This window comes from Fervidicoccus fontis Kam940, from assembly GCF_000258425.1.
In the GTDB taxonomy this organism is placed as follows: domain Archaea; phylum Thermoproteota; class Thermoprotei_A; order Sulfolobales; family Fervidicoccaceae; genus Fervidicoccus; species Fervidicoccus fontis.
Genome location: NC_017461.1, coordinates 979,150 through 1,036,820 on the forward strand (window position 1 = coordinate 979,150; position 57,671 = coordinate 1,036,820).

The window sequence follows — 57,671 nt, forward strand, 5'->3', positions numbered from 1 at the left end:
TGTGCTTGTATCAACAAGCTTCATTGGAGGATAGTATCCGAGAGTATAACACCCAATGTCGCTTGGATATATTCCATTGTACCCTGTGACTTTTTTGATTACATAAAAAACGTTCCTATGAGGACACGCAGGGCAGAACACGAGTGGTCTTCTTGGGATTTTAGCCTCAATGTTTTTTTCTATAAATTCTGCCCTTTCAATATCAACTGGCGATTTAATTCCAAAGAACTTGGCCAACGAAGTAACAACTCTATCAGTAGAAAGCTCATAATATCTCGGAACGAGGTCTTTTCCCCTTATCTCTGCTTTAATATTTTTGTCAAAAGCCCAAGTTTTCACCTGCTCTTCTACTACAGGTTCAAGCTCTTCAACTATTATAGCTCTTTCCAAACCATTGAAAAATTCGTTTAAGAGTCCAAATGGTACTGGGAAAGGTGTCCCGAGCTTTAGTATTTTTACATCATTGATATCTAGCCAGCTAAGCGCTTCTTTTACATATGCATATGCTAATCCGCTAGCTATAACTCCTACTTTTGAGCTTTTATCTCCTTCAATGTAATTAAATTTATGATTAAATTCTTCTCTAATTTTTTCTATTCTCTTTAATGATTCCAGTCTAAGAATCCTGGCGTTTAATGGGAGGTTAACAAATTTCTCCGGATTCTTTGAAAAATCACCTGAGGCTCTTTTTCCAGCCTGTGTTCTTTCAGGCAGAGGTCCAAAAACTACTTCTCCTCTCATATGCGAAAGCCTTGTAGTTGACCTCAAAACAACTGCAGTATCGAACTTTTCACTCAATTCAAAAAGCTCTTTCGCAAATAGTCTCGCTTCATCGGGAGAACTTGGCTCAACGACTGGAAGATTAGCTAGCTTAGCAAAAAGTCTCGTATCTTGCTCATTTTGGCTACTCCACATACTTGGATCGTCTGCAACAACTATGACAAAACCGCCTTTAACTCCATTCATTGCAGTGCTCATAAATGCATCTGCTGCAACATTCAGACCAACATGCTTCATTGAGGTCATAGATCTGAGTCCGCTCCATGAAGCACCCAAAGCAGCTTCATAGGCAATTTTTTCATTACTTGAAACTTCTACATATACTCCTGCATCTTTTGCTATAGCAGAAAAAGTGTCTAGAATTTCGCTACTAGGTGTTCCAGGGTATGCAGCAAAAAATGATATATTCCCTTCTAAAGCACCTCTTACTATTGCTTCATTTCCAAGCAAAAAAGCTCTTTTTCCAGCCTCTTTATTTAGAATTATTTCTTTAATGTTCATTTTTTTCACCTATTTTTTGAGGAAATTAAGCTAAAAGAGTAAAGAGCTCTTGTAGCTGAAACTACATCTTCAGGTCTCTCATATGTAGGTATTCCGTTGCTTTCAAGAAACCTTTTAGCATCTTCGCTTATATCTCCTGCCATAAACATCGCTAGGATAGGTTTCTTGACTTCGCTTTCATTAATCGCTTTTACTATGCCCTCTGCATGCTCAGTTCTGGTCATGCCTCCGAATGTGGGAACGACGCAAGACTCTATAATTATGTCTACATCATCATCTTTCAAAAGAGCTTTAGTTGCTCTATAGTAATCATTACCAGTAGCACTAGCTATCATATCAATAGGATTCTTAAGAGATGCCATAGGAGGGAGAAAGGATGAGAGATAGCTTATTGTTTCATCTTTAAGCTTAGACATTTCTAAACCATTTTCCTCTATCAAATCGGAAATTAAAACTCCTGCACCTCCAGCATTTGTTATGACCCCTACTCTTTTCCCTTTAGGAAGTGGTTGCGTGAAGGATCTAGCCATCGACAAAGCTTCATCAATGGTTTTAGCTTTTATAGCCCCTCCTTGCTTTAAGGCTGTCATAAAAATTTCGGCATTTCCGGCAATGCTACCTGTGTGAGAAGATACGGCCCTAGCCCCTGTACTGTATATTCCTCCTTTTAAAGCAATTATAGGTTTTTCTTTTGAGTGCTCTTTCAAAACTTCTAAGAATCTTTTCCCAGATTTCACTCCTTCCAAATATAAAAGTATTGAGGCTGTATCAGGATCTCTTGAAAAATATTCTATAAGATCAGAAAAGTCCACATCGCTCATATTTCCTACACTAACAAATTTTGCAAAGCCTATGTTTTCTTTTATGGTCTTATACACAATACCTCCTCCTAGCGCACCACTTTGAGATATAAAGGTAACGCTTCCTTTCTTAGCTTTTTCTATAAAAGTTGCATTTAAGTCTATTTTAGTGTTCATTACTCCTACACAGTTAGGTCCAATAACTCTCATTCCATAGTCATGGGCAACTCTCACTAGTTCTCTTTCCTCTTCTTTCCCTCTCTCTCCAGTTTCACCAAATCCTGCAGTAATGATTATTATTCCTTTTGCTCCCTTCTCTCCACTTTCAATTACTGCTTGCTTTACTGCAGGTTTCGGTACTACGATCACTGAGAGATCAATTTCGTCTTGTATATCTTTAATTGTTTTGTATGCCTTCACTCCCATTATGCTTTCTTCTTTAACATTTACTGGAAAAACTTTTCCTTTGTAAGAAAGCAAATTTTTAAAAACTTGATGCCCAAGCTTAGTTTCGTTGTTACTTGCTCCTATTACTGCTATCGATTTAGGCTCAAAAAAATATCTATAATCAAAATTCACATTTCTCAACTCTAATCAAATTTAAATTTTTTATTTATTAATAATATATACATATTTTTAAAATTTTAAATTTAACTTTAAATGGTTGATAAATTTTGTATATTAATAAAAAATTATTTGACATTCAAATAACTAAGGAAGCAGTAGAAATTGCCGAAAAATTTGGCATCTCTCCCTTTATGGCTCAAAGATACATAATGTTTATGGGGGATAAAGAGGCAATAGAGTATTTAATTTCTGCGGAAAAGGGAATAGAAAAAAGCTTTAGATGTAACTCTATATTAGTTAAAGACTGTAATGTGGTCGAGAGAAGTTTAACAGAAAAAGGATTTATTTTAGAAAAAACGCCATATTTGAATTACGCTTATTACATAAAAAGAGAGCCTTTTTCCATAGGTTCTACAGTTGAGCATTTGTCCGGTAAGATATACGTTCAAGGAGTCGGCAGCATGTTAGCATCAGAAGTTCTTTCTCCTGTAGAAGACGATAAAGTTGTAGATATGGCAGCTGCACCAGGAGGTAAAACTACTCATATGGCTCAACTGATGAAGAACAAAGGCATTATTTTAAGCATTGATATCAATAGAGAAAGAATATGGAAACTAAGAGTAAATATTGAGAGATTGAATGCAAAAAATGTCTATGTATTAAGGACAGATGCTTTAAAAATAAATGGGCTAGATGAATATTTTGATAAAGTAATGCTAGATGCACCATGCACAGGCGAAGGATTGATTGTATATAAAAAAGAGAGAAAATTCTCAAAAGGCATTGAAGATTATAAGAAAATGATACCTCTTCAAATAAGCATGCTTAAGAAAGCATTTAAACTCTTGAAAAGAGGCGGCAAAATTCTTTATTCTACATGTAGTATAGCTCCGGAAGAAAATGAATACGTAATATCTCAAGTATTGAACGAACTTAAAGATATAGAAATACTTCCTACAAGATACAATGGAGTTAAAGGAAATGAAGGATTGCCAGAATATAATGACATATTTTTTGGGGACGAACTAAAAAACTGCTTGAGACTTTATCCTAATACCGATAAAACGGAAGGGTTTTTCCTATGTCTGATGAGGAAAAAATAAAGTTAAAAGAGATATTTCCTTGTGAAGTTGGAAAGAAAAAAGTAGATGTTTTTTTAAAAAAAGTATTTGGCTATGGAGTAGATAAAATCTTGAACGACTGTTTCATTTTTTATTGCAATGAGAGGAAAAAAAGAAAAGATATCTTCTGCATGTCCAAAGAGCTTGAAAATTTATATGCAAGACTGAAAGAAAACGGTATTTTACCCTACAGTATTGGTCTTTTTTTAGGTTCTATTATGAACAACCGATATAAACCATCACTTCAATTAGGTTCAGAAATTAGCTTAAAAGCGAAAAAACTCGAAAAAGGCATTATATATGTTAAAAATGCAAAAATCAGTTTTGGAAAAACTATAAGTTTGAATGAGATAGCATTGATAAAAAGAAACGAAAGCGGCATATATCTGGTTTTACTTCAGGACGAAACTTTCTTAGGGTGGGGTATTTTAAAGAGAAAAATATTGGTTCCTCTTGCAGACATCGGTCTTTACCTCAGAGGATTTGAATTTTCTTAGAACTTCTTTTATCTTAGAGCATATATTGACTTCCTTGTCACTCTGACCTCCTCCCTGCCCTAAAGGGCGAGGGTTTCAGTTGTAAATGACAAGACCTTCAGTTGTAATAAGGACAAGGTATTTTATGAAGTTAATAAATAAAAAACAACGAATTTCTTAAAAAGATATAAACTCTATTAAATTAAAATTCCATATTAAATAAAGCATTATAACCTATTAGGAAATAATAAAAGCATGTGTATTTTAGAAAGCATTTAAACAAAAGAAAACAATATAATATTCATATAGAGGTGTATGCAATGCCTTTCAAGGAAAAAGATTTTATATTGATCGATTATACAGCTACTGTTAAGGAAACTAATACAGTGGTTGATACAACAAATTCTGAGAAAGCGAAAGAAAGTAACATCTATGATGAAAATAAAACATATGAGCCAACGTTAGTTATAATAGGAGAAGGGAGAGTAGTCAAAGGTCTGGAAGAAGCGCTACAAGAAATGAATGAAGGAGAGCAGAAAGTAATAGAATTACCTCCTTCAAAAGCTTATGGAGAGAGAGATCCGAATAGGCTTAGAAGAATACCAATAAGAGAGTTTAAAAAAGGCGACGTAGAGCCTGTTCCTGGAAAAGTTGTAGAAATAAATGGCGTACCTGCATTAATAAGAGATGTAACTGGAGGAAGAGTATTAGTAGATTTTAACCATCCTTTGGCAGGAAAAACTATTGTTTACGAAGTTAAAGTGATAAAATATTTACAGAATGACGATGAAAAAGTAAAGGCATTATTGAAGAGGAGGCTAAGACCTAAAAATATCGATGATTATAACATAAAAATATCCAAAGAGGAAGGCTTTGTTCAAATAAAAATACCTGAAACTGAGATGATTAATCCAGATATTCAACTAGCAAAAAGGGCATTAGCTAGAGAAATATTTAACTATATTGAAGGAATTAAAAAAGTTGAATTTATTGAAGAAATAATCGCACCTGAAAAGCCGAAGGAAGAAACTGCTGAGGAAAAAGAAAAACCAAGTGAAGAGAAACCTAAAGAAGAAGCCAAGCAATAAAATTTATCAATGTATTTTTTGCGATATAAGAAATTTTTATAAAATTTGTTGCAATTTAAATAAAGGAATAATAAAAGAATCTGATAATTTTGTCTTGAGATATATCAGTTAATAAAAAACAATATAATACTTTAGCAAGTCAATATAAGTAAAAAATGATATTAGAAATCAACATCTAAAATTCTTATTCTTTAAGAAGAAACAAAAGTTTAACTTAAAAAGAGTTGTTTTATAAATATTAATTTAATAAGGATAAAACTTATCTCTTCCCGGGATATTAAATGAACAAAATTTAATACATTGGGCATTTCTTTGTTCTATGGGAAGAGAACGAGGTGTAAATAAATGCCTAAATGGACTGTGCTAGAATATCTTAGAAATAACCCTGATGAATACATGCAAATGGTAAAGAGAAGGGGTCTAGACGAAAGCATTGTGAGAGAGGCTATTGAAATAGATAAGGCATATAGAAGTAAGCTTAGGGAAGTAGAAAATTTAAGAAGAGAACACAACTCCCTAACAAAGGAACTATCTAAAGAGAATAATCAAGAAAAAAAGAATGAACTGCTGAGAAAGGCTAAGGAAATTCTTCAACTTTTAGAGGAAAAAGAAAAAGAAGTAAGCGAAGCTGAGAGAAATTGGTATGATTCGTTGAAAAAACTTCCGAACATTTTAGCACCAGACGTACCTTATGGCACTTCAGATGAAGATAACTTGCCAGTTAAATTTTGGGGCAGGCCAAAAGTCACTACTGACAAGCTTGAGGAATTCAAAAAACAAACCGAAAAGTGGGGATTTAAAGTAGATTTTGATCTTGTAGAAAACAAGAGTTTTATAGGACACGCTGATATGTTGGAAAAAGTTTTAAATATGGCAGATACAAATCAGGCAGCTAAGGTAGCTGGATCCAGGTTTTTCTATCTTATTGGAGATATAGTATGGTTAGATTTTGCTATTAGCCTTTATGCGTTAGATGTTATAACTAGAAAAGGATTCATTCCGATAATACCTCCTTATATGCTTAGAACAGAAGTTTTAGAAGGAGCTTTGGACTATTCTTCTTTTAAAGACATGATATACAAAATTGAAAACGAAGATCTCAATCTTATAGGAACTGCTGAGCACCCATTAATGGGACTTGCATATGATAATCCGATAAGGGAGCAAGATCTTCCGCTTAAACTTGTTGGTTGGAGTCCTTGCTTTAGAAGAGAAGCAGGCGCAGGCAATAGAGATTTAAAAGGAATTTTCAGAGTCCATCAGTTTCATAAAGTTGAGCAATTTGTGTTTGCCCATCCCGATAATAGCTGGAAATTCTTAGATGAAATGGTAGCAAATACTGAAGAAATACTTCAAGGCTTAGGTCTACCATATAGAGTAGTTAATGTGGTGAGTGGCGAGCTTGGATTGCCTGCTGCAAAGAAATACGATATTGAAGTTTGGATGCCCGCACAAGGAAAATATAGAGAAATTGCTAGCATTAGCCAGGTTTTGGATTGGCAGGCTTTTAGGGCTAACTTAACGTATATCAAAGCAAGCGATGGAAGAAGAGAGTACCTTCATACATTAAATGGCACTGGAATTCCAACAACTAGGGCTATTTCTGCAATAGTAGAAAACTTTCAAGATGAAGAGGGAAATGTCGCAATACCTTCTGTACTGAAGAAATATTTAGAAAATATTCCAGGCGCACCGACTGATGTCCTTAAGCCAAGAAAAAGATAAAATATTTATTGGTATAGATTTATCTGCTAAAGAGAACAAACCTTCTCCAATCTGTATATTTTTCTCTTTAAGCCGTACTTTTAATTTCTTCACCATTCACAAGAATGAAGAAATAATTAACATTATTGATAGCTTATACGGATTGAAAAAAAGAACGAAGATATACGTTCTATTTGATTCCCCCCTCTTTTCAGAAAGTGGAGTAAAATTTAGATCCATGGATTTAATAGCTCTTAAATTGGGCGGAAAGCTTCTTCCTCTTTCTTTTAAGTCAATAAAAGAACTTGGCCAAAGAGGCGAATTGTTGTCTCATCAGCTTTTATCAAAGTATAAAGAACTGGTTATTTTTGAAACTCATCCATATACCGCTTCAAAAATTCTTGGCTATAGTAACACAAAACAACTTTCAGAAAAGCTATTAGGCACTTCACTGAATAAAGGACTTTCGGATGCTTTTGCTTGTTGCATAAGTGGTATCATCTTTTTTAAAATTGGAGGAATTGCTATAGAAGACGACTATTCACACTTCACGATGATTTTTCCAAAAAATATTTCAAGCTCTTAATTCAAAAATAATATGATGTCTCAATTGGATTGTTGCATTATATTTGACATCGATGGAGTAATTATTGATAATACCGAAAGAATTGAAAAATACGGATTAAATGAAAATAAAGAAGATTTCTATTCTGATAGATTAATGGCTTTTGATAAACCAAGGGAACTCGGAATAAAATTGCTTGAGGAGAAAAAGAAAGTAGGAAAAATTGTTATAGTAACTGGAAGACCGGAGAGAGTTAGAAAGAAAACGACACAGGAGCTTTCTAGTTTTGGCGTTGAGTTGAAAGAGATAAAGATCATTTTCAGACCTAATAACATAGATAAAATAGAAGAGTGGAAAGTAAAGAAAATCCTTGAGCTGAGAGACTCAGGTTGTAATATATGTGAAGTTCATGAAGACTCCGAAGAAGTCATTTATATGTTGAAATATAAAATTAAAGGAACAAAATTCTTTTTGCATAAAGGAAATAAAGTAGAATCCATATAAGGATCAGCTTATGCTCTTCCACTTTCTATTCTTTGCATCAAAGTAAATCAAACCTTCTTTTAAAAGCTCAAAAAAGAGCTCCTTAAGATCCCCAATCTTTTCAGCCGCGCTTGAAGGATCACTGTCGCTAATGCTTGAAAGTTTTTCTAAAAATTCTTTCCATTTTCTGGGGTAGATTAAATATCTATCCTTGGTCCCGATAACTTCTATAGCACCTAACTTCTTTATTCTATCTGCTACGAAATCTTTATCTTTTACTCTAGCAAGATCTTCTGATTCTTTTAAATAACCTTTGTTTCTTAGTTTATCTAAAAGCATGTTTATCTGTTCTATTTTTCCAGATGCTTCCTTGCTTCTTCCAAATACGTTTTCAATTTCATTAATTTTTTCCCTCAGTTCTTCGATCTTTTTTTCCAGTTCAGAAACCTTCATTTCTAAAATATCCATTCTTTTGATGATTTCCTCTATCTCATCATTATGTGTTTCTTCTTCCTTTTCGCCCTTCAAAAAATCTTTGAGCGTCTTTTTTGCTTTCATTTTTTCTCATTCCAAGTTTAGCTATAGGTAATTTGAAAAGTTTCTATTTGAAGATCAGAATTGGGGAAAGTTAGATTTTCTCATTATATTATTTGATTTGCATTTATAAAAATAAAAAAATAATGTTAAGGCGACGAGATCCGATAAAGATCCCATAGAGCATAGTTCATCAGGACTTTTTCCTTCGCAACAACTTCTTGCACAACTTTCCGAGCGTTCTAATCCGTACTTCCTATAGACTATATAATCGTTATATTTACAACAAAAACTGCGAAAAAGCTTATCAATTTCTTCCGATGTAGGGATAGAACAGTGCTCTTCTTTTATAAGCTTTTCAGCTTCTCTTATGGAGTTTGTAAAGCATGTTGATGCTTCTTGGCTAACAGGATCAAATATGTTCAGTCTAAGAAAGTCTATGAGTTTTTTATCATCCCACTTTTCATAATTGGTGAAAACATCTGTGAGTGATGGATAAAGAGAGGATGAGAATCTATGCAGAAAACTCGAGTTAGTAAGCATCAAAGATTTGAAGTAAATACTCGGCTTGATTGAAATAAGATATGAAAAAGCACCTTCCCCAATTTCATTTAAGTCTCTTTTGTTTTTTAAGATTATTGACGCAGCATTAAAAAAGATTAAAAACACCGTTCCAAAACTTGTATTGGTTCCCGTCTTTTCTATTATGCTTTTCATTGATTTTAGAAAACCCTCTCCTAAATCAGAATTAAATCTCAATATATTGTCTATTAAAATATCACCTGATAGAAATCCTATATATATGTAATCCTGTAGCGTCTTATCAAGATGATCTTTCATCCTAGATACATTTCCTCCTATTCCCCATCCAGTTGGCTCAAGCATCATAGATAAAGAGATAGAAAATTTCACATCATCGATCGTTTTTCTTTCAATTTTTTTCATACCCCTCTATCATCTCCTCTATAAATTTGATATATGAAAGAAGTCTCTCATTCTCAGTTGTCCTCCTTATATTAGAGAGTAATCTTTTGATGTAATTTATTTCCTCACTATCGGAAATTCCTAAATACAGCCTGCTATGACTTATTATAGCCTCAATCAGTAAATTTACAGGTCTATATGGAGGAAGCAGATTTTCAATTTTTATCCATACATTTTCTTCTATTGAAAGCTTTAAGTAAATCAGCCCATCTTTCAAAGTTATTTCCTCGATAGTCGTAGGGATAAGAAAATAGCTACGATTTGTATGAGGGGGGACCTTTTTTCCCTTAACGATTTTTAACTTTTTTAAATAGAAAAGCTGAAAGATCTCATCAAATGAATTAGAATAATTCAAAGTAATTATATCGCCAGCTTTAACTTTTTTCTTCTCAATTAAAGAATAAATATAACTACCAGGGAAAAGCCTGGCAGTACCCTTGAGATGCTCAGTATCTAAATATACTCCTAGAAAAAAAGGGTGATTTGTTAGCTTGTTTAATACTGCTATAGACTCTGTATATGTTTTATCTATATTATCTAAATTTTTTATCAGCCTATCAATTGCAATTTTTTTCCAAGCCAAAGCTGGATCACCCTATTGCTTTTCAATCGGAAGTAAAAAATGCTCATTATCCCACAAATACAGTTGCAAGAAAGTTTTTCCTTCGTCATTGACTCTTTCCAGTTCTCCCCTTACAAATGCAAAATCTCCAGGTTTTAAAATCTCGCAAAATCTTCCTCTATCAGATGTAATTGTTATTTCTTTTCTGCTTTTATTATCAAATGCCCTATATGAACATGGATATAAATAGGATAAGGAGGAATCAGTAATTGTAACATTTGTTGTTATAGTGCCTAATTTTTCGATGCTTCTAGTGCACTTTTGTGGGCATTTAGGTGTATAAGGAACTAATCTTATATATACATCCACCCCTTCAAATTTACCTTGCAAAATTTTTTCCATCTCTCTTTTGACAATTAATTCATTATAGTATTTTTCTCTTCTATTTTCTAGTAGGTTCAATACTTCATTTCTACCATATTTTTCTAGAGTTTTACTTTCCATAAGAAATTTGTAAACTTCCTCGCACGTCTTTCTGCCATAAACGATTACATCAATATCACTGGTTCTCTTCCCTACAAGAATCCCGCCCGTTATACCTATATCAACGCTATTTGTGTGTTCTCTCAGCTCTGAAAGTAATTTCATAGCTTTTTTGTGCAGCGGATTTGAAACCTCCAAGGCTACTGATCTAGGATCTAAAACTCTGCCAACTTCACTTTTCTTAAGGAATGGAACCTTTCTTCCAAAACACTTGCATTCTTGCAACTTCTCAGGATAATAAGTGCTTACGAATTCTATTGCTTCTTTAACTTCCTTGATTGTTCTGTTCATGTCAAAAACATAACGTGGAATTGCAAATAAATAATCCCCAAAATCATAGTAAGATCTGATTATCCAATAAGTATTTTTATATTCAACAATAAAACCTTCAATCATTTTATACATCAAATTTATTTTTTGTTAGTGATTATTTTTATTCATAACTAAAATTAAACTTAAATAAAAGCTGATAAAAAATGAGAGCCCTCGTAACATTCAGTTACCAAGATCCTGCAGGAGTTGGAATGGCTGAAGAATTGAAAAAAATAAGCGGCAGTGAAATTGAAATAAAAGGATTTGATGTAAATGACGTTGAGTTTTCCTTTTTAGAAGATTTTAAAGAATATAATGCTTTCATCGTTCTTTCTATGCACATGAGTGAGGCAGGGATCCCCTGTTTAACTGTTCATCATACGGGAAATCTCACTTCTAAAGCACTGCTTGGTGGAAGGCCTCGAGAAATAAGCGTTTCTTTTCCAAGGCTGTCTGGATTTCTTATAAAGAAAATACATTCTCTCGTAAGCTATTACGGGCTAGCTGAAAAGATGAAAGTATCTTATGAAGCTACTCACCATGGACCAACAAATATAACTCGTCCATTGGTTTATGTTGAAATAGGAAGCTCAGAAAAAGAGTGGAAGGATAAAGAACTGCAGAAATTAATGGCTGAGGCAGTATATGATGCTTATATGCTTTTAAAAGAAGACAGGTTGCCTGATTGCGAAAAAGCTATAGGATTTGGAGGAGGTCATTACAGCGAACGGCATACAAAAATTAGTATAGAAAATAATGTATGCTTTGGGCATCTTGTTCCTAAGTATGCCATTAAAGAAGGAATTGATTCTTTTGTACTAGATCAGATTTATGATAAGAATTATGAAGGAATAAATTCTGTATATGCAGAAAAGAAAATAGGTACAAGAGAATTTAGAGAAGAAATTGAAAAAAAGGCAAAAGAAAGAAATGTAAAATTTGTGTACTTTTAATAACACCAATTAACTTAATATGTTTATAAACTAGCTTATATATACAAAAGGGTAAGAGATTTCTAACGGGTTATCTGATATGAGAATTAGCAATATAATGTGGGGGCTGAGTATTTTATTTTTAGCAATGTTCTTTATTATGTCTTCTAATTCTCCGTTATATAGCGAATTTGTAAACATATTTGGAAATTCTATAAAGATTTATCAATCACTGTTTGGTTTCTTTAGCTTAATACTGTTGCTAGTTGCTTATTATCAAAATGAACTTGAATCTCATCCCAAAAAAATAGCCCAGCTAAGATTTTTCAACCTCGTTGCTTACATCGCATGGTTGCTTTCTTCTTTAGCTCTATATTCGTTATTTTTGTATAGGTTTGGCTTTCCTATAGGTTTAGTAGTTTCTATACTAATACTTTTTCCTCTTTTTATATCAATACTTCAATACACAAAAAAGATGATAAAAACAATTGAACTGCATTACGAGAAAAATCAGAAAAAGAAAAAAAGATAAATTTTTTAAAGATATTTATTTTTGAGATAGCTTATATAGTATTCAGGATTTACATCTTCATTTAGATTGCGTCTTATCAGCTCTTTAGGAGCATATGTTGCGCCAAATCTATGGATTTTTCTTTTAAGCCATTCTTTAATTTCTGCAAAATTTCTGCTGTCAATTATATCTCCAAGCTTTTTGCCTAGATCTTTCTCAATCGCGTATCCGACCTGAGCAGATATTATAGTACCTAAACTGTACGTCGGGAAATATCCTATGCTTCCCTGACTCCAATGTATATCCTGAAGTACACCGCTTTTGTAATCCTTAGGTCTAATTCCAAGGTACTCTTCCATAGTATTATTCCATATGTCTGGAACATCAGAAACTTTTATCTCATTTCCTATTAGCATTTTTTCTATCCTAAATCTTAAAGCTACGTGGAAGTTGTAAGTAAGTTCGTCAGCATCTACTCTAATTAAGCTAGGTTTAACAGTATTTATGTAATAATAAATATCTTCATCGCTAAAGTTTTTCAGTTCTGGGAAGTATTCTCTAATCAGACTTCCAACAATTTTTGTGAATGCAAAATTTCTTCCTACAACATTTTCCCAAAATCTAGATTGACTTTCATGAATTCCCATGCTTACTCCTCTGGCAAGTGGAGTTCCGGAAAGAGATTCATCGATCTGTAATTCATAAGTTGCATGTCCGAATTCATGTACTGCAGAATATATGGTCCTCTTAATATCGTAGCCTTCATAACGAGTAGTTATTCTGGCATCTCTTATTCCAAAGTTTATAGTAAATGGATGTTCAGAAACATCAATTCTAGCTCTAGTTCTTGGAAATCCTAGTATATCGAGTAACCTGTTATTGATTTCTACAGCTTTTGTAATATCATATTTGTAGCTTTCTAGATAATGACATTTTGGATATCTGCTATCGCTCATTACTTTTTCTAGAATAGATTTCAGTTCAGGAATAATGGAATCATACATTCTTTCTACATCTTTTGTAGTCCAGCCTTCTTCATAGTAGTCTATTAAGGCATCGTATGGATGCTCAACATATCCCAGATAATCTGCCATCCTTTTCTCAAGCTCAACAATCTTCTCTAGATATGGTTTAAATATACTAAAATCATTCTTTTCTCTAGAAGTAACCCATGCTTCATGTGCTCTTATAGTTACCTCTCTTAATTCCGCAATTAGAGACTCTGGTATCTTTTTGGCTTTTGTAATTTCTCTGTCGAGAACTCTTACTACGCCTTTTTCATAATCGTTTAGCGTTTCGATGCTTTTTGCCTTTTCTACTAATGATACAAGCTCTGGATCTAGAAGAAGCCTATGCTCTAAGACGGAGAGATGTCTATTCGCAATACTTCTTTCTATAATGCCCTCTTTTGGCATATAAGTTTCCATGTCCCATTCCAAAAGACCCATTGCATAGTCAATGCTCCAAATAAATTTATATCTATTAATAATTTCTTTTATTACGCTGTTTTCAAAAACTTCTCCCATTTCTTAACACCTAAATTTGTGAAAATTCTTTATAGATGACTATAATAGTTTAAATAAATTTTTATAAATATTTTGCCAATTACTAAATTCAAGCACAATATTAGTTTAAAACTATAGCTAGAGATAAAAAATTTTTAGGGTAACTTTTTAAATTAAATAGAAATATATTATTAAAAACTTGTTAAGAACATTAGAAATTTTAGCGGTGTTCATATTGTGCGGAATAATTGGAGTAGCGATTGATGTTAATAATAACTGCTCAGAGTTTAAGGCCGCTGAAATAATTACAAAAGGACTTAAGTCCCTCGAATATAGAGGTTACGATAGCGTTGGAATTGCACTAATAGATAAAAATACTAGAAAAATTATAGTAAAAAAAGGTAAAGGAAAGCTAGATGATGTTTCTAAAGAATACTCATTTTTGCTTACTCCTGGATGCATAGGTATAGGTCATACAAGATGGGCTACACATGGAGCTCCTACAAATATAAATGCCCATCCCCACACTGATTGCAAGGGTGACATAGCGTTAGTCCACAACGGAATAATAAAGAATTTTCTAAGCCTAAAAAAGATGCTATTAAACTCAGGTCATACTTTCAAAAGCGATACAGATACTGAAGTTGTAGCACATCTTATAGAAGAATTAGCAAGTACATCTAGCAATTTTTACGAAGGATTCAAAAAATCAATTTCTATGCTTGAGGGTAGCTTTGCATTGGCGGTCGTCACTACTTATGAACCAGAAAAAATATTCTTTGCTAAAAAAGAGAGTCCGCTTATAATAGGCCTTTCAAAATCTTCTAATTTTTTAGCAAGCGATATACCTGCAATGCTGGAATACACAAATGAATTCGTGCCATTAAATGATGGTGATATTGGTTGGTTATCCCCCAGAGAAGTATTTATTGAAAACTTGAAGGCTGGCATCGTCGAAATAAGGAAAAGAAAAATCCTTGTTGATTGGAAGCCCGAAATGGCGAAAAAAGGAGGCTATCCTCATTATATGATAAAGGAAATATATGAGCAACCCTTGGCGCTAAAAAGCACATTTGAAGGACTTATTAGCGATGAAACGATAATTGAAGCAGCAGATCTTATTTCCAAAAAAGATAAGATATTTATAGCCGCGGCAGGGACGAGTTATCATGCTGGTCTTGTTACTAAATATTTTATTGAAAAAATAACAGGAAGAGCAGTCTATACGTTTATATCCTCCGAATATAAAAATATTGAATACTTAGTAGATAACGACACTGCAATTATAGTCATAAGTCAAAGTGGTGAAACTATAGATACAATTAAGGCAATGAGATCTTCAAAAAATAGAGGCGGAGTGATTTTTGCGATCACAAACGTCATAGGAAGCACGATAGGAAGAGAAGCTAATTACGTAGTACCTATGCGAGCTGGGCCAGAGATCGGAGTGGCAGCTACCAAGACTTTTCTCACACAGGTTTTAGTTGGAAGTATGCTAGCAGTAAACCTTGGAAAATCGATTGGAAAGATAAATGAAACAGAATATAATCAAATGATAAATACACTTAGCTATTCACCCAATATTGTAGGGAGCTCAATTAGTATGACTGAAGGTATAATGAAAAAGTTGCCAGAGAGGTTTTCAAGTAAAAATAGCATTTACTTTTTAGGTAGGGGTTTAGGCGTTCCTTTAGCTTATGAAGCTGCTCTTAAAATGAAAGAAATAACCTACATACATGCTGAAGCTTATCCTGCCGGCGAGTCTAAACATGGTCCAATAGCATTAATCGAGAAGGACTTTCCTGTTTTCTTTGTAGTTACTAAAGATACATATGAAGAAATAGCTAGCAACATTGCAGAAATGAATGCTAGAGATGCTTACACTATTGCTTTAGCATCAGAGGAAAAGCTTGAAAATTTGCAACCAAGATTGACAATTACTGTTCCAAAAGTTGATTTGCTTCTAGAACCGTATTCTCTTATTCCTCCGATCCAGCTTCTTTCTTACTATACTGCAGTTGTGAGGGGTTTAGACCCTGACAAACCTAGGAATTTAGCAAAAACTGTAACAGTGGAGTGATGAAATATGGTCTCTTTAATATATTTGTCACATAATGAGATAGAGTCTGTTTATCCAATAACTGAAAGCGGAGAACCTCTTCCTAATTTAAAATTATTGGGAAAACCGATTGGAGTTAGAGTGATAGAGTCATTTGAAAATGAAGGAATAAATGACATGTCTGTCTATTATTCAAATATATCTAGTGAAGTATATGAACTCATAGGAAAGAGGGTGAAATTGGAAGAAACAGGCAAACTGGATTTCTTGAATTCATTAAAAAATGCAGTCGAGAATTCAAATTCTCAGGAGATAATACTAGTTTTAGGTAGCTTTTTATTAAATGAAGGCTTTATAAGAGAGTTACTTTATAAATGGAACGAAAAAGGAAGCTCTATGCTGATTGCACTTGTACCTGGAAGTCAGAAGTTAGAAGATCTTGTATGGAAGATCGGCGTAGATGTTGAGTTTGTCGAGGGTAATGTGAAGAAGGCATATCTTATCAAAAATAACGCATCCTCCTTCTACATATTCTCAGGAATAATTGTTTCAGAAAAAGAGTTCTTACTTAGAAAAATAGATTTAAGCATTAAAGATTATAATCAGGCATTATTAAAGCTTATAAATGAAACTAATCCGCCCTTCTATATTTACACAGGGGAATACGTCTCATTCGCAAGCCCCTGGTCTATTCTCAATGCCATGAAAATGCTCCTTCAAAAAATTTCTGGTCAGTTTATCAGTAAAGAAGCAAAAGTTAGCCCAACTGCTGTATTAGAAGGTCCTGTATTAATTGAAGATGGTGCCGTAATAGATCATTATACAGTTATCAAAGGACCTGTATACATAGGTAAGAGGTCATTTATCGGTGCGCATAGCTTAGTTAGAAACTATGTTTCATTGGAAGAAAGCTCTGTACTGGGTTCAGGAGTAGAGGTTAAAAGAAGCTATATAGGCCCTAGAGTAACTATAGGATCAAACTGTCTAGTTACTGACAGTATATTAGGGGAAAATGCGACATTCAAGCCATTTGTAGTTACTTTGAATTATGACCCACATGAAGCAAAAAGGCTTGGGGAATTCTATATTAAAAGAGGTGTAATTTTAGGAAAAGGGTCTTTAATCAATGGTGGCAGTGTACTTAAACCAGGAACTATCATAGAGTCAAGAAAAATATACCCTTAAAAATTTTTTTAAGTATAATGTTCTTTTCCCGGAAAAATGCCATTTCTAACTTCACTTGCATATTTACTTATTGCTTCTTCTGCGATTTTTGATAAATCTGCGTACTTTTTTGCAAAAGAAGGCGGTTTTTCGGTTAGACCTAATAAGTCGTGAAGAACTAAAACTTGTCCATCGCAATATGGACCAGAACCTATACAAATTGTCGGTATTGAGAGCTTTTCTGTAATTTTTCTTGCAACTTCAGATAGTGTGTATTCTACTACTATTGAAAAAACACCGGCTTCCTGAAGTGCTTCGGCGTCTCTTAGTAGTTGTTCTTCTTCAAACGGCTTTTTCCCGATCATCCTATAACCTCCGAGCCTCAGAAATCTTTGCGGTGTCAAACCAATATGTCCCATGACAGGGATCCCCGCTCTTACAAGACTTTTTACCTGTTCAATTATTTCTTCTCCTCCTTCAAGCTTAACTGCCTCTGCTCCTCCTTTTATCATTAGGGATGCATTTTTAAGAGCTTGTTTTGAGCTCACTTCGTAGCTCATAAATGGCATGTCTCCCACAATAAGTGCTCTTGGCTTCGCTCTAGCTACCGCTTTTACGTGATCTATCATTGTTCTTAGAGAGACGTTAATGGTATTTTCCATCCCTAAAACTACCATAGCTAATGAATCTCCGACTAAAATAGAGTCCACACCCGCTTTGTCAGCAATTCTAGCAAATGGTGTGTCATACGCTGTTATCATAACGATTTTTTCCTTAAGCTCTTTCTTCTTTATGAACTTTCTCATGGTTATTTTTTCGTCCAAAAAGAGCACCCCGCTCTAAAATTGGAACTAATTTGCTAAATTATCTCAGTTTTAAAATAAATAAGAATATTTATTTATATGGAGAGATAATAAAATATTTTTACTTACCTTATTTATAACTTAAAAATTTTCTAAAACAATCAACAAATTCATTAATTTTTGCAATAAAACGGCAAGAGATATCTTTTTTAGAGAGATATATAGAAATAAGTTTAAGTAATAAAGAGCTCTTTTTCTAGAGCTTTTACCATTAGATAGAGAGTTTTGTTTGTTTCCACGTTCAACGAAAGTTTTTCTCCTTGGAGAGCTATATAGCCGTTTATATAATCTATTTCTGTTCTTTTTTTGTTTTTTATGTCTTGTAGCATACTGCTATAATTTTCTCCTGTTTTTGTTGCAATTTCAAATAGCATTTTTTCAGGATCTGAAGGAAGCTTAATGCCTAAAGCACTTGCAACCTTTTCACCTTCTTTTATTGTTTTTAAAGCCAGACTCTGAGCAAAATCATTTTCTATAACAGCTTTGTTTTTACTACCAAGCAGTGTAGTTATTGGATTTATCGCAGAGTTAATTATTGCTTTTAGCCACAAATAAGGCATAATGTCATCAACAACTTCTATGTTTCCACCACCTTTTTTTATAGCATATGAAAACTCAGATAGAACATTTTCATCATATTTTTTACCTAGCTGGCCTACAATTATTTCACCCAGACCTTTAATCTCGGTACAGTATTTGCCACAAGACGAGACTCCATACGTTATTGAGGAACCAAACGAATTTTTCACACCAAAATTATTAACAAGAATTTCTATTATGCCCAACCCATTTTGGAACGAAAAAACATTTTCCGCTTTTCCTTTTATTTTACTTACAACTTCTTCTACATTGTAAGCTTTTGTTGCTATTAAAGCTTTTCTGCAAAAAAAATTGTTTTCTATTTCAAACGAAACAAACCTTTGCTCCCAGCTTTTTTCACCATTTAATAATCTAACATAAGTTATTTCTGAATTATTTTTCTTAATAATTGCTACATCCTCATTTCTCAGAAAATATGACAGAAGAATACCTATATTTCCTGCACCAATTATGCAATATTCGTGTTCATGCAATTCAGGCTACCTAATTTTAAATTTTACTTATCGATCACGATATTAATTGATTTAGGCGGTACAATATTAATGTAAAGTAAATTACCACGAATCAAATACCCTTCTTTCGGAACGTATCCAAAGCTATTTAACTTTTGCAGCTGTATTCCATTTGCAGTAACATCAGTAACTTTTCCTGAAACTTGGAAAACTAAAGTAACGGGCAAGATATCTTGGCTAGAAAAGTTCAATTTTCTATCAAAGTACACGTAGAAAGAGGTAGAGTTTATGGCCTTTATAGAAACTGAGCTCTGCTCTTCGCTATATCTATAAAGTTCGTATGGAGTCGTTATCCAATTATTACCTTTTTCAACTATATTTAGCATTTCATTAAAAGCTTTTATCATTTGTTCGGGGTCTTTCCAGTCAAACGAAGTAGGATGTGTATAAATAATAATGCAACCGTTCTTTGTATATTTTGCGAGACTCAGCTCTAGCCTAAGTATATCAATCCAAGGCAATCTGTCACTCATTTTTAGGCTTATATGAACATCGTACCAATTTTTAGGCAAAGTAATTTCAAATGGTTTATCACTCATCACGATTTTTATGCCATTCTCTCTCAATATAGACAGTTCATTTTTAGTTACTTTGCCGTAAGGAGGAATGTATGTATGTACAGTATATCCGCTTATATTACCCTCTATATCTTTCAAACTACCTAATATGTCAGTTATATTTCTAGGTGGCGGTTGATGATACCTGGTATGCGATGCTGCTTCCCATCCATACTCTTCAACTACCTCTCTGTACAAATTCCATATATATGTATTGTTTTCTCCCGAATTATCCGAAGTTACTATACCAAAAACCAGTCTTGCTTCGGGATGATTATTTATTAAATAATTTATAAGATCTAGTTCGTACTCCTGGTAAGCTTTTGTTGATTTTCCAGGAATGACGGGAAATCCATGAGAAATATAATAAGGATCTGCAACAAAGTCATCTAATCTTATAATCACCGCAGTGTCATAGTTGCCGTAAAGTTTTGGCACTCCTTTAAATGTTATGTATGAGCTCTGAGATTCAGCTTCAGCTCTCTCAAATGAAAAATATACGATAGTCAAAATAGCAACAATCAACACAGCTATAATAATAGCTTTTCGAAGCATTCTTACCACTTGCTTAATTTCTTTTTTGCTAATATCTGAAATACTGTTATAGGAAAGGCTATAAGAGCTATAAATGATTGAACCCATAATATAAGAGGCACAAGTATCAGACCGCTTTTTGATCTGTCAAGAGCGTTTCTAATAATTTTTTCGTCCTTATAAATGATCCTTAGAAAGTAATAAGCGGCAACTACTTCTAAAACCCCAGTAACATAACTTAGTATTAAATAGATTATCGGATATTTTAGAAAAGCTAGCAATATAATAGAAATTGGTGTAAACTGAAATATTTCATACATTTTTTCTAATATGCTTGAACTATATATTCCTAAGCTAGCTAATATAATTGAGTTAATAGTATTAGCTATCATTAAAATAAAGGGAAGGCTTCCAAAGCTAGTATAAATAGAGGTCAAAAGTAAGTTGTATTTTTTCTTTTTAATAAGCTTTGGAAGCCTTGTAAGGAAAAGTTTTTGTATACCCACAGTAATTCTGAGAACTTTTGAAAAGAATCTTTTCGGTGATGATGGATCGACTGTAAAAGAATAAGCTGTAGGGATATAAGCTACGGAATATCCTAAAAGTTGGAGATGCCAGCTAGTAGAAGAATCCTCTACATATGTATCTGTAGGAATTCCGCCGATTTCTAAAAGGGGTTTTAATTTGTAAATAGAACAACTACCATTTAAGCTATTTACGCTATTAAATACAGTCTCGGAAAATCGCAGGGTTAAAAGATAGTACAACGATGCTAAATTTCTAAAGGCTTTAGCGAAGAACCAGGAAAACCTTCCTTCTTTTTCAGGCTTCCAAAGAAGTATTGTACCATTGACTCCTGCTAGTTTACTATCCCTATTCAGAAAAACTAGCATTTTTTCTATATACCTTCTTTCAATTATAGTGTCAGAATCGAGAATTAATACATAGTCCACTTTATCATTGAGGGAAGGCAATACTTCATTTATCATCGAAGGCTTTCCCATATGTTCTTTAAAGTCAACTACGTTAATTTCAACTTTAATTCCATCGCTTCTTTTTACATCATATGATATAAAAATATATTTGTCTTTGTAGATTACACGTTTGAGCTTTCCATTTTTTTGAGATATAAAATTCATAACTTTTTTAATCGTATTATCTGTGGAATTGTCATTTAGAATATAAATGCTCTTTGGAGGTACAGATTGATTAAAAGCTGAGAGTATTGATGATATTATGTAATTTTCCGAATTTCTTGCGGGTATCAAAACAGAAATTTTTCCCTCAATTGTTTTTATTTCTTCCGCTAATTCTTGTACGCTATAAAATGAAAAATTCTTCCTCCATGACTTGAAAGTCATAGCGAGCCTGTAAGCAGGAACAATCCATATAGTATAAAAAGTGTACTTAATCAGTAAGATAATCATATTTATTTGTATCAAATCCTGAATATCGACGTAATTTGTGATTAATGATGGGTCTAAATACATAAATTTTTACCGTGCCATTTTTGTAAAAATATTTATGATCTCTTTATTCTACAAGAAAATAAATTTTTCATTAAATATATAACCAATAGACCTAAATCCTTAACCTAAAGAATTTAACATTAACATATATTATAAAGGAAAAATAATGAATTATGTCCCTGTACAAACATTTTCAACTGGTTCCGTCGCAAGTCTTTCTTTTACAGAAATTATTTTTTGAAGTTTTTCTACGAAATAATCAACCTCTTCCTTTGTATTATAAATGTAATAGCTAGCTCTCACAGATCCTTGATAGTTTAACCTGTAATGAAGAGGATGAGCGCAATGTCCTCCACTTCTTACGGCAATTCCATACATGTCTAGAGCTTTTGCAACAATATGATGGTGCAATCCTTTTATATTGAAGGCAACTAATCCAGTTCTTTTCTCCGGGTCTAATGGACCTAGTATTTCAATATCATCGATTTCTTTCATCAACTTGATAGTATGCTTTACTAATTCGATATCATGTGCTCTCACTCCATCCATTCCGATTTTCTTTAAATATCTTACTGCCTCAGCGAGGCCTATGACACCCGCAATATGTGGCGTTCCCGCATCGAACCTCCACGGAAGATCGTGCCATACTACATTATCAAGTGTTACGTCTTTTATAGTATCCCCTCCAACTCTAAATGGCTTCATCTCTTCAAGTATTTCCTTTTTTCCCCAAAGTATACCTATCCCAGTAGGGCCAAGCATTTTATGACCGCTAAAAGCGAGAAAATCAACATCCATTTTTTTCACATCCGTTTCCACATGAGGTACGTATTGAGCTCCATCCGCAATAACAATTGCTTCAACCGAATGTGCTAAATTAACTATCTTTTTATAGTCATTAATTGTTCCAACAACATTGCTTGCTAAAGTAAAAGCTACAATTTTTGTTCTTTCGGTAATTTTGCTCTCCAGATCCTTGTAATTAAGCTCTCCATCTTCAGTTATATCTACATATTTAATTTTAGCGCCAGTAAGCTCAGCTAATTCACGCCATGGCAACATATTACTGTGGTGCTCCATTACCGTCGTAACGATTTCGTCGCCTTTTTTCAGATTTCTAAGTCCCCACCCATATGCTACAATATTTATAGCATCAGTAGTGTTAATGGTTAAAATAGTCTCTTCCATGTTGCCATTTATGAATTTAGCTATTTCTTCATAAGACTCTTCGAATAACTGACTAGCTTCTTGTGAAAGGGTATGAAAACCTCTATGCACATTTGCATTATAATATAAGTAAAATTTAGCTATAGCTTCTACAACCTGTTTAGGTCTTTGTGTAGTTGCCGCATTATCAAAGTAAACTAGTTCCCTACCATGTATTTTTCTTTTTAATATAGGAAAATCTTCTCTGATAGAATTAACGTCATAAATCATTTCTAATCCCAGTGTTCATATAGTATTTTTATCGTTATAATTTTTTAGTTGACCTTCTCTTCTCGTAGTACTTTCTGTATAATTCACCCAAATACTCATCTAAATCTTTGACAACATATGTTTTACCCACAATACTTATCATGCCAAAATTAATAAGCCTTTTAATTATGTGCTTTGAAGTTTTAATATTATAGCCCAAGTTATCATGAACGTATGATATCATTTCATGAAAAGAGACCTCTTTTTTTCCAAAATTTTTATAAAGCGCATAAAAAGTCAAAAATTCTCTTTTCTTAGGCCATCTCAACTTTAACCATCCTTTTCAACGCAAGATTTTATGAAAGCATCTAAAAAGCTATCTGCATTTACACTCTTTAATTTTTCTGCATTTATAACTACTCCTTCTCCCCATGCATCTTTGAGCAATTCGTATCCTCCTAATCCGCAATAATCGCTTCTAGCAATTATCGAGCCTCGTGAAACAACCATCAGTTTTTCACTTTCTACAATTTTGTCGTTTTTATATAAATTAAATAAGCCATATATTGGTTCACACGTTATTAGAACCTCATCATAGCTGATATTTTTCTTTTTTAGACATTCAATTATATCTTTATATTCATTTACAGAAGGATCATAGGCGAAATATCCCTTAGGAAACCTCAATTTAGACATCCTCGTTTTGAAATAATGCTTGTAGATGGTTTAAATTTTAAAATAGGTATGTTTCATATTTTACTCTTCATTTTCTTCAAAGAGCTCTATTATTATTCTAGCTTTAACTTCTTGTTTGCTAAATGGTGGAGGATTCTCCCCTAAATCGATCCCAATCGAAACCTGATTGCCTAAAGAATCAGTAAACCTAACCTCTGCTATATATTTCTTCTTAGGTCCTTCTTCGAAAGCTTTAAGTATACCCTCATACATTCTTGAAATTGCCATTTGCAAAGCTATAGGGCTTGAAAAATCCTCTGGCTTGAGTTGTATATTTGCTAATCCGCCAAGCATCTCCCCAACCTTTGCTTTTCCCTCGAATTCTACAGTTTTTTTAAATTCTTCCATGAATTGACACCTTATTCATTATTTAATATAATATCTTATTTCGCTAATATTAGTTTTGTTCGTATCTACGAGACTAACATTTTTGAAGCATATTTAACAAAAAATTGTTTTATAAGTTATGAGATACGAATCCAGCATATAAACTTTGAAAAAACAATTGTTGATTATCCTTATTAATAAAATAAAAATTCTAATTTGTTTTTAATCTCGATGCTTCTTGGTAAGTAATGGCGATGAGCCGATAACTTATCCGGGATTATGTTAAAAAGCTTAAAGCGTCCTAAATATTAAAAGAAAAACATCTAATTTCAAGGTTTATTATTAGTTACAAAATAATAGCAATCTATAGCTTAGTGCCAAAAACTATCATATATAAGTGTGATTAACATGGACATAATGGATAAAGATCTTGCCGGCAGGATTGGAAGGATAAAAATTAAAGGAAAAACTATTGAAACTCCATATTTGTTTCCAGTTATAGATCCTACTAGGCAGGAGGTGCCAATATCTTCTATAAAATCTATGGGCTTTAACGGAGTTATTACCAATGCGTATTTAGCATATAAAAGAGGATGGAACAGAGATATTCACGAACTTATTGGAGATGGAGAGCTCGTTGTGATGACAGACTCAGGGGCATATCAACTAATGCAATATAACAATATTGAAGTAAGCAACGAAGAAATCATCAAAATACAGAAAGGACTTAATTCTGACATAGCAGTTATATTGGACGTTCCTACGGGGGATTCTTTAGATCAAAATTATGCGAAATGGACTGCAGAAGAAACTCTAAGAAGGGCTTCTGAGGCACAAAAAATTATAGACAGAGATAACAGAATGTGGGTTTTACCGATTCAAGGAGGGATTCATTTAAGTATTCTCGAAGAAAGCTCTAAGAAATCGTCCCAGCTTGAATATGATATTTATGCGATAGGCAGTCCTACTAAGTTTATGGAAAGATATCGTTATGATGTTGTACTAGATATGATAAGAATTGTGAGGGAAAACATAAGGGCTGATGTTCCTCTGCATTTATTTGGCGCAGGTCATCCTATGATAATACCCTTTGCAGTAGCAATGGGAGTTGATCTCTTTGATTCAGCATCATATATTCTATTTGCAAGAGACGGAAGATATATGATTGAAGGTGGAACTTTAAGACTTGAAGATATAGAATATTTTCCCTGTAGCTGTCCAATTTGTTCAAGATATACTCCTAAAGAACTAAAAAACATGAACAAAGATGAGAGAACAAGACTTCTGGCGGAGCACAATCTATATATGATCAAAAAAATTTTAAATGAAGTAAAGCAAGCAATAAATGAAGGAAGGTTGTGGGAGCTTTTGCAATCTTATTCGAGAAAGCATCCGAGTTTATATTCTGCCTTCAATAATATTAAAAATAAGCATGTAGAATGGATGGAAAAGTATACTCCAAGAGTGAAAGGGGAGCAAAAAGCCATATATCTATTTGACAACGATTCTATGTTTAATCCAAAAATATTGAGAGCTAGAAAATATATAATGCAAAATTACATGCCACCCAGCGAGTTTAAAGAGGTCGTTTTCTTATATGCTACATACAAGAACCAGAGAAAATTTGAGGAAGGCAAGCACTATATATATTATGCGCCTGGAATTGGTTTAATTCCACAGGAGCTTAGTGGAACATATCCTTGGGGGCAAAATGTTATTCCATCAAAGATCTCTTATGAAACAATGCAGTCGATTGCTAACGACGTGGTTAAATATATAGAAAAATTCTCAGATAAGTATTTGAAAGTTTCAATAGGTATATGCGATGAAATGAGTATTATGCAAGAGAAAATTTCATCATTACTAGATGAAGAAACAAAGGAAAAGGTATACTTCTTCAAAGATTCTTGTGAAAATGAACAATAGAATAAGTTAAAAACTATTATTTAAATGATCTTTTTTATTAGTATAGAGATATTAGCATAATTTTCTTTTCATTAAAACAATAAACTTAAAGAATTTACTTAATAAAGCAATTTTGGCATTATCTTATTTGCAAAATTTTTAGTATTAAAACTTATTAGAGCGTTTTTTTGGTATTATTATATATTTTATCTTATCATTTTCAGGCTTTACGTCTATTAAAACATTATATTTGTTAGCATAATCGAGTAGGAGATTAAAAGGAACAGTCCCTGAAGGAACTGTAACTGCAAATATCTCACCGTTTTCATTTGCACACTCCATTTTTTCTATTAGTAATGTAAACGGATGCTCTGTACATTTGCTAACATCTTCTATTACAATTTCCTTCTCTTTACAACTGCTTGAAGACATCTCACATCACATATTAAATGTTTGTTTATACTTTATAAAAATATTATCAGATTTTCCTCTCTGGTTGTTTAACAGTTTTATTGTTCTCTGTGTCTTTTTGTGAATATATCATTTCATCTATTCGGAAAGTTTCGAGCTTCATAGGACTTGATATCGCTTATATATCAGTCTCTTGCCATATGGAATAATAGCGCGCTCTCGAGCTCCATTTCTACGAAGTCCATATTCAATATCATTGAGCTCATTCCTCCTTGTGTGACCCTTACCAACTTACCAACAATTAATCCCTTTAAATTTTTTTAGAATAAAATATCCTAGCAATACATTAAGTTTATTGACATCAATATTTATAAACCTTTATGAAACAAGAAAAGTCCGCATAGGCACTAAGCTGTTATGAATAAAAATTTTCTAATTATTCTATTATGATATGAAATCAAAGTTTTTTATCTGCTATCATCTTTTTTACTCCTCTTTGCGTCTTTCAAAGAATATTTGTCTAAGAACATCGATTGAAAAGCTTCCCCTCTTAAAAACAAAATATGGAAAGATCAGCTTTTTCATCGTCCATTTATATTTAGTCAATTTTTCCCATATGTTGAAGCTCATTAATATTATTGCAGTGTCGCTTTCTTTACTAAGTACTTCATTTAAAGTTTTTGAGATGTTATTAGTATTAGGCTCTTTTTCAATTATTATTTCTTCTATTTCTCTATCTGGAAAAATTTCCTTCACTTCATCTACTATATACTTTTCGTCTTCGCTCAGTATCGCAATTATTTTTTTGGATTTCATGTATGATATATATGGATACTCGGTATTTACTATTAAAATATCACAAGTAGATAACCTCATAACACTATTTAGCTTCATTGCATCTTCTGCGCTCATTATTAGCAAATCTATTCTTTCTTCATCTATACTTGCGATAATAGCCTCGGTTTTTGAGCGCGCTGCTTTTATCGAATATCTCGCATGTATTCCAGTTTCGTTTAGGTGATCTATGATATCCTTCAGCGATCTAACATCTTTCTTTACGGCTTCATTTCTATAATCTTTAACAGAAAGCTGATATGGAGTTTTAATTATTTTTAAGAGGTTTATTTCTCCATTTTTAGCTTTGGCTATGTCTGAAGCTAATTGAATCAAATTTGTTCTTATTTCCGGAGGTAGTAATACCATTATTCTAAAATCACTTCTAACCAAACTTCCTTGTGATTCTAAGGTTACAAATTCATGTTCGACTTCATATTTGAATAGGTAAGACCTATATATCAAATATCCAATAACTATTAATAAGAGAGCAAATAGTGTTGCAGATGGATATATAATTAAGGCAGCAAAAAAGAGGAAAACTTTTATAATCAATCCTGTAAGAGGAATTAAAGGATAATACGGAGTGAGAAATTTGTATTTCAACTTTTCTCCATAAAATTCTCTTAACTTTATGCCAGTGTAATTAACGATGATAAATAAAACATTAAAAAGAACTCCTACGATAAATGCCGATAGAGTTAGATCCAAAATCAAACTCATTATTATCATTACTGCCATTGTAAAAAGAATTGAATTGCTAGGAGTTCTATACTTCTTGTGTATTTCCGAAAAAACTATTGGGAACTCTCCTGCTCTAGACATCGCTAAAAGAACTCTAGATGCAGAGTACATGATAGAATTTATAGAAGAAAGGACTGTAGCTAGTCCGCCTGCCGCAACAATTATACCTCCATATCTAAATGCGAGAGATGCTGTACGAATTACCGTGTCAGGACCCCATATTGTTGATAAAGAATAAGCTTTAGTTCCCAAGATCCCTATAGTTGAAATCGTTACTGATATATATAGAATTGTTGCAACAATTAATGTTTCCATTATAGCTCTTGGAAGATTTTTCGTTGGGGCTTTTGTTTCTTCAGCTGTTTGAGCGAGAATTTCGTATCCCTCAAATGCTATAACTACTGATATCATTGCAATGAAAAACGACGATACTGATGTGAATTTTGCGGGAGAATTTAACAATCCATTTATAAGCTCTCCGCTTTTTATTCCACTGAAAATTCCAATTGTTGAGAAAAGAAGTATTGAGGCAACAAAGAAAATTCCGATGACAATAGAAAATCTTCCTGTTTTCGAAACTCCACTGTAATTCAAATATGCAAATGCAATAATTAATATTATAGCTATAAGTCTTTCAGAAATATATGGGGGGAGGAATGGAATATTAAAACCAATTTCAGCGAGAAACTGCAGAAACATAGATGAAAAAGAGAGTGCGTAAAATGTTCCACCCATCATATGTGCCATCCAATTTACCCAACCAGATATAAATGGAAAAGGCCTCGGCATAGTTAATTTTGCCCATAGAAAGCCTCCACCAACTTCTGGTATAGCTGATGTAATTTCTGAATATATTAATGCTGTAAGAGTTGCAATGATAGCGCTCATGATAAGAACAATTATTGCTCCTAAACTTCCAGAAAGGTAGATTATTGGACCTATTAAAACAACAATAGATCCTCCTACGATAGCTCCAAGTCCTATGAAAAATGTATGTAAATTTCCTAACGATCTCAATAACTTCTGCCTTCGTTCGCTTGACAAACTTCCATACACCCATTGTCATTAATTATTAAAGATCTACAGCTTCCCAGTCTACTATATAAATAATAACAGATACTAGTCTAGTATATTTTTTAGATGTTAATTATGAGATCAATACAATACTCATATCAAAAATAAATTAATATTATTTAGAAGATTATATATATTATTTAATTATTAAAAATCTCGTTTTTGAAAAAATTCTGTAAGGTTATTTATTTAATTCGTTAATTTTTTTCTCCAATAAAGCCAGTTTTTCTTCTATTCTAACGATATGTTCTTCTAGGTGCTCTAAAGCGTGAGCTATGGCTTGCATATATTCTACTAATTCCTCGCCTTCTTCTTCGTGATGGTGCTCATGAGCCATTTCAGGATGTGTACTCATAACTTCGTCAACAACTTTTTGAATATCTTGTTCGTTTTTTGGCATTGTCATTCTAAGCTTTCCCATCTTTATTATCACCTCTAAGCAAAAGGGGCCGCCGCCGGGATTTGAACCCGGGACCTCCGGATCCACAGTCCGGCGCTCTTCCAGCTGAGCTACGGCGGCCACAACGTCATTTTCTTCATCGCAACATTTAGCTCTGCGGCGGCCCCCCTTTGCCATTTTCAATATTGTCTAACTGAATTAATAAAATTAGCTTTTCAACGTCTTACCTCATTTCAACCCTTAGGGAGGGCATTAGTTGTGAATATAATTGCATATTTATGTTAATGAAGAAGTATTTGATTTATATGAGGCAGGAGATTTTTTATGGTAGCCGGGCGGGGATTCGAACCCCGGTCGCGGGGGATCTCTCCTGCCTCCTCTCCTCCCTAATAATTTGTTTTATTTTTAAGAATTAAAAATTTTTTCTATCATCAACGGCTAATGCTTATCAATACAGAAGAAGTAGTCTTCAGTAATGTTTAATCCTTGAAGTTCTTGGCGTGAAACCAGTCTTATAATAAAGCCACCACTGGAAAAAAGGTATACTTTACTATTATCCTTTTCTTCCTTTATAGAAAATAATGTAGTTTTCCCACAGAATGCAAAAGAAGAAGATGGTTTAATCTTCTCTCTCGAAAATTCTAAGAAAATCTTCTCTCCTTTTTTATAACTTATTCCAAATTTTTCTGAAACTTCAAATGTCAATTCAATTTTTTCATTTCTTGCAGTTATAATTGTTATTGTTGGAATAATTGACGGTTTTGTATCGACAATTTCTAGATATTCCCACTTCAATTTTACATTGCACCTCAATTTCTCATAGAAAAACTATCTAAAATATTATTAAATTGTTTTTAAATAAGTTTTGAACGAGTTTAAAAACTTTTTATAATGTTATATAAGGATATGCCTTGGTAATTTTATCATGAATATATGCAGAGAATTTGAAATGCAAAAAAGTTCTTTTTGGATAAAAATAAAGCTAAATTTGTAATCAAAGCATTAAAATGAATATGTATAATTTATTACCGTTATTTTTTAATTTATTATTCAATTATCATTTGAGGGTGAGTTTTTAATGAGTATGTCAATGGCAAGCAAAAGAGTATTTAGTGAGCTTAACGCATTGCTTGATAAGCAAGTCACAATTAAGCTGAAAGATGGAAGAACTATAAAAGGTACTTTATATGGATTTGACGATAAACTCAATATATTGTTAAAAAATGCAACGGAAAACGAGGGAAACTCTTCAGTACCGACAATGTTGATTTATTCTGATTATATAGCATATCTTTCTGCAATAGAAGCCCCAATCTTCAATCCAGATGAATTTGCGAGGCTAATTGTAAGTAAACTTAACATTAGGGAGGCAGATATAAAGACTTATCCAGAAGCAGGCGTTCTGGTTATCTTAAATAACATAAGAGTATCAGATAAAGGAGTAGAAGGTAGTGGTCCGTTAGCTCACAAAATATATGGTTTATACACCGAATATATTGAAAACAAGAAAAAAGAAATAGAAAAAAGATAACATAATAAGTTAATTTTTAAATATCTTTTTATTCAAATTTTCTTTTAAGAGTATTTTGATATTTATTTTGGTAGGAGTTATAGGTTTTTCGGTTATAATGTTATAGTTAAACTTGAAATTCTTCGATAAGATTATATGTTTTTACATCGAATTATAAATTGATTTTTTAGAAAACTTTAAATATACAATTTTGGATCTTTTATCCAGGTGTTAAAATGGCACAATCTGGTCAAAAGGAATCAAAAACAACATTATATGTCCTTATTCTTGTAGGAATCATAGCTATTGGAAGCATCATAATTTCTTACCAAAATACAAGAGGAATTTCCCAAATAAACAATGATATAGAAAAAATGACTCAGATTACTTTAAATCTCAGCAATCAAATAGACAGCATACAGCAGAGTCTTAATGAATATAAGTTAATGTCGCAACAAATATCCTCTCTAAATCAATCTCTTTCACAACAGATACAGTCACTTAACAACATGATAGCTCAGATGAATTATCCAATACAAGTTTATGACGCATTAAATAGGACTGTTGTAATTACACAACAACCTACTCGAATTGTATCATTAGCACCTAGCACTACTGAAATGCTTTTTGATATTGGGGCAGGAAATCTCGTAGTAGGAGTTGATGATAACTCAAACTATCCCCCTATCGTTAATGAGCTAGTAATCAATGGAACAATACAAAGAGTTGGAGGGTTTGATAGTATAAGCTTAGAGAAGGTAATATCGCTCAAACCAGATCTCGTTGTTGGAAGCACAGGCGTTCAATTCAAATATATATATCAGCTTTCGCAATACGGAATTACCGCATTATCTTTAAACGACGAAAGCATAAGTGACATTCTAACGGACATTCTTTTGTTGGGAAAAATTACAGGACATTATCAGCAAGCTTTAAACCTTACCAATAATCTCAAAAATGAGATAATCTCCATATATTCAAAAGTCTCCGGGTCTCAAAATAAGCCAACTGTATTGTTTATAGTATGGGTAAACCCATATTATGCAGCAGGAGGAAGTAGCTTTTGGAATGATTTAATTTCATTGTCCGGCGGATTAAATTCATTGGAAAACGTATCACAGGCATGGCCAGCAATTTCATGGGAAGATGTAGTTAAGTTAAATCCACAAGTGATAATAGCAACTGAATATGCTGGTGGATTTTCTAATGCTACGCAATTAATAAATTGGCTAGAGTCTCAGCCCGGTGGAGCTAACATATCAGCGGTTGAAACCGGTAGAGTTTACATGTTGCATGGTAACTTAAGTGATATAGCAAGCAGGCCATCTCCAAGAATAGTAGAAATGCAAGAGGTCCTTGCTGCTATACTTCATCCAGAAGATTTTGGAAATATACAGCTTCCTAATGACTTAAATGATACGATATTAGCACAGATCAGCCAATACGTTCAGTCTTTTAGTTAAAGTATGATAAAGAAATTTGTTAAGTTGAGGAAAATGATAAAACTAAAATTTTTTTCGTTTATCTTCTTTTTCGCTATACTTGTTTCATCTTTGCTGAGTTTGTATTTAGGTTCTTCCGGATCAATCGCTTTTGATGAGTGGAAATGGGAAAATGTGATCTTTCAAATAAGAATGTATAGAACTTTAACGGTAATATTCACATCGGAGACTCTGGCGATTATAGGTTTAATTCTTCAGACTATTTTTTCTAATCCATTAGTGGACTCAAGCATTTTAGGTATATCTTCAGGTTCTTCTTTAGGAGCAGTTATTGGATTGTTATTAGTAAGCAGAATGGGCTATTCTGCAATCTTCATTTTTTCGTTCATTTTTTCATTGTTGGCTTTTATAGTAATTCTGTTTTTGAGCAAAATCACAGGCTATAAAACTATATCCATGGTGCTTTCCGGTGTAATAATCTCAACGCTATTCAATTCATTTTTGTATTTACTTTTCATGACAAATACTATACTTGCAAGAGTACATAGCGTTAGTTGGATGTTCGGAACGTTTGAATTTTCTAATTCGTCTTCCTTTTATGCCTCTTTTATTTCCTTTTTGATCGTCTTTGTTTTTTTATATGTAAAAGGACCAAGATTAAGACAGCTACTTTATGGCGATGATTTTGCTATAGCTAGAGGTGCAGATCCAAAAAATCTTAGAAGAGAAGTATTGATAGTAACAAGTATATCAATTTCGCTAATTTCTGTATATGAGGGTCCAATAGGATTTATAGGCCTAATAGTTCCACATATTGCGAGGATGATGTTGGGGGGAGATATTTCTGTAGCATCTTTAGGTTCTTTATTTATTTCTCCAGTAATTTTGTTGCTCTCTGATGTCGTAGCAAGAGTGCTTCTTGCTCCATCTGAGATACCTATCGGAATTATAACCAGCCTAATAGGCGCACCGTTTTTCCTTATGCTACTTGTAAAATCTTACAGAGGTGAATAAATGATTTGAGGCTTGCATTTTCTGGCACTTTAGGATATGGTAAAGCAATAACTAAAAGAGTTGAGTTAGAAATAAAAGAAGGAAAGCTATTTTGTGTTTTAGGACCAAATGGTGCCGGAAAAACAACTTTTTTAAAAACTCTTGCAGGGATAATACCTCCTTTTGAGGGAAAAGTTTCAGTTGAGGACTCGTCGAAGAAATTATATATATCGCCAGATCCTCCTTATTTACCATCATTAAGAATAATTGATGTGATTTTAAATTTCATAATTGGCGATAGAAAATTTTTTCTTTATTCTATTAGCGATGACAATGTAACAAAAAGAACGATTATGGCAGAGGAAATTCTGAATACATTTGGACTAAAATATGGAATGGACTACGAATATGAATATTTGAGCACAGGTGAAAAATCAAAGGTAATGTTGACAGGCGCATTAGTTTCTGAAGCAAATTTACTGTTCTTAGACGAACCAAATAGTCATTTAGATCTTCGTTCAAGAATTATTCTCTATCAGCTTTTAAAAAATGAGTCTAATAGGAGAATTATACTAATTTCATTGCACGATTTAAACGAATCCCTTAATTTTTGCGATTCTATACTTTTAATTGGTAAAGACGAAGGTATATTTGGTCCCTATTATTCAGGAAGATCAATTGAAATTGCTCTTTTTGAAAAAATCTATGGAGTTAGTTTTGATGTTTTCGAAAAAGACAATAAAATTTTTCTATTTCCGAAAGATAAAACAAACACATAATTAGAAAACTTCACTATCGAAACTGATTTTTTCCTCGTCCTAAAGGGTGAGGGTTTCCTCTAAAGCAGATCATTGGTTTGAGGTTTACCGTTTTCATCCTCACAACTTCGCAGTTAGTGGGTATATAAAGTACCTACTCTGCTCTATTCGTCCAACGATAGATCGTGGCTGGGTCTTCAGTTATTACTCTATCCCTTACTGGGGTTTTCCCGTTTCCCGTCCTATATCGCTATAGGTTTGCCTATGGCGGGTTGTGCCTCAAATCCATGATTCACCGTGGTCACTAGTCACTCTACGTGGGGGTCATGGGCACCCTTCGAGCCCAAAGGCACGGGGCTCATACCTAAGAGGTACTTTTTGACTATGTTTATTGCTCCTATTACATCCCTGTCGTGTTTAAAACCACACTTGTAATACCTCATAAATCTAGGCTCCAACCTCTCCTCTGGGAATTACCCGTCATAGGAAAGAGCTTAGAGCCACTCCAGAGGCCTAGGTCAACAGAAAAAGACCCACAAAAACCTCAATAAACATTTATACACAAAACTGTTGAAAACCCTCTGCTTCCAGCTTCTAGGGACTTGGGGATATATAAGATGTTTATTGTCCTATTTAAGTCCGCATTAATAATCCTCCTTGTGTGGGGACACCTGAACAGACCGCGTTTTATATGGTAATGAATAATTTAAAAGCAATCTATATTTTATGCAGTAAGATATTTTTACAAGAAAAGACTAGTTTAATTTAATTAAGGAATTTCTTCCTTTTATTTTAAATAAGCAGGTATTGAAGGTGCTTTTTCTTTTGACAGAATTGAAGCCGATTATTAATGCGAGCATTACGGAAAGCGGAGCAATTTTACTTGGCGAATTTTTTGAAATAGATTCTTACGCCGGAAGACCTGTAAGGGTAGTAACTCATATGCATAGTGATCATACCCTTTATCTTTCAAAAAGTAAGAGGCATTCTACATATATATTGGCAACTCAGCCTACTTTGGATTCTTTAACAGTATTGGGAGAAAAATTACCGGAGAATAAAACGATCCCTTTAGGATATAATAAGCCATTAAGAATAGTCGATGAAACCATTACTTTTGTAAAATCGACTCATGTAATAGGCTCAGCACAGGTTGTTGTTGAAACGAAAGAAGGCTTCAGGTTAGGCTATACAAGTGACTTCAAATTTCCAGGGACAAAAATAATGAGCGATCTGGACGTATTGGTTATCGATGCTACATATGGGCAAGAACATATGATCAGACCTTTTAAGCAAGAGATTGAAACGCTTCTTGCTGATCTTGTTAATGAGATTTTAAGCAAGAATAAGCCGGTTAGAATTTTAGGCTATTATGGAAAATTACAGGAAGTTATGGAAATCCTTAGAAAAAATAATGTTAGTGCACCATTTGTAATGCCTAAAAAGGTTTATGAATTGACAAACGTAGCATGTAAACACGGAATGAAAATCAATGATTTTTTTGAAGAAGATAGTAAAGAAGGAAGCGAAGTCAAAAAAGATAACTGGTATGTTTATTTTCAGCATATGAACTCAAAAAAAGGAACCTTATCACAAACTGCAGATTTAATTCTTTCAGGCTGGTTTTTTGAATCTCCCATCAAAAAAATTATCGAAAAAAATAAATATGAAAAATGGTTGGTTGCCTTCAGCGATCACGGTGACTTTCAAGATGTATTTGCGTATGTTTCTGAATCAAAGCCAAAAATGCTTATTGTGGATGGTTCGAGAACTGATAGAGTTACTGCTGATTTCTTTTCGAATTTTGTTAAGAAAAAGCTAAACTTAAAATCTTCTGTTTTGCCAAGTCAAAAAATCCAATTGAAAGAGGAAGATTAGCTTTGATTTTTCCTTTCTACTCTCAGAGATTTACGTCCTTAAGAATTCCAAGGACACCGGGTTTTTACATAAACATGTTTAAAGAGTATTCAAATTTACTTGGGATAGCATTGGGAAAAGAAAATGGTTTAATTGATTTTATGTCTTTTAACTACAGCCTCATCGAATCCTTAATATGGATAAGATCATTTCAATGGTTAGGAATTCTAGATTCTTCATTTGTTTCAAATCCCTACAGATATGGTGTTAAATCTGTTAAGATCAAGTATCTTCCAATAGCAAAGTATCTTAGAGAGCTTCCTCAGGAGGAAGCTGGTTGCTACTCACTGCTTTTCTCTTATATTTTGCCAACTCCGTTCAGAAGCGCGATTTTAATATCTCAAAGCTCAAAAAGTTTGGAGGAAGTTGCAAAAAACCTTTTAGAAAAAGGAAAGGCTGTTGAAAGGATGCTAGCAATAGAGTTTCTTCAAAGCCAAAGTGAAGACTTAGTATTTTTAATGAAAATGGCATTTGCGAGTGGGTTCGTCAGGAGAGGTAAGAAAAGCGACAAGGGTGGTTATTTTACATATCTCAGAGAGCAGTCAAGGAAACAATGGAAAGAGCATCCATGCTATACCTATTTTCCATTAAATTCAATTTTCATAGAGCTGGTAGAAAAAGAGATCTACGGAGATGTTGAAGCCTTTCTGAAAAATGAGAAAAGCAGACTTGGCATTAATGAGTATTTAAGTGAAAGAAAAGAAATTAAAAGCAGAGAAAGACTTATTGATGTTTTATTTAAGATTAAAGAAGATTTTGCGTCGATTTATGAGTATTACACCAATTACTATGATATAAGAATTAATGAATAAAGGTGAGTATATGACAAACATAACGTTGCTTATGCCTACTGATGTCATAATGGATGAGAACGAAAAAGCTACTAATCCAGAAATTTTTGAAGGACTAATAAAAGGAAAGCTTTCAGTTGCAGTAAAACAGCTGGAAGCCGGAGATTATCTTCTTTTGTCTAAAAAAGGAGAACTTCCCATACTTGTGGAAAGGAAAACTGCAGAAGATTTTGTTAACAGTATAATAGATGGAAGAATATGGAAGCAGTCCGCAACACTAAAAAAAATCAAAGAGAGGGGGGAAGCTTTACCAGTCATTGTTTTGGAAGGCAATCTATCTTATACACTAGAAAAAAGGAAGATTTCTGAAACTGCGATTCTTAGAACGATTGATGAGCTCGTATTAAATAGGGATATACCTGTTATTTATACGCTTTCGAAATCTTCGACGATTTCCTGGCTTATCGCAAAAGCGAGATCGCTTGGTAACACTAAAGAAAAAACGGTTTTTATTTATAATAAAAAGAAAGCAAAAACTCCTAAAGAAAGAGTGTTGCTTTCTCTTTCAATAATAACTGGTACTCAAACAGCAAGAAAGCTTTTAACAAAGTTTGGTACCATTAGAAACATTGCTAATCTTACTGTAGGTGAGTTAATGCAAATTGAAGGTATAGGTGAAGTTAAGGCAAAGAAAATATACGAATTATTTAATTTAAATTATGATGAATCAATAAAATAATTTTAGAAAAAATCCTCGATGAAAATTTTAATACTATCAAAGGGACCTTCTTATATTTTAATGATATCGCTAGATGCTTTTCTCAGCCTATTCATAACGGCTAGCCCTAATCCCCTCTCTTCAAAACTTTCAGAAATCGCAACTTTACATCCGTACTCATCGATCTTTCTAAGAACATCAAAGACGTTTTTTGCTATCTCAAAAAGGTTGTTCCTACTGCCTAATACGAACAACCTTTTTTCATCTAGAATTCTACTGTATTCGTAATAATTTTCGCTCGATGTGATTATGCAAACTTCATTTTTATATTGATTGGCAATATCCTTTATTTTTGATATCATTTTTTTAATCTCATCTTCAGTGAACGTTGAAGGTTCGATTAGGATTAGTTTGGCTTCTGGTGCGTAGTGTCTGTATCTTGTGCCAGGCGCAATAGCCTTTTCAGCCTCTCCTATACCTTTAGCAAAATGAGGAATTTTCACCTTGCGATCTATTATGCTTTCGATAATTTCAACAGAGTAAGCTCCAGGTCTTAGCAATATTGGCTCTTCAGAAAGAACGTTTATGACTGTTGATTCTACTCCATATAAAACTTCTCCGCCATCAATTATAGCTTCAATTTTACCATAGAGATCCTTTATTACATGTTCAGCCCTAGTAGGACTCGGCTTTCCAGAAATATTCGCACTTGGTGCAGCTATTGGAAGTTCTGCTTGTTCAATTAAATTTTGGGCGATCGGGTGAGCAGGCATTCTTACTGCAACAGTATCTAGTCCCCCCGTAACTAATTTTGGAACAGCATTACTTCTTTTCAAGATCAAAGTTAATGGTCCCGGCCACAACTTTTTAATAAGTTTATAAGCTATTTCAGGAACGTTTACTGCTATTTTTTCTAGCATTTCTATAGAGCTTATATGTACAATAATTGGATTATCTGAAGGTCTTCCCTTTACCTGATATATTTTTCTAGTTGCATGTTCATTAAGCGCATTCGCTCCCAATCCATATACGGTCTCGGTAGGGAAAGCGACAAGTCCCCCATTTTTTATTATACTAGATGCAATCTTTATCTTTTCAGCATCTATTTTAGAAGGATCAATTTTTAAAATAATCGTCATTGCCGTTCATCACCATTTTCATTGACATAACTTAAATTGATAAGTTTCAAATCGGGCTATCTTTTTAAAAGCAATATTTTCAAATTATATAAAATTTTTAATAGATTTAACATTTAATGTTATAAGCTTTATTGCGAAATAGAGATTTAACAATATAGTTAATTTTTTTGTATTGCTTTCTGTTCTAAAATTTTTATTTCTTTCAAACTCTGTTCTGACATCTCCATTATTTTTTCCAATTCTACTAAATCTTCTTCTTCGGGCTTCTTTCTTAGCTTAAACCACAAAGCAATCGCTGTAAACGGGAGTTTACATATACCTGCAAAATATCTAGGAATCCTTCTAATTATAAATCTGGTTCCATTTGTTAAATAAACATCTTTTTCTCTTTTTGGCGCAGAAAGCAAAGTTCCTTTTCTAATTCCTTTAATTCCTTTTGTTAAAAAGAAACTGTAATAAGCAAGTCTATCTTTTAAAAAAAGCTTAATGGGCGAAATCTTCGTTCTTTCAACCGGATGTAGAGTGTCATATAGATCCCAATCCAGCGTCAGTAAAGCTTTTTCCTTTAATGCCCTGTGAAAGGCATCTGTTCCAGGAAGCGGTGTATAAATAGAGAACTGAGCAGAATCTAAGCCATAGTCTATTAGCGATTTTGCAAAGCTTATAGTCCTGTTCATTGCCTTTTCTGTTTCATAAGGTGCGCCAAGAATAAAGCCAGCATGAACAATAATACCGGCTTTTGATAGAAGGCTAACGGCTAAAGCTGAATCATTAGGAACTAAGTTCTTTCTCATATTTTTTAACGTTTCAGGATCTCCAGACTCTATTCCAAGAAAAGTGAGTCTTATCCCCCCTTCATATAGTTTATTTACTATCCACTGGTTCTTTGCGACAAAATCAGCTCTCAGTTGGACTATAAGTTTAAGTTTTTTGAGAGAGCTTTTCGCTATTTTGTCTAAAAGGATTAATCTTTCGTCAATAATTTTCTTTATGGGTATTATGAAGTTGTCATCAATAAAGAAAACCCATTTATATCCGAGTTCCTTCACTCTTTCGAGCTCTTTAATAACCCTATCAACTGATTTAAATCTCCATGTTCCTCCCCACATTTTCGTGACTGAGCAGTATTCGCAGTTAAATGGACAACCTCTCGATGTTTCTAGAGTTATGACTTTACTTCCCGGATCAAGCACTCCCATGTCATATTTTTCTTTATCATATATTTCAAAAAGCGGGAAGGGGAGTTCATCTAAATTCATTACATAATTTACTTTAGGATTGACCTTAATTTCCCTTCCATCTTTTATATATGCTATGCTATTTATGTTTTCAAAATTTTCTCCTTGTTTTATTTCATTGAGAAAGTTCGAAAAAGTAACTTCACCTTCTCTTAAAAAAATTACATCGAAACCGTTTTTTAGGAGAAGCGAATAAGTAAATGTAGCATGATGACCGCCGGCAACAACATATTTTACATTACCAGCTTCCTTTAGCTTTTTTGCAATTTTTATGCTAGGATTAGCATATGTAGAAGCATTTATTAAAAAAGCAGCGATATCCGGATCATATGCAGAAATTAGTTCTGCCAGTTTTTCTTCGTTGGCATTTAATGCAAAAGCATCGAAAAACTTGGCATCGTAGCCTCTTTCTTTAGCTACTGAGGCAAGATATGCTGCAGAGAGTGGAGGCATGCTTATGCCAAAAGTTTGCTCATATGCTCCCGCTTTTCTGTGAGAGGCTATAAGAGCAACCCTCATTTTTAGGGCCTTCTAGATTAATTTTTATCATTATAATAGAATCATGATAGAATGTTATATTAATAATTATATGTATATATTTCTCCTAAATATATGTTAAATCAAAACATAAAAATTTTCTAAAAAAGATAATTTTTAATTTGCATCAAAGTTATATTTTTAATCCTTCTCTTCTTCTTTCTCTCCTTCTTCTTTCTTTCCTTTCTCTCCAGCTCCTGCTCCTGTTGATTTGCTTGCAGCAATGAAGTCATCTATCCTTAATATCATTGTAGCTGCTTCTGTAGCTGCTTTTATAGCATTAAGCTTTATAGCTGCTGGCTCAATTATACCGATATCTTTCATATTGACGATGTTACCTGTATATACGTCTATTCCCATAAACTTTCCATTACTGTTAGCATGCGCAGCTCTTAACTTCATCATTATTTCTAGCGCATCGTAGCCTGCATTTTCTGCAATAGTTGATGGAAGAGTTTCAAGAGCTCTGGCAAAAGCCTCAACAGCTAGTTGCTGTTTTCCTCCTATTTTTGGTGCAATTTCTTTTAGCCTTTTTGCAACTTCTACTTCAGTAGCTCCTCCTCCTGCGACAATTTTGGCCATTTTAATAGCATCTGCGACTGCACTCAATGCATCCCTAAGCGCTCTCTCTCCCTCATCTACTAATCTCTCAAACCCAGCCCTTATCAAGATAGTAACGCTCTTAGCGCTCTTCGCTCCCTCAACAAACACCATCTTGTCTTCTCCTATTTTTCTCTCTTCTACTAAGGCTGCTTCTCCAAGATCAGAAGGTTGGAGATCATCAATATTGGAAACAATTCTTCCTCCTGTCGCCCTCTCAAGCTTCTCCATATCGCTCCTCTTCACTCTTCTAACAGCAAGTATTCCCCTTTTCGCGAGGAAGTGTTGCGCAACATCATCGATGCCTTTTTGTGCTATGACTACATTCGCTCCAACTTCAGCTATTTTATCAACCATTCTTTTCAGCATTTCTTCTTCTTCCTGTAAGAACTTTCTCATCTGTGTAGGATCGTTAATTCTGATTTCTGCATCAATTTCTGGTTTCTCAATTTCTAGCGGGGCGTCAAGAAGCGCAATTTTTGCATTTTCTACTCTCTTAGGCATCCCTGGATGGACTACTTCTTTATCTATGACTACTCCATCTATAAGCATTGTATCTAAGAGGCTTCCACCATATTTCTTGATGATTTGTATTGAATCTAGATCAACAAAATAGCTGTCTCCCCTCTTTTCAGCAACTCTTGTTGCAGCTTCAACTGCAATTTCTGCCAGCTTATCTCTTGAACCTTGTACGGCCTTGCTGTATAAGCTTGTCGTCGCAATTTTCTTTAGAATTTCTTTGTTATTAATGTCAATAGGCTCGCTGATTTCTTTGATTATTTTTTCTGCTTCTTCAGCCGCTTTTTTATATCCAGATACTATTACAGTAGGATGTATCCCCTTATCAAGCAAATCTTCTGACTGCCTTAACAGCTCTCCCGCTAAAATAACCGCTGTTTTTGTTCCATCTCCTACCTCTTCATCTTGTCCTTTAGCAATCTGGACCATCATTTTTGCTCCAGGATGTTGGATGTCCATCTTATCTAGAATGGTGGCACCATCGTTAGTTATGGTGATGTCTCCAAGGCTATCGACGAGCATTTTATCCATTCCCTTAGGACCATATGTGGTTCTTAATGCCTCGCTGATTGCTTTAACTGCCATTATATTGTTTCTAAGGGCATCCCTTCCTGCAGTTCTTTGTGTCCCTTCTTTTAAAATTAATACAGGAATTCCTGTAGGTTCAACTGACATTCATGTCACCTCAAGATGAATGAAGCTTTATTAAACTTCAAAAGTTTCTATATAGATAATTCAAAGATAGATTTTTTATCACTTCTATATAAACTTTTCGCAATTTTACACCATCTTTTATGGAACTTTTTAAAATTTTTAGACATAGCATTAAATATACCAGAAGGCTCTATGTAGCAAAAATAATGTTTAATAAATTAATTGCAAAAAATATTTAAAAATTTTGTTAAATAACTTTTACTTTTCTAAACTAATTCATGGATAGTTTATTTTTAAAAGATATTTAAACTATAGATTCTTCTTAATTAAAAATATTTATGAAAAAAAATTTATATATAGCTATATTAAATTTTATTTATAATTATAGTATTTTTTCTTAAAATAAACTCTTGGAATAGCATTCTTAGAGGAATGATTTATGTATATGTATGAATTAACCCAAACGCAGCGAGAAGTTTTACTAGCACTGATAAAGCTGTACGAACAAAATAACAGACTTGTTAAGAGTATAGAGATCGCTCAACAAATAGGAAAAGATGAAGGTACGGTAAGGAACATAATATCAAGCTTGAGAAGTCTGGGACTGTTAGAAAGTAAAACTGGACCAAGTGGGGGATACATGCCCACTTTAAAGGCAAAAGAGCTTATAAAAAGCTATGGAATTGTAACATATGGGTCTTTAAGAATAAAGAAAAATGGAAATGAAACTAACGTAACAGCATATTCTATAGAAATAATGGATGTATTAAACCCTGCGGGTGCAAAGGCCATTCTCAAAGCTAATGGAAATTTGGATGAACTTAAAGAAGGAGATATTATACGTCTTGGACCTACAGATTATAATAGATTACTCATAGATGGAGAAATTCAGCATATTGATAGATCAACGGGACAAATAGCAATATTAATAAAAAGGCTTGTCAGTATTCCGAGGGAAAATGTTGGCGAAGTTGCCACGAAAAATCTAGTTACTTTAACTTCTCAGATGCCATTGAGAGAGGCCTCTTCTTTGCTTTTTAGAGAAAAAATAAGAGGAGCGCCAGTCATAGAAAATGAGCGGATAGTGGGAATAATAACAACTACAGATATAGCAAAAGCTTATAGTGAGGGCAATGTTAAAGCTAAGGTAGAAGACTACATGAGAAAGCATGTAGTAACAATCAGGGAAGATGAAGATATTATGGACGCTGTAAGAATAATGGAATTGCATGGCGTTGGAAGGCTGATAGTTGTTAATGCTGTTGGTGAGCCTAAAGGGATAGTAACAAGGACTGATATACTTAAGAGAATTAGCGCTTTAGGAACATAAGCATATTTTGATTTTCTACTTGATTTATATATAAATTAATTTTTACGTAAAAAACATGAATAAATAAAATATATACTAAATAATTATAAATAACATTATTTTATTTAATAAATGTGGGAAAAATGTCTTTTAAGAACAGAACTTCTATAGTAACTGGGTCTGCAATGGGAATTGGAAAAGGAATAGCACAAAAACTGGCATCATTAGGCTCAAACTTAATTCTTTTTGATATCTCAGATAAGATTTTTGAAACTGCAAAAGAAATTGAACATCTAGAAGTTGAAGTTTTGCCATTTAAAGGAGATGTTACAAACAAAGAAGATGTTGAGAGATCAGTTGAAGAAGGTATTAGTAAGTTTGGAAAAATTGATATATTAGTTAACAATGCTGGGATATATCCTAGCAAACCCTTCATTGAGATGACAGAATCTGATTGGGATAGGGTATTAAATATAAACTTAAAAAGCATGTTCCTATTTTCAAAAGCAGTTTTGCCGAATATGATGAAAAATTCCTATGGAAGAATTGTAAACATATCTTCAATAGCCGCAATTGTGGGATTTCCAGGTCTAATTCATTACAGCGCAAGCAAAGGAGGAGTCGTCGGGTTTACAAAAGCATTGGCTTTAGAAGTAGCAAAATTCGGAATAACAGTAAATGCAATTGCACCAGGTCCTATAGAAACCTCTGGAACAAAAGTAGATGAACAGACGGCAGAAATATATAAGAGATTGATTCCAGTAGGGAGAATGGGAAAACCTGAAGATATTGCAAATGCAGTCGCATTCCTTGCTTCCGAAGAATCTCAATTTATTACTGGACATTTGCTAGTAGTCGACGGTGGCTATACTATTCAGTAAATTTTTTATTTTTCAGTACGAATCGGCCTTTCTTCATTGCAGTTATCTGCTCAAATAAAGACCCGGATTCGCTCATCATCAAAAAATTCTTACATATATGGTTCTTTTCCTGCACGTGAAGCCGCGATTTCTTCAAGCTTCTTTATTTCTTCTTCTATCATTTTTCCTTCCTCTATAAGCTTGGAATTATCAATACTTAAGCTGAACAGCCTGTTTAAGGCTTCAATAGCTGTTGCAGCAGCTGCAGGATCAGGGGTCTCTGCATTTGCATATGGAAGTAGAACTATCGCAGGCACTTTCAAGAGCTCAGAATACATGAGTTGCAATGCAAGAGGTCCGATTATTAGCAGACCTTTTTCAAGTTCTTCTGCATCAATGCTTTCACCACGATAATAGGAGTTCTTTAGCCACCTCATTTTTTCATCTTCTTTGTTTTTAAATTTTTTATCGAGTCCTCCGATTAAAACTAATGGAGAAATTCCATATTTTGCTGCAAATTTTGTTATTTCATATACGTATTCATCTCTTATTCTCTCGTCAGGAATTTCCCTAGTGACAAAAACAACAAGCTTATTCTCTTTGCTTGCAAAGATTTCGAACGGATATGCTATACCGTAATCATCTCTATAAACATACTCTGGGTGGTACTTTGTCGTTATAATGCCTATTCTTTCCATTTTTAATGAATTTACGAGATGTAATGCGGATATGATACCTACTGCACCGAACCCTTTAAAGCCAGAAACGCCTCTAAATCCTTTCCCTATTACCCCTCTTTTTATAATATGTAAACCGATTCTGTCAACCAAAGCTATATTTCACCTTTTTCTTTTTATTAAAGCTACTTTTCCCCTCTTTATCTTTTTTATCTCTTCATGACACAAAAGAGCCTTCCCTAAAGCTAAAAGCTCTCCATTTTCATTTACAATAAAAACTTCATCGCCATCTCTTATATCATTTGTGCTCCATGCTACAGCAGGAGCTAATAATGTCTTTTTAGTATAATTTTCAAATACCTCTGTAATAACTGCGATCCTTTTTGTCTCTTTTGGTATGCTTGGAAATATTAGGCTAGCTCCGTACATACTTAAAGAAAATAGCCCTATTTTAGGATTGAAGTATAAGGCTTCTTCTCCGTTTATATATACAGTTCTTATTCTTCCGGTAGAATACCTGCTTACTTCAATGCTATTGTTACTTTTGAATATAGACTCTACAGCTTCTTTACCAAATTGGTATGCTATTACACTTTTTAGTTGAATCAGTTCAAATTTACTTGGCTTTTCTCTTTTTATTCGCATAGATGTTTCCCTTATAAAGTTATAAATGTTATAAAGTTAATATTTGATATCTTAAACTTAATTGGTGGTATTAAGTATGGGATGTAAAGGAAAGAAGAAGAAAGAAGAGAAAAAGCAATAAGCTATCTAATTATTTTATCGAGGAATTTGGAATCGACTTGATATAGGTGATAAAATAGTAATAAAACCCTTAAAACAATTAACCAATTTTTTTAAGTCTTATGTAATAATGATCACATTTAATCTTCTACGAATATAATTCCCAATCGATCATAGCTACTTATTAGTGTATGCTGCCCATTTGGACTTATCTCATACCTCTAGTAATAAAAATGTAATAGCTAAATAAAAACTAAACAAAAAACAGCTTTTTAAAAAGATTAATGGGGAAGCAATGAATTAAAGAGCTATAAGGTTTTTAGTGGGCCCGCGGGGATTTGAACCCCGGACCACGGGGATATTCGCCAGTGTTCCCCGGTCCCGAGTCGGGTGGCAATAAAGCCATACCCCGCATCCTACCAAGCTAGACTACGGGCCCTATAAAAAAACTTTCTATTTTAAGCTTTTATATTTTTTCGACTATTATCTAAAAATATTTTTATTTGTAATATTAAATTATATCAGGGGATTTTTAATTGATCTCTGATTTTATAATAGAAAGGATTTCCAAAGAAATTGCTGGCGAAATTGCATGGAGTGAAAATCCTGGAGAAGCAATGAAGAAATGGAGAAGAATCTTTAATGTGACTCAGCTTGAAATATCAAAGAAAATGGGGGTATTTTCTAGCGTTCTTAGCGATTACGAAAAGGGTAGAAGATCACCTGGCAGTAAGTTCATAAGGAAATTTGTGATTTCTCTTCTCGAAATAGATGAAAAAAGGGGATGGATTACGGTCAAAGAGCTTGCGAGAAATTTAAGATTACCCGCTACTGCCCTTTTAGATATAAGGGAATTTACTAAGGAAGTCACACTAGAGAAAGTAGTTGAGGCTATAAATGGAGAAGTATTGTATGGAAAAGATGAATTGAACAAATATATATATGGCTATACGGTTTTGGATAGCATAGCTACTATAGAAACCCTGTCAGGTTACGAGTTTTTAACAATAATGGGTCTAACTACAGAAAGAGCGCTGATCTTTACGAATGTAGGTACGGGGAGGTCCCCAATGGTCGCTGTAAAAGTTTCTTTCTTGAAGCCAAGAGCAGTAGTAGTTCACGGTCCAAAAGTTGTAGATCCGCTTACAATTAAACTTGCACAAAGCGATGGGATTCCATTCATTCTTTCAAGAGCTCCTGACGTAAATACTTTGATTAAAAACCTTAAAAGCTTACAAGGATAGACGTTGAGGTTAAATTTGTTATATCTTAAGAAATTGAAAATATATTTATTGTTTTGTTAAAATTTCTTATAGTTAATAATAATTTATGGTTTACTGATTTAAAAAGATAAAGGGGGCTAACCTTGAAAAATTTAGAACAATTACTTCTCATTAACAAACTTCGCGAAAGCGAAAATATAAGAGAATATAATGATAGAGAATACAATGAAGAATTTGAAATACCTCTATTGATAAAGAAAAATCAAGGATCTTCTACTGTTCTATTTAGAGCGTCTCGAACACCTTTTCCAATAATCTCAAATTTATTTGAAACGAGGGAGAAGTTTTTAAAAGTTTTTGGCTTTAAAAATTTAGAGGATTTCTATAGACTAGTGACTGATTTGAAGCCTGAAAAAGATCCATATGTAGAGTTTGATTTTGACAAATATTATGAAAAGAGTAATTATGGATTGAGTAAGCTAGGCGCACTGAAATATTATGAGAAAGACGGAGGCTTTTATTTCACTTCAACGATTTTCATTGCAAAAACCGAATTGTCATATAATGCAAGTATTCATAGAACGATGGTAATCGATGACTACAGCGCAGTTGCTAGGATAGTGCCAAGGCACTTGTATAGAATAATTGAAAATAACAAATCGCTTGGAAAGGATACAAAGGTCACAATATTGCTTGGGGCTCACCCAATTATTGAGCTGGTTTCATCAATTTCGCCTCCATACAACCAATTCGAATTTGAGCTTATTCCGAATCTTTTAGGAAAGAAACTTCCGATAGTAAAAAGTCCATTGTGGAATAACCCAGTTCCTCTTGGAACATCGATAATAATTGAAGCTACTATAACTAACGAAATGGTAAATGAGGGGCCTTTTGTCGACATAATGGGTACCTATGACAGGATAAGGAAGCAACCTCTAATAAAAATCAATGGAATATACACATTGAAAGAAAAACCGATAGCTGTTCATGCGATACTTCCAGGAGGGGGAGAGCATCAGCTATTAATGGGGATAACAAAAGAAGCGCAAATATATAAAGCTGTAAGTCTCGTTGTTCCTAAGGTGCATAAAGTTAGGTTAACTCAAGCTGGAGGAGGATGGCTTCATGCCGCTATATCAATTGATAAAAATCACGATGGAGATGGAAAAAATGCTATACTGGCTGCTTTTGGTGCTCATCCAAGCTTGAAACACGTAGTTGTTGTAGATGGCGATGTGGATATAGATGATCCTAACATGATAGAATGGGCTATCGCAACAAGATTTCAAGCAGATAGAGGATTAATAGTTGTAAAAAATGCCAGAGGTTCAACGCTTGATCCAAGTGCAAATGATGGAATTTCTGCAAAAATGGGAATCGATGCTACAAAGCCTTTAAATGGTTCATTTATATTCGAGAGAGCGAAAATTCCAGGTGAAATGTAAATGTTTTTGACTAAAGAGGAAGAAAGCATACTAAATGGCGCGCATGGAGAAATAAAAGCTTTGGCTCTAAAGACTATTATAAAAATTGGTGAATCATTGAATGCAGAAAGACTTGTAGATGTCTCCCACGTTCACGCTTCAGGTCTTTCTTACTTAACCATAGGAGATGCCGGATTAGTATTTATCGAAAGCGTAGTATCAAAGAATGCAAAGGTCAAGGTCTTTTCTACATTAAACCCCGTGGGAATGGATCTGGATGATTGGAAAAAAATGGGAATAAGTGAAGATTTCGCAGAAAAGCAAAAAAGAATAGTTGAACTTGTTCTAAAGTTAGGGTTTGACCCTACATTTACGTGTACCCCTTATCTTATAAGAAAGCCGTTTCCGGGAGAACATTTGGCATGGGGAGAAAGCTCAGCTGTAGGGATGGCAAATACGTACTATGGTGCTTATACGAATAGAGAAGGAGGTCCAATTACAATACTGAGCGCTATTGTTGGAAAAATTTATGAAGCTGGTTTGCATTTAAAGGAGAACAGGGTTCCAACGGTCGAAATTATCATAGATGGAGAGATAGATCTAACAGATCCTTCTATTAGTGGGGCTTTAGGAATTATTGTAGGAGAAAAAATAAAGAGCGGTATTCCTTTGTTTAAGAGAAATAGACTGACTAGTTTTGAAGCTATAAAATCTTATACTGCGGCGGTTGGTGCGAATGGAGATATAGCTATGAGCGTAATAGATGGGATTACACCAGAATATAAGGATCTCATTAAAAAGGCTGGAGAATTGGAGAAGGTACACATAGATGCAAATGAATTAAAAGAGATTGTTAAGGACAGTATTGATTATATACCTGATGTTGTTTTAATGGGTTGCCCTCACGCAGATCTTGAAGAAATTCTGAATTTTTCTATACAGATAAAGGACTGTAAAAAAATCAATGTACCAGTGATCATATCGACATCAAGATATGTTTCAAATAAGTTAAACGAGATGGGGCTACTCCAGCAACTTGAAGAAAAAGGAGTTATTTTTATCAAAGATACATGCCCGGTCGTATCTCCTTTTGTTAGTTTGAAGTTTAAAAATATAGTAACGGTAAGTGGAAAGAGCTTATTCTATCTTCCAAGAATGCATGATGTCAAAGTAGCAATTGTGCCTTTCAATAAAGTGGGTGAAGTAGTATGCAGGAAAAAGTGAGAATAAGAGTTAAAATTCTAAACGAGGGAGACGCTGAAGGAGAAATAGTTGCATATAACTTTCCGATATCTTTTTTAGGGGAAGTAAACGCGAAAAATGGAGAGATAATTTTTAAAGACAAGAAAATAAGCATTAAAGACAAAATCTTGATATTTCCGAATACAAGGGGAAGCACAGTTGGGAGCTATGTTATTTATGCTCTAAAGTATTACAACAACGCACCTAAAGCAATTATAGTTGAAAAAGCTGAGCCTATACTTATTGCAGGATGCGTATTGTCAGGTATACCTTTGGCTGAGGATTTAGAGGGAAACTTACTAAAAGAAGCAAAAAAGTATAGCAAGGCTAAGCTAGATAGTAAGGAAGGCATTTTATTTTTATACTAATTTTATTAATTTTTGTTTTTTTTAAATTTTTTATGTAATAAAAAAAAATAAATACCAGTTGGTGTGAATTTTTTAAGTAGAAGTGTTACCAGGTGTTAAATCTTGCATATACCTGACGGATATCTGACTGAAAGTGTATGGATAACATGTTATGTAATATCTCTTCCAATAATTATTTTTTCTTATATAAGATTGAGATCTAAGCTAAAAAAAGAAGAGCTTTCTACGTCTTTTTTTGCTGTTATTACCGCTGCGGTTTTTGCTCTTCAAATGGTTAATTATCCTTTAGGACCTGGGGGTACTACTGCACACCTTATAGGAACCCCCCTTCTTTCTATAATCTTCGGACCTGAAGCTGGGATAGTTGGTCTCTCAATTGTCCTCTTAATTCAAGCATTATTATTTGGAGATGGTGGTATAACTACTTATGGAGCTAATACGCTCAATATGGCAGTTACCGCATCGGTAGTTTCATTTTTTTCGTATGTCCTTCTAAGAAAGTTATATAAAAACGAGAAAGGAAGAATAGTAGCAGGCGCTATTTCGGGTTGGCTGGGAATAGTTTCTGCCGCATTTATGTGCGGCTTGGAACTTGGACTGTCTAAGAGCACTTTTGGCTATGGTCTCTCTGTGACTATACCTGTAATGGTGATTTCTCATGCCATATTAGGAATAGTTGAGGGGCTTGTGACGGGTTTTGCGATATATGCTATAGGTAAGTATAGACCCGATCTTCTAAAGAGGTGATACATATGAAAAAAAGCACAATAATAATTCTTCTCATATCAATAATAGCAATATTTTTAGGATCAACAATATTTTCTTATTCTTATGAACCTCTTGACAAAGTAGCAGAGGAATTGAACCTCACTTCAAAAAGCATCATACAATCACCATTTCCTGAATATACAGTTCCAGGAATATCCGAATGGATCGGAGGCATTATATCGGGCATAGTTGGAATGGCAATGATATTTCTTATTCTAATGGTATTATTGAAGCTAGGTAAGTGAAATATGGAAGCACTAAAGAAATTAAGCGAGTTTATTGAAAAAAGTTATTTGGCGGATTATCACAAAATAAATAGATTTTTTAGCGAAGCAGATGCTGCTCTTATTTCTCTAGTGACACCAATTCTTGTTGTATTGTCCAAAGACATAAGATTTTCACTTGTTATAATCTTTTCTTCTTTTCTTGTAGCCTTTTTAATGAAAGAAAGCTTATTGAGGCAACTAAAAAATACGCTGTTTTTCATTCCACTATTTTCTTTAGCAGTTGCAGTGCCTAGGTATTTTATTGATCCTTCTTTTGGGATATACGGATTACTTGAGTTCTTTTTTAAAGTATGGGCTGCTCTTTCGTTTCCAACTCTTATGGCGAGATGTTATGGGGTAGAAAGATTGGCATCTGGGTTTGCATCAATTGGCATCCCCTCAGGGTTTTCATCTCTTTTAGCTTTAACTTCAATTGATGCATTAATATCTACAAGAATGTTATGGAATTCCGTCTTAATGTTACGGTCAAGAGGAGGGTTGAAAGTTTCTCTAAAAGAAATTGGATATTTTGTCGGATTTCAATTCTTAAGAAGCTTTGAAAGAGGCGAGAGAATCAATTTGGCGTATTTATCAAGAGGAGGAATGGAAATTTCTCTCAGACGTAGTTCTTTAAGTATTAAGATTGTTCCTTTTATGTTAACAATTTTTATTCTTTTCATTATTTGCACCAAAATTTAAGAGGTAGTAAAAAGTGAATTTAATTGCAAAGCTTTTAAATGTAAGCTATGCTTATCCTGATGGAACCAAAGCTGTAAAAAATGTCAGCTTGGAATTAAGGAGAGGGAATGTAATATGCATAACAGGTCCCAACGGTTCAGGTAAAAGTACACTGTTGATGATACTTGCGGCATTGATCTTCCCGCAAGAAGGAGAAGTCTACTTATTTGGAAAAAAAATAGACAAGAAAAACGCATCTGAAGTTAGGAAAAAAATAGGTTTTTTATTTCAAAATCCAGATGATATGTTGTTTAATCCCAGCGTGATTGAGGAAATTTCATTTGGGTTGATTGCGAAAGGGGTAAATAGAGAAATTTCTAACAACTTAGCTTTGGAAGAAATGAAAAAGCTTAAAATAGAAAATCTTGCTTATAAAGTTCCTCATAGGTTAAGTTTTGGACAAAGAAGGCTCGTTTCGCTTGCATCTATATTGGTGACAGATCCTTCCTTATTATTATTAGATGAGCCTACAAGCAACCTTGATGAAAAAAATAGAGAGCTTATTATAGAAAGGTTAATGGAGTTTTTTGGAAATAGAAAAGATGATTGGGGTGCAGCAATAGCAACTCATGACAATGAACTTATTTACATTTGTAATGAATTTTTCTACATGTCTGAAGGAGAATTATCTCGCATATAGCTATAAAAATAAGTGAAGCCGAGAATAAGAACAGCAAGTCTTGACATTTATGGCGGAGTAAACTTTTTATTTTGATGAATTTCTGGCATTCCTATCTTTTCCAAAAATGAAAGATGCATTCATGAAGAAATGCGAATAATTTGTTTCGATTTTTGACTGAGAGGAAGTTAGTTGATATATTAGGAAATTCTTTAAGTATAAGGCAGATACATTTCTTTTGCTTTATTCATTATATCTATAGCGACTTTTACGACCTCTTCTTTATTAGTAAAAAATTCTAAGAAGAGGAGCTTATCCTCATAACTTATTCTAACTAAATTCATTCTCCGTTCTATACCAGAGATAAGTTCCAAGAGTTTGTTTGCATCCTTTCCACATGCATGATATTTTATCCCATTTATTAATATTATTTTACTATTTTCACAGAATTTTTTCTTTCTTTCTATAGCAGAAGGGGAAATCCTTAAATTTTCATTATACATTGCTTTAAAAATAAACTTATCAGACTTGCTTGTCAGCTTGGAGAATGGGTAGTATATTACGCTGTGTCTGGGCAGAAGAATTAAAACAGCCTCAGCTTTATTTAAATGATCTCTTTTTAATTCAAAAACAGCTTCAAATCCTACTAATGTTCCTAACATCTTGTATAGTTGATCTTTTGGATTTAATTTTTCCTGCAACTCTTTTGAAAAAGCCTTCATTTTGCTTATGTTAATTCTCTCTCCTCTGAAATAAAAAAAAGGGGTTACTCCTCCAAGTATTATTATAACGATTAATGCTAGATCTGTAGAACTCAGTCCTAATATCATTTCGTCTAAAGCACCTCTATTTTCTCTATAACCTTCTCAATTTTTTCAATAGAGATGACCTCATAATTCATTTGAGGAACTAAAATGAGTCTTGCCTCAGGAAATTTTTCCTTCAAATAGTTGATAACACTCAACCCGTTCTCATCTTTTTTGTATTTATTTATTACTACTGAACTAATCTTTATTCCTCTATTTTTAAGTGAATTTGAAAGTCTTTCGAGATCAACGATTGGGAGCTTCTCTGTTGTTGTGACTCCTATAATTTTTGTAAAATCGCTATTCATAAAAAGCTTTTTATTTCTTTCAATTTCTTCTCTCATCTGAATCAATTCTTTTAGTATTTTGTCATCTATCGTAACTTTTTTCCCTGCTTTTACAGATTCAATTACCTCTTTAAGACCTGCAATTTTCGATCTCAAGTCTATTAAGTTATCTACCCAAACTCCCTGAACCCACGGCAACCCTATTAGCCTTGAAGTTATGCTAGTTGCTGGTGTATCGACAATGATATATTTATATTCGTCCACTTTTCTAACAAGAGACACTATATAGTGAAGCATTGCTTCTATTTCTATTCCAGGAGAGTCTTTGAGCGTGTCAAAATACTTATCAAGATTTAAAGCTGTAATATCTTTATAAGAGTTTTTAAGAAGATTTATTGATTTACTCAGATACTCTCTAATCAGCTCATCAATATCAGCTTCGTTTGCAATCAAATTTTCAGCGATTCTTTTTTCCCTGTGTTCTAATTTATAGCCTAATACATCTCCAAGGTGATGAGCGGGATCTATAGATGTGACAAAGGTAGGTAATTGCTTACTTGCATAGATCGAAAGTATGGCAGAAAAAGTAGTCTTGCCAACACCTCCTTTCCCTACAATCATAACTAAGCCTTTTTCTTTAGGTAAAATCTGAGAAAGGGTCATTTTAACTACCTTCTTAATCCTCAAAATTTATTGCATCTATAATATCACCTAATGTGTCATCCACTCTCCTTCCTTTATTTTGCAAGAACTTGAGCTCATCTAATGCCATTGGGAGTATCCTTATAGTTACTGAACTGGGAGGGGAGGGCATTCCTATCATTCCACCAAAAACTAAAAGCAGGAAAACTGAAAGGTATTCACTATACTCCTTTTCAATTGATTGAATGGCATTCATTTTTGAATATTCTGGCAAGAAATATTTGATAAAAGAAAAAAAATTTTTAATTTTATTTATTAGCTTTTCCACTTATTTGTCACTTCTTTCTCTTTTTTCTAGTGACATTGATAAACTCTAATATTAATAAAATGTCTAATATTAGCAGTATAGCTACCATAGTGCTCAGAGAAGCACCTAAGTAAATTGCAGTTCCATTTCCAGTTGCTAACCCTGTTTGTAATTTTGGAATTGCAACTTTAAACTCATACCAGAAAAGTGCAGATGTCACTGTTATCCATAAGAAGAACGCTGGAACAAATGCTAATAAAGATTGTTTGAGCGACCTTCTTAATTCGTAGTAGACATATGAAGATGTAGTTATAAGCGCTAGAGCCGCTAAAAGCTGATTAGCACCAGCGAATGCCGGATATACATAATTCAGAGCACCTGTATAAGCTAAGCTACCTCCTATTAACAGAGCGACAAGGGATCCTAGATATCTGTTTGAAAGAATCTTATGGGCGGTTGGTGCTCTTATTCTCAATGGTTCTACAATCTCATTCCATGTGAATCGTGCAAGCCTGTTTGTGGTATCTAGAACGGCAAAATCAAATGTCGCAAACCACAGTCCTGCAAATAGAGTTCCTATAGCTAATGGTATATCGAATGCTTTATACCAAACAAAGCCGTAACTTCTGATAAACGATGGCAAGGTACTTGAAACCACATAATTATAAAGAACTGACTTGTTGGCCAATACTTGGTCTAGCGGTACATTGTTGTAATACGAATACGCAAAGGGGATCATAGTTGCCACCGATAGCGCAACAGTCATAGCAACAAGTCCCTCAGTAAGCATCCCTCCATATCCTATAGCTCGAGCATCTAGTTCTGAGTTCAATTGTCTTGCTGTAGTTCCTGATGCAACTAGGCTGTGAAATCCTGACAATGCACCGCAAGCTATAACTAGAACTATCGTAGGATATACAGGTGATGGTTGCCCACCAACAACTTTCCACGTAAATGAAGATAGCGCATCCAACTGAATAGGTGTTCTTGCTAATATTAGACCAATAACTCCCAAAATTATTCCTCCCCACATAATGTATACATTGAGGAAATCTCTAGGTTGCAAGAAGTACCATAGTGGTAGCCATCCTGCCATCCATCCGTAGATCAATAAGATCGTTATCCATGCATTAAAGTTGTTAATTACCAATGGGAGTTTATAGCCGGCGTACATCGCTAACAATAAGAGAACAACTCCTGTTACTATTGCATATGGTAGCTTGAAATTCAACTTGTATATTAAGACACCTACGAATATTGCAATTGGCATAAACCATAATATTGCTGTTGCTGTTGAGGGAGTTGACATAAATACTTGGACATCAAATATTACGAATGCTGCTATTATTAGTATTAATGCAAAAAGTATATACCATTGGAAGATATACTGAGTTCTTTTTGATAGAACTTGCCCGCTTACAAACGCAATAGTCTTTCCTTCGTGCCTTATAGATGCAATTAGGGCAAGATAATCATGTACAGCACCTAAGACAACGTTTGCTATTGCAATCCACAGTATCCCAGGAAGCCACCCCCAAGCCATTGCCATAGTTGGTCCTGCTATCGGTCCGGTCCCTGCAATAGCTCCTACATGATGCCCATAAAGGATGTACTTATTTGCAGGAACATAGTCTATTCCGTCAAAGTATTTATGTGCAGGAGTTATGTTTTCATCTTTTGCCTCAGCAATCCTCTTATGAAAATAACCTCCATAAAACTTATAGAAGAGAATATACCAAACTCCCAGTAATAGTAATATTAGCCACGCATATATTGTCATTTCTTTTCCCCTTCTTCAATTTCTTTCTTGGCACCGAGAATTTCAGTTCTAACTCTTGCGGCAACTTCTTTTGGTACCTCTCCTATCCAAAACCCTGGTCCAGCTAGAAGAAGTATTGTTCCTGCTACAAAGGTATATGCATCATCGCCTGCAATCATTCCGTTTTTCCAGTTTGCTAGGTATGAATAAAACATTAGTATTATTCCCAAAAAAGTCATTATCATTCCAGCTATTTGCTTCAGGTTCATTTCTCTAAGAACCTCTTTATTTGTATTTATTTTATATTTAAAAAGTATTTTGTATTTAAAGATATCTAACAAAAACATGTTAAAGTCATTATATTATAAAAGAATTATAAGTATATTTTTAAAAATAAAAAACATTTTTTATTATAATATTAATTTATGATATAATAAAAACCTTTTTTCTAAAAATATTCATATAGCTAGATGATATTTAACTGTTTAAAAAATGATGTATTAGAATTTGGTTTATTTATACCTATAGGGTAAAAACTTATGGAATATCATTTAATCTTTTTCTTTTAAAAAAAAGAGAATAACAAGTATAAGTAAAGCAAAAAGTTTATAAACAGAAAAAACGCTCTAACCAATTAGAATTATGATATAATTGATAGATTTTGATTTAAGTCCTCGTCTTTAATTCTAGAGGATGTTTAGATGCAATATATAGAATTTTAGTTAGCTTTTGCATTATAAGATAAATTGCAAAGATGGATGAAAATGAGTACCGGAAAAAACAATATCAAAAGAATCTCATCTATTGCGAAGATAAGAGAATCCATTATCAACTTAGTCCCGCCGCAAGCAATGATGACTTCTATAGAATTTGAAGGACCGGAAATTGCCATATATGTTAAAAACCCTGGAATCTTAATGGAGCAGATGGGCATAATAAGAGATATAGCTAAGACCATAAGGAAAAGAGTCGTAATAAGGACGGATCCATCAATAAGAAAGCCGGAAGAGGAGGCTAAAAAAATAATACTGGAAACCGTCCCAAAAGAAGCTGAAATAAAAGCTATAGAGTTTGATGACGTTCTTGGGGATGTTATAATAAAAGCCGAAAAGCCCGGTCTAGTTATTGGGAAAGGGGGCAATATAAGGAGAGAGCTTTTAGTAAAAACAGGATGGAGACCTACTGTTATAAGGGCGCCGCCCACCTCTTCGAAGATACTAGATAGCATATTAGGACAACTAATA

General features: G+C 33.7%; 58 protein-coding genes, 2 tRNA genes and 1 pseudogene (2 of these 61 only partly in view). 29 read left to right on the forward strand and 32 right to left on the reverse strand.

Features of this window, described 5'->3' with window-relative positions; genetic code table 11:
* A protein-coding gene (iorA, locus tag FFONT_RS05065; protein ID WP_148683678.1) for an indolepyruvate ferredoxin oxidoreductase subunit alpha crosses the window boundary here: on the reverse strand, window positions 1-1,281 show its 5' portion. It extends 621 nt beyond the left edge of the window; the window shows 1,281 of its 1,902 coding nt (coding positions 1-1,281); it begins with the start codon at window positions 1,279-1,281; its stop codon lies off the left edge, out of view.
* Window positions 1,282-1,286: 5 nt separating this feature from the next.
* Window positions 1,287-2,660, reverse strand: a complete 1,374-nt coding sequence (locus tag FFONT_RS05070; RefSeq protein ID WP_014558161.1) for an acetate--CoA ligase family protein — start codon at window positions 2,658-2,660, stop codon at window positions 1,287-1,289.
* 95 nt (window positions 2,661-2,755) lie between these two features.
* Between FFONT_RS05070 and FFONT_RS05075 the strand changes: the two genes are divergently transcribed.
* The 6 genes from FFONT_RS05075 (at window position 2,756) to FFONT_RS05100 (ending at window position 8,106) form a co-directional block, all read left to right on the forward strand.
* Window positions 2,756-3,751: an RsmB/NOP family class I SAM-dependent RNA methyltransferase gene (locus tag FFONT_RS05075; RefSeq protein ID WP_014558162.1), complete on the forward strand. Its 996-nt coding sequence runs from the start codon at window positions 2,756-2,758 to the stop codon at window positions 3,749-3,751.
* Window positions 3,730-4,266 (forward strand): hypothetical protein, encoded by a 537-nt coding sequence (locus FFONT_RS05080; protein WP_014558163.1) that lies wholly within the window; start codon window positions 3,730-3,732, stop codon window positions 4,264-4,266. Before FFONT_RS05075 ends, FFONT_RS05080 begins: the two co-directional genes overlap by 22 nt.
* Before the next feature lie 299 nt (window positions 4,267-4,565).
* Window positions 4,566-5,333 carry a peptidylprolyl isomerase gene (locus tag FFONT_RS05085; RefSeq protein ID WP_148683679.1) on the forward strand — a complete coding sequence of 256 codons (768 nt, stop codon included), beginning with the start codon at window positions 4,566-4,568 and terminating at the stop codon, window positions 5,331-5,333.
* A 345-nt stretch (window positions 5,334-5,678) separates the two neighbouring features.
* Window positions 5,679-7,058, forward strand: a complete 1,380-nt coding sequence (serS, locus tag FFONT_RS05090) for a serine--tRNA ligase (RefSeq protein ID WP_014558165.1) — start codon at window positions 5,679-5,681, stop codon at window positions 7,056-7,058.
* Window positions 7,033-7,623: a hypothetical protein gene (locus FFONT_RS05095; RefSeq protein ID WP_014558166.1), complete on the forward strand. Its 591-nt coding sequence runs from the start codon at window positions 7,033-7,035 to the stop codon at window positions 7,621-7,623. Before serS ends, FFONT_RS05095 begins: the two co-directional genes overlap by 26 nt.
* Before the next feature lie 24 nt (window positions 7,624-7,647).
* Window positions 7,648-8,106 carry an HAD family acid phosphatase gene (locus FFONT_RS05100; protein ID WP_148683680.1) on the forward strand — a complete coding sequence of 153 codons (459 nt, stop codon included), beginning with the start codon at window positions 7,648-7,650 and terminating at the stop codon, window positions 8,104-8,106.
* Window positions 8,107-8,109: 3 nt separating this feature from the next.
* On the opposite strand, the gene FFONT_RS05105 is transcribed toward FFONT_RS05100, so the two are convergent.
* The 4 genes from FFONT_RS05105 to FFONT_RS05120 are packed head-to-tail and all read right to left on the reverse strand — an operon-like array spanning window position 8,110 to window position 11,104.
* Entirely contained in the window at window positions 8,110-8,643 is a 534-nt protein-coding gene (locus tag FFONT_RS05105; RefSeq protein ID WP_014558168.1) for a methyl-accepting chemotaxis domain-containing protein, read from the reverse strand.
* Between the two features lie 54 nt (window positions 8,644-8,697).
* Window positions 8,698-9,564, reverse strand: coding sequence for a triphosphoribosyl-dephospho-CoA synthase (locus tag FFONT_RS05110; protein ID WP_014558169.1), 867 nt, complete (start codon window positions 9,562-9,564; stop codon window positions 8,698-8,700).
* Window positions 9,551-10,186: a hypothetical protein gene (locus tag FFONT_RS05115; RefSeq protein WP_014558170.1), complete on the reverse strand. Its 636-nt coding sequence runs from the start codon at window positions 10,184-10,186 to the stop codon at window positions 9,551-9,553. Before FFONT_RS05115 ends, FFONT_RS05110 begins: the two co-directional genes overlap by 14 nt.
* Before the next feature lie 12 nt (window positions 10,187-10,198).
* Window positions 10,199-11,104, reverse strand: coding sequence for a hypothetical protein (locus FFONT_RS05120; protein WP_148683681.1), 906 nt, complete (start codon window positions 11,102-11,104; stop codon window positions 10,199-10,201).
* A gap of 80 nt (window positions 11,105-11,184) precedes the next feature.
* Here FFONT_RS05120 and FFONT_RS05125 point away from each other — a divergent pair, with 80 nt between their 5' ends.
* Both FFONT_RS05125 and FFONT_RS05130 read left to right on the forward strand, forming a co-directional pair.
* Window positions 11,185-11,973 (forward strand): D-aminoacyl-tRNA deacylase, encoded by a 789-nt coding sequence (locus tag FFONT_RS05125; protein WP_014558172.1) that lies wholly within the window; start codon window positions 11,185-11,187, stop codon window positions 11,971-11,973.
* 139 nt (window positions 11,974-12,112) lie between these two features.
* Window positions 12,113-12,484, forward strand: a complete 372-nt coding sequence (locus tag FFONT_RS05130; RefSeq protein ID WP_148683682.1) for a hypothetical protein — start codon at window positions 12,113-12,115, stop codon at window positions 12,482-12,484.
* Window positions 12,485-12,489: 5 nt separating this feature from the next.
* On the opposite strand, the gene FFONT_RS05135 is transcribed toward FFONT_RS05130, so the two are convergent.
* Window positions 12,490-13,989: a carboxypeptidase M32 gene (locus tag FFONT_RS05135; RefSeq protein WP_014558174.1), complete on the reverse strand. Its 1,500-nt coding sequence runs from the start codon at window positions 13,987-13,989 to the stop codon at window positions 12,490-12,492.
* A gap of 214 nt (window positions 13,990-14,203) precedes the next feature.
* Here FFONT_RS05135 and glmS point away from each other — a divergent pair, with 214 nt between their 5' ends.
* Window positions 14,204-16,048, forward strand: a complete 1,845-nt coding sequence (gene glmS / locus FFONT_RS05140; protein WP_148683683.1) for a glutamine--fructose-6-phosphate transaminase (isomerizing) — start codon at window positions 14,204-14,206, stop codon at window positions 16,046-16,048.
* Window positions 16,049-16,054: 6 nt separating this feature from the next.
* A complete protein-coding gene (locus FFONT_RS05145; protein WP_014558176.1) occupies window positions 16,055-17,212 on the forward strand; it encodes a nucleotidyltransferase family protein in 1,158 nt (385 codons plus the stop codon).
* Window positions 17,213-17,220: 8 nt separating this feature from the next.
* Here the strand turns inward: FFONT_RS05145 and panB are convergent, their stop codons facing one another.
* The 8 genes from panB to FFONT_RS05185 all read right to left on the reverse strand — a co-directional run bounded on the left by panB (window position 17,221) and on the right by FFONT_RS05185 (window position 24,225).
* Window positions 17,221-17,997: a 3-methyl-2-oxobutanoate hydroxymethyltransferase gene (gene panB, locus FFONT_RS05150; RefSeq protein ID WP_148683855.1), complete on the reverse strand. Its 777-nt coding sequence runs from the start codon at window positions 17,995-17,997 to the stop codon at window positions 17,221-17,223.
* Between the two features lie 230 nt (window positions 17,998-18,227).
* On the reverse strand, window positions 18,228-19,127 hold the full coding sequence (locus FFONT_RS05155) for a ketopantoate reductase family protein (RefSeq protein ID WP_014558178.1): 900 nt from the start codon (window positions 19,125-19,127) through the stop codon (window positions 18,228-18,230).
* Between the two features lie 23 nt (window positions 19,128-19,150).
* Window positions 19,151-20,278 carry a polysaccharide deacetylase family protein gene (locus FFONT_RS05160; RefSeq protein ID WP_014558179.1) on the reverse strand — a complete coding sequence of 376 codons (1,128 nt, stop codon included), beginning with the start codon at window positions 20,276-20,278 and terminating at the stop codon, window positions 19,151-19,153.
* Window positions 20,279-20,280: 2 nt separating this feature from the next.
* Window positions 20,281-21,747: a glycosyltransferase family 2 protein gene (locus tag FFONT_RS05165; protein WP_014558180.1), complete on the reverse strand. Its 1,467-nt coding sequence runs from the start codon at window positions 21,745-21,747 to the stop codon at window positions 20,281-20,283.
* A gap of 150 nt (window positions 21,748-21,897) precedes the next feature.
* Window positions 21,898-23,163 carry an aminotransferase class V-fold PLP-dependent enzyme gene (locus tag FFONT_RS05170; RefSeq protein WP_014558181.1) on the reverse strand — a complete coding sequence of 422 codons (1,266 nt, stop codon included), beginning with the start codon at window positions 23,161-23,163 and terminating at the stop codon, window positions 21,898-21,900.
* A 34-nt stretch (window positions 23,164-23,197) separates the two neighbouring features.
* Window positions 23,198-23,470 (reverse strand): hypothetical protein, encoded by a 273-nt coding sequence (locus FFONT_RS05175; protein ID WP_014558182.1) that lies wholly within the window; start codon window positions 23,468-23,470, stop codon window positions 23,198-23,200.
* A gap of 2 nt (window positions 23,471-23,472) precedes the next feature.
* On the reverse strand, window positions 23,473-23,829 hold the full coding sequence (locus tag FFONT_RS05180) for a hypothetical protein (protein WP_148683684.1): 357 nt from the start codon (window positions 23,827-23,829) through the stop codon (window positions 23,473-23,475).
* Between the two features lie 69 nt (window positions 23,830-23,898).
* Entirely contained in the window at window positions 23,899-24,225 is a 327-nt protein-coding gene (locus FFONT_RS05185; protein WP_014558184.1) for a hypothetical protein, read from the reverse strand.
* Window positions 24,226-24,612: 387 nt separating this feature from the next.
* Between FFONT_RS05185 and tgtA the strand changes: the two genes are divergently transcribed.
* Entirely contained in the window at window positions 24,613-26,130 is a 1,518-nt protein-coding gene (gene tgtA / locus FFONT_RS05190; RefSeq protein ID WP_014558185.1) for a tRNA guanosine(15) transglycosylase TgtA, read from the forward strand.
* Window positions 26,131-26,274: 144 nt separating this feature from the next.
* Here the strand turns inward: tgtA and FFONT_RS05195 are convergent, their stop codons facing one another.
* The 5 genes from FFONT_RS05195 to FFONT_RS05215 all read right to left on the reverse strand — a co-directional run bounded on the left by FFONT_RS05195 (window position 26,275) and on the right by FFONT_RS05215 (window position 30,367).
* The gene (locus tag FFONT_RS05195) at window positions 26,275-26,541 is read right to left on the reverse strand and encodes a hypothetical protein (RefSeq protein WP_014558186.1); all 267 of its coding nucleotides are present in this window, start codon (window positions 26,539-26,541) and stop codon (window positions 26,275-26,277) included.
* A gap of 465 nt (window positions 26,542-27,006) precedes the next feature.
* Entirely contained in the window at window positions 27,007-29,142 is a 2,136-nt protein-coding gene (locus FFONT_RS05200; RefSeq protein WP_158308321.1) for an amino acid permease, read from the reverse strand.
* A gap of 211 nt (window positions 29,143-29,353) precedes the next feature.
* The gene (locus tag FFONT_RS05205; protein ID WP_148683686.1) at window positions 29,354-29,593 is read right to left on the reverse strand and encodes a hypothetical protein; all 240 of its coding nucleotides are present in this window, start codon (window positions 29,591-29,593) and stop codon (window positions 29,354-29,356) included.
* Between the two features lie 26 nt (window positions 29,594-29,619).
* Window positions 29,620-29,692 (reverse strand) — tRNA-His (locus FFONT_RS05210).
* A 318-nt stretch (window positions 29,693-30,010) separates the two neighbouring features.
* On the reverse strand, window positions 30,011-30,367 hold the full coding sequence (locus tag FFONT_RS05215; RefSeq protein ID WP_014558189.1) for a DNA-directed RNA polymerase subunit G: 357 nt from the start codon (window positions 30,365-30,367) through the stop codon (window positions 30,011-30,013).
* Between the two features lie 283 nt (window positions 30,368-30,650).
* Between FFONT_RS05215 and FFONT_RS05220 the strand changes: the two genes are divergently transcribed.
* From FFONT_RS05220 to FFONT_RS05235, 4 genes are all read left to right on the forward strand, one after another.
* Entirely contained in the window at window positions 30,651-31,103 is a 453-nt protein-coding gene (locus FFONT_RS05220; protein WP_148683688.1) for an Lsm family RNA-binding protein, read from the forward strand.
* 215 nt (window positions 31,104-31,318) lie between these two features.
* The gene (locus FFONT_RS05225; RefSeq protein ID WP_014558191.1) at window positions 31,319-32,545 is read left to right on the forward strand and encodes an ABC transporter substrate-binding protein; all 1,227 of its coding nucleotides are present in this window, start codon (window positions 31,319-31,321) and stop codon (window positions 32,543-32,545) included.
* A gap of 33 nt (window positions 32,546-32,578) precedes the next feature.
* On the forward strand, window positions 32,579-33,538 hold the full coding sequence (locus tag FFONT_RS05230; protein ID WP_158308322.1) for a FecCD family ABC transporter permease: 960 nt from the start codon (window positions 32,579-32,581) through the stop codon (window positions 33,536-33,538).
* 5 nt (window positions 33,539-33,543) lie between these two features.
* Window positions 33,544-34,296, forward strand: coding sequence for an ATP-binding cassette domain-containing protein (locus FFONT_RS05235; protein WP_014558193.1), 753 nt, complete (start codon window positions 33,544-33,546; stop codon window positions 34,294-34,296).
* Window positions 34,297-34,852: 556 nt separating this feature from the next.
* Here FFONT_RS05235 and FFONT_RS07350 read toward each other — a convergent pair.
* A pseudogene (locus tag FFONT_RS07350) lies at window positions 34,853-34,966 on the reverse strand (transposase family protein); the annotation flags it as partial.
* Window positions 34,967-35,100: 134 nt separating this feature from the next.
* On the opposite strand from FFONT_RS07350, the gene FFONT_RS05245 reads away from it, so the two are divergent.
* From FFONT_RS05245 to FFONT_RS05255, 3 genes are read left to right on the forward strand one after another with little or no spacing between them, the layout of a single operon-like run.
* Window positions 35,101-36,153, forward strand: a complete 1,053-nt coding sequence (locus FFONT_RS05245; protein WP_148683690.1) for an MBL fold metallo-hydrolase — start codon at window positions 35,101-35,103, stop codon at window positions 36,151-36,153.
* 2 nt (window positions 36,154-36,155) lie between these two features.
* Window positions 36,156-37,004, forward strand: a complete 849-nt coding sequence (locus tag FFONT_RS05250) for a hypothetical protein (protein WP_148683691.1) — start codon at window positions 36,156-36,158, stop codon at window positions 37,002-37,004.
* A 10-nt stretch (window positions 37,005-37,014) separates the two neighbouring features.
* Window positions 37,015-37,722 carry an ERCC4 domain-containing protein gene (locus FFONT_RS05255; RefSeq protein WP_014558196.1) on the forward strand — a complete coding sequence of 236 codons (708 nt, stop codon included), beginning with the start codon at window positions 37,015-37,017 and terminating at the stop codon, window positions 37,720-37,722.
* A gap of 50 nt (window positions 37,723-37,772) precedes the next feature.
* Here FFONT_RS05255 and FFONT_RS05260 read toward each other — a convergent pair whose 3' ends face one another.
* The 3 genes from FFONT_RS05260 to thsB form a co-directional block, all read right to left on the reverse strand.
* Complete coding sequence (locus tag FFONT_RS05260; RefSeq protein ID WP_014558197.1) at window positions 37,773-38,840, reverse strand: L-threonylcarbamoyladenylate synthase; 1,068 nt, start codon at window positions 38,838-38,840, stop codon at window positions 37,773-37,775.
* A 158-nt stretch (window positions 38,841-38,998) separates the two neighbouring features.
* On the reverse strand, window positions 38,999-40,597 hold the full coding sequence (locus tag FFONT_RS05265) for a B12-binding domain-containing radical SAM protein (protein ID WP_014558198.1): 1,599 nt from the start codon (window positions 40,595-40,597) through the stop codon (window positions 38,999-39,001).
* Between the two features lie 159 nt (window positions 40,598-40,756).
* Entirely contained in the window at window positions 40,757-42,409 is a 1,653-nt protein-coding gene (thsB, locus tag FFONT_RS05270; RefSeq protein ID WP_014558199.1) for a thermosome subunit beta, read from the reverse strand.
* A 424-nt stretch (window positions 42,410-42,833) separates the two neighbouring features.
* Between thsB and FFONT_RS05275 the strand changes: the two genes are divergently transcribed.
* A complete protein-coding gene (locus tag FFONT_RS05275) occupies window positions 42,834-43,718 on the forward strand; it encodes a CBS domain-containing protein (protein ID WP_014558201.1) in 885 nt (294 codons plus the stop codon).
* Window positions 43,719-43,840: 122 nt separating this feature from the next.
* The gene (locus tag FFONT_RS05280; protein WP_148683693.1) at window positions 43,841-44,578 is read left to right on the forward strand and encodes an SDR family NAD(P)-dependent oxidoreductase; all 738 of its coding nucleotides are present in this window, start codon (window positions 43,841-43,843) and stop codon (window positions 44,576-44,578) included.
* An 89-nt stretch (window positions 44,579-44,667) separates the two neighbouring features.
* Here FFONT_RS05280 and FFONT_RS05285 read toward each other — a convergent pair whose 3' ends face one another.
* From FFONT_RS05285 to FFONT_RS05295, 3 genes are all read right to left on the reverse strand, one after another.
* A complete protein-coding gene (locus FFONT_RS05285; protein WP_014558203.1) occupies window positions 44,668-45,387 on the reverse strand; it encodes a proteasome assembly chaperone family protein in 720 nt (239 codons plus the stop codon).
* Between the two features lie 9 nt (window positions 45,388-45,396).
* Window positions 45,397-45,879, reverse strand: coding sequence for a PUA domain-containing protein (locus FFONT_RS05290; RefSeq protein WP_014558204.1), 483 nt, complete (start codon window positions 45,877-45,879; stop codon window positions 45,397-45,399).
* Window positions 45,880-46,301: 422 nt separating this feature from the next.
* Window positions 46,302-46,417 (reverse strand) — tRNA-Pro (locus tag FFONT_RS05295).
* Between the two features lie 97 nt (window positions 46,418-46,514).
* On the opposite strand from FFONT_RS05295, the gene FFONT_RS05300 reads away from it, so the two are divergent.
* From FFONT_RS05300 to FFONT_RS05335, 8 genes are all read left to right on the forward strand, one after another.
* Window positions 46,515-47,222, forward strand: a complete 708-nt coding sequence (locus FFONT_RS05300) for a transcriptional regulator (RefSeq protein ID WP_014558205.1) — start codon at window positions 46,515-46,517, stop codon at window positions 47,220-47,222.
* A 122-nt stretch (window positions 47,223-47,344) separates the two neighbouring features.
* The gene (locus FFONT_RS05305; protein ID WP_014558206.1) at window positions 47,345-48,646 is read left to right on the forward strand and encodes a UbiD family decarboxylase; all 1,302 of its coding nucleotides are present in this window, start codon (window positions 47,345-47,347) and stop codon (window positions 48,644-48,646) included.
* A complete protein-coding gene (locus tag FFONT_RS05310; protein WP_014558207.1) occupies window positions 48,647-49,849 on the forward strand; it encodes an aconitase X catalytic domain-containing protein in 1,203 nt (400 codons plus the stop codon). It abuts the gene before it with no gap.
* Window positions 49,834-50,235 (forward strand): aconitase X swivel domain-containing protein, encoded by a 402-nt coding sequence (locus tag FFONT_RS05315; RefSeq protein WP_148683695.1) that lies wholly within the window; start codon window positions 49,834-49,836, stop codon window positions 50,233-50,235. The genes FFONT_RS05310 and FFONT_RS05315 overlap by 16 nt, the downstream gene beginning before the upstream one ends.
* A gap of 102 nt (window positions 50,236-50,337) precedes the next feature.
* Window positions 50,338-50,982, forward strand: a complete 645-nt coding sequence (locus FFONT_RS05320; protein ID WP_014558209.1) for an energy-coupling factor ABC transporter permease — start codon at window positions 50,338-50,340, stop codon at window positions 50,980-50,982.
* Between the two features lie 5 nt (window positions 50,983-50,987).
* Entirely contained in the window at window positions 50,988-51,248 is a 261-nt protein-coding gene (locus FFONT_RS05325) for a PDGLE domain-containing protein (protein ID WP_014558210.1), read from the forward strand.
* 3 nt (window positions 51,249-51,251) lie between these two features.
* Window positions 51,252-51,968 (forward strand): energy-coupling factor transporter transmembrane component T family protein, encoded by a 717-nt coding sequence (locus FFONT_RS05330; protein ID WP_014558211.1) that lies wholly within the window; start codon window positions 51,252-51,254, stop codon window positions 51,966-51,968.
* A gap of 13 nt (window positions 51,969-51,981) precedes the next feature.
* Window positions 51,982-52,647, forward strand: a complete 666-nt coding sequence (locus tag FFONT_RS05335; RefSeq protein WP_014558212.1) for an energy-coupling factor ABC transporter ATP-binding protein — start codon at window positions 51,982-51,984, stop codon at window positions 52,645-52,647.
* A gap of 191 nt (window positions 52,648-52,838) precedes the next feature.
* Here the strand turns inward: FFONT_RS05335 and FFONT_RS05340 are convergent, their stop codons facing one another.
* From FFONT_RS05340 to FFONT_RS05360, 5 genes are read right to left on the reverse strand one after another with little or no spacing between them, the layout of a single operon-like run.
* On the reverse strand, window positions 52,839-53,456 hold the full coding sequence (locus tag FFONT_RS05340; RefSeq protein ID WP_014558213.1) for a hypothetical protein: 618 nt from the start codon (window positions 53,454-53,456) through the stop codon (window positions 52,839-52,841).
* 5 nt (window positions 53,457-53,461) lie between these two features.
* Entirely contained in the window at window positions 53,462-54,406 is a 945-nt protein-coding gene (locus tag FFONT_RS05345; RefSeq protein ID WP_148683697.1) for an ArsA family ATPase, read from the reverse strand.
* Complete coding sequence (locus FFONT_RS05350) at window positions 54,396-54,689, reverse strand: DUF7990 family protein (protein WP_014558215.1); 294 nt, start codon at window positions 54,687-54,689, stop codon at window positions 54,396-54,398. Before FFONT_RS05350 ends, FFONT_RS05345 begins: the two co-directional genes overlap by 11 nt.
* Window positions 54,690-54,696: 7 nt before the next feature.
* Window positions 54,697-56,448: a carbon starvation CstA family protein gene (locus tag FFONT_RS05355; protein WP_014558216.1), complete on the reverse strand. Its 1,752-nt coding sequence runs from the start codon at window positions 56,446-56,448 to the stop codon at window positions 54,697-54,699.
* A complete protein-coding gene (locus FFONT_RS05360) occupies window positions 56,445-56,696 on the reverse strand; it encodes a hypothetical protein (RefSeq protein WP_148683698.1) in 252 nt (83 codons plus the stop codon). The genes FFONT_RS05355 and FFONT_RS05360 overlap by 4 nt, the downstream gene beginning before the upstream one ends.
* A gap of 495 nt (window positions 56,697-57,191) precedes the next feature.
* On the opposite strand from FFONT_RS05360, the gene FFONT_RS05365 reads away from it, so the two are divergent.
* Window positions 57,192-57,671 carry the 5' end (the start) of a beta-CASP ribonuclease aCPSF1 gene (locus FFONT_RS05365; protein ID WP_148683699.1) on the forward strand. It continues 1,467 nt past the right edge of the window, so the window shows 480 of its 1,947 coding nt (coding positions 1-480); its start codon is at window positions 57,192-57,194; its stop codon lies off the right edge, out of view.

Excerpts from the sequence above, each read along its gene's own strand:
- FFONT_RS05145 (WP_014558176.1), top strand. The coding sequence starts at position 16,055 with ATGGTCTCTTTAATATATTTGTCACATAATGAGATAGAGTCTGTTTAT.
- FFONT_RS05310 (WP_014558207.1), top strand. The coding sequence starts at position 48,647 with ATGTTTTTGACTAAAGAGGAAGAAAGCATACTAAATGGCGCGCATGGA.
- FFONT_RS05340 (WP_014558213.1), bottom strand. The coding sequence starts at position 53,456 with ATGATATTAGGACTGAGTTCTACAGATCTAGCATTAATCGTTATAATA.
- FFONT_RS05330 (WP_014558211.1), top strand. The coding sequence starts at position 51,252 with ATGGAAGCACTAAAGAAATTAAGCGAGTTTATTGAAAAAAGTTATTTG.
- FFONT_RS05315 (WP_148683695.1), top strand. The coding sequence starts at position 49,834 with ATGCAGGAAAAAGTGAGAATAAGAGTTAAAATTCTAAACGAGGGAGAC.
- FFONT_RS05170 (WP_014558181.1), bottom strand. The coding sequence starts at position 23,163 with ATGATTTATGACGTTAATTCTATCAGAGAAGATTTTCCTATATTAAAA.
- FFONT_RS05165 (WP_014558180.1), bottom strand. The coding sequence starts at position 21,747 with ATGTATTTAGACCCATCATTAATCACAAATTACGTCGATATTCAGGAT.
- FFONT_RS05290 (WP_014558204.1), bottom strand. The coding sequence starts at position 45,879 with ATGCGAATAAAAAGAGAAAAGCCAAGTAAATTTGAACTGATTCAACTA.
- serS (WP_014558165.1), top strand. The coding sequence starts at position 5,679 with ATGCCTAAATGGACTGTGCTAGAATATCTTAGAAATAACCCTGATGAA.
- FFONT_RS05355 (WP_014558216.1), bottom strand. The coding sequence starts at position 56,448 with ATGACAATATATGCGTGGCTAATATTACTATTACTGGGAGTTTGGTAT.
- FFONT_RS05195 (WP_014558186.1), bottom strand. The coding sequence starts at position 26,541 with ATGTCTTCAAGCAGTTGTAAAGAGAAGGAAATTGTAATAGAAGATGTT.
- thsB (WP_014558199.1), bottom strand. The coding sequence starts at position 42,409 with ATGTCAGTTGAACCTACAGGAATTCCTGTATTAATTTTAAAAGAAGGG.
- FFONT_RS05265 (WP_014558198.1), bottom strand. The coding sequence starts at position 40,597 with ATGAGGGTTGCTCTTATAGCCTCTCACAGAAAAGCGGGAGCATATGAG.
- FFONT_RS05135 (WP_014558174.1), bottom strand. The coding sequence starts at position 13,989 with ATGGGAGAAGTTTTTGAAAACAGCGTAATAAAAGAAATTATTAATAGA.
- FFONT_RS05120 (WP_148683681.1), bottom strand. The coding sequence starts at position 11,104 with ATGATTGAAGGTTTTATTGTTGAATATAAAAATACTTATTGGATAATC.
- FFONT_RS05280 (WP_148683693.1), top strand. The coding sequence starts at position 43,841 with ATGTCTTTTAAGAACAGAACTTCTATAGTAACTGGGTCTGCAATGGGA.
- FFONT_RS05255 (WP_014558196.1), top strand. The coding sequence starts at position 37,015 with ATGACAAACATAACGTTGCTTATGCCTACTGATGTCATAATGGATGAG.
- panB (WP_148683855.1), bottom strand. The coding sequence starts at position 17,997 with ATGAGAAAGTTCATAAAGAAGAAAGAGCTTAAGGAAAAAATCGTTATG.
- FFONT_RS05185 (WP_014558184.1), bottom strand. The coding sequence starts at position 24,225 with ATGGAAGAATTTAAAAAAACTGTAGAATTCGAGGGAAAAGCAAAGGTT.
- FFONT_RS05125 (WP_014558172.1), top strand. The coding sequence starts at position 11,185 with ATGAGAGCCCTCGTAACATTCAGTTACCAAGATCCTGCAGGAGTTGGA.
- FFONT_RS05225 (WP_014558191.1), top strand. The coding sequence starts at position 31,319 with ATGGCACAATCTGGTCAAAAGGAATCAAAAACAACATTATATGTCCTT.
- tgtA (WP_014558185.1), top strand. The coding sequence starts at position 24,613 with ATGGACATAATGGATAAAGATCTTGCCGGCAGGATTGGAAGGATAAAA.
- FFONT_RS05260 (WP_014558197.1), bottom strand. The coding sequence starts at position 38,840 with ATGACGATTATTTTAAAAATTGATCCTTCTAAAATAGATGCTGAAAAG.
- FFONT_RS05130 (WP_148683682.1), top strand. The coding sequence starts at position 12,113 with ATGTCTTCTAATTCTCCGTTATATAGCGAATTTGTAAACATATTTGGA.
- FFONT_RS05095 (WP_014558166.1), top strand. The coding sequence starts at position 7,033 with ATGTCCTTAAGCCAAGAAAAAGATAAAATATTTATTGGTATAGATTTA.
- FFONT_RS05080 (WP_014558163.1), top strand. The coding sequence starts at position 3,730 with ATGTCTGATGAGGAAAAAATAAAGTTAAAAGAGATATTTCCTTGTGAA.
- FFONT_RS05325 (WP_014558210.1), top strand. The coding sequence starts at position 50,988 with ATGAAAAAAAGCACAATAATAATTCTTCTCATATCAATAATAGCAATA.
- FFONT_RS05105 (WP_014558168.1), bottom strand. The coding sequence starts at position 8,643 with ATGAAAGCAAAAAAGACGCTCAAAGATTTTTTGAAGGGCGAAAAGGAA.
- FFONT_RS05110 (WP_014558169.1), bottom strand. The coding sequence starts at position 9,564 with ATGAAAAAAATTGAAAGAAAAACGATCGATGATGTGAAATTTTCTATC.
- FFONT_RS05205 (WP_148683686.1), bottom strand. The coding sequence starts at position 29,593 with ATGGGAAAGCTTAGAATGACAATGCCAAAAAACGAACAAGATATTCAA.
- FFONT_RS05360 (WP_148683698.1), bottom strand. The coding sequence starts at position 56,696 with ATGAACCTGAAGCAAATAGCTGGAATGATAATGACTTTTTTGGGAATA.
- FFONT_RS05085 (WP_148683679.1), top strand. The coding sequence starts at position 4,566 with ATGCCTTTCAAGGAAAAAGATTTTATATTGATCGATTATACAGCTACT.
- FFONT_RS05275 (WP_014558201.1), top strand. The coding sequence starts at position 42,834 with ATGTATGAATTAACCCAAACGCAGCGAGAAGTTTTACTAGCACTGATA.
- FFONT_RS05230 (WP_158308322.1), top strand. The coding sequence starts at position 32,579 with ATGATAAAACTAAAATTTTTTTCGTTTATCTTCTTTTTCGCTATACTT.
- FFONT_RS05160 (WP_014558179.1), bottom strand. The coding sequence starts at position 20,278 with ATGCTTCGAAAAGCTATTATTATAGCTGTGTTGATTGTTGCTATTTTG.
- FFONT_RS05220 (WP_148683688.1), top strand. The coding sequence starts at position 30,651 with ATGAGTATGTCAATGGCAAGCAAAAGAGTATTTAGTGAGCTTAACGCA.